The sequence below is a fragment of the Rhodocyclus tenuis genome (assembly GCF_014197755.1).
Taxonomy (GTDB): domain Bacteria; phylum Pseudomonadota; class Gammaproteobacteria; order Burkholderiales; family Rhodocyclaceae; genus Rhodocyclus; species Rhodocyclus tenuis.
In genome coordinates, this window is record NZ_JACIGE010000011.1 from 114535 (window position 1) to 170399 (window position 55865).

Here is a 55865-nt window from a genome sequence, read left to right on the forward strand (position 1 = left end):
CTGCCAGGCAGCCGTCAGTCCTGGCTGGCCGTTCGCTGCGCATCCTGCTCGCCGAGGACAATCCGGTGAACCAGCGTGTTGCCACGCTCATGCTCGAAAAGCGCGGCCATCGCGTCAGCGTCGTCGGCGACGGCGAGGCGGCGCTGGCGCGGCTTGCCGCCGAGCCCTTCGATCTGGTGCTGATGGACATCCACATGCCGCTTCTCGACGGCATCGCTGCCAGCGAGCGCCTGCGCGCCGAGGAAGCCGGCGGCGAGCGGCCGCGCCTGCCGGTGCTGGCGCTGACCGCCAGCGTCAGTATCGAGGAACGCGCGCTGTGCCGCGCCGCCGGCATGGATGCTGTGGTTGCCAAGCCGGTGCGCGCCGAAACGCTTTTTGCGGCGATTGCGCAGGTGATCGCCGCAACGCGGCGCGCCAACGCGATCGCGCAGTTGGGTGGCGACGCCGAGCTGTTCGCGCAGGTGGTCGCCGCCTTCGCAGCCGGCCTGCCGGCGACGCTGGCCGCCTTGCGTGCTGCGCTGCTGAGCGGCGATCGGCAGCTTTTGCGGCGCGAGGCGCATTCGGCGAAGAGCGTTCTCGCCACCTTTGCCGACAGTGAGGGCGCACAGCTGGCGCAGGAACTGGAAACCTGGGCTGCCGGCAGCAGCGGCGCCGACGATCAGGATGAGGCTGTCACCAGAACCGAAGCGCTGCAGGCGGCGCTGACGCGTCTGGCCGACGAGTTGGCAGACGAGTTGGCAGACGAGTCGGGCAACGCCGGCGAGCTTCGCGAGTAGCCGCAGAACCGCCAACGGTCAGCCAGGGCGCAGGCGGCGCGGCTGCCGCCTCCGGTTCCTGGTGGTCGCAGCCTCAGAGTGGCAGCGTCAGCGCGGCGGCGGCTGCCTGCGGCGTCACTCCGTGCTCGACGATGCCGAGCAGTGGCGTCGGCAGCAGACGGGCGATCGTCTGCAGATTCTCGGTAAAGCGCGGCATCTCCGCGTCGATGCGGTTGGCGACCCAGCCGCTGATGCGCAGTCCGCGCGCGCTGAGCACCTCGTGCGTCAGTAGCGCGTGGTTGATGCAGCCCAGACGCATGCCGACGACGAGGATGACGCGCAGGTCGAGCGCGACCGCGAGATTGGCGCCGTCGATCTCGTCGCCGAGCGGCACGAGAAAGCCGCCGACGCCCTCGACCAGCGTTGCATCGGCCAGCGTGCGCAGCTCGTTGAACGCGGCGACGATGCGCTCCAGCTCGATGTCCACACCGGCCTCGGCGGCAGCGATGTGCGGCGCGATTGCTGGCGCGAAGCAGTAGGGGTTGCGCAGTGCGCGCGGTGCCTCGACCGACGAGGCGGCGGCGAGCGCATCGACGTCCTCGTTGTTGCCGGCGTCGTCGGTGCCGCTGGCCACCGGCTTCATGCCGATCGCCGACAGTCCGCGCTGGCGCAGTGCGTGCAGCAGCGCGCAGCTGACGAAGGTCTTGCCAACGCCGGTATCGGTACCGACGATGAACCAGGCGGGGCGGCGGGCGGGGTCGATGGTGGCGTTCATGGGCTCGGGGCGGTGCGGATCGGGTGTTCGCTGGTTCGGGAGGCGTTGGCTCGGGGCGCTGCTCAGGCGGCGCTTGCCGCCGGCTTGCTGGCGTAGGCGAGGATGACATCGTAGCTCGCCGGCAGTCCTTGTGGCTGCCGCTGCTCTTCGTAAGCGGCGGTAAACGCCTGCCAGACGCTGCGGCTCATCAGTCCGCGCCGGGCGCCGGCGCCGACGCCATTGGCGCCGATTTCGCGCACCGCGGCGAGCAGCTCGCGCAACTCGCGGTAATGCAGGGTCAGGGTCTGTCGTTCGATGCGGATGTCGGTGAAGCCGGCGGCGCGCAGGTGCCCGGCGAGCGCTTGCGGCGGCGCGAAAGCCAGCGTGTGCCGGTAGCGGTCGACGCCGGCAAAGGCGGCACGCAGTTCGGCGAAGGTGTCGGGTCCGAGCGTCGCCAGCGCCAGCCGGCCGCCGGCGCGCAGCGTGCGCGCCGCTTCGCGCGCGACGCGCGCGCTGTCGCACCACTGGATGGCCAGGCTCGACCAGTAGAGGTCGAAGCTCGCGTCGGCGCAGGGCAGCGCTTCGATGTCGGCGGCGAGGCGCAGCGCGCCGCCCGTGGCGTGCGTCGGATGCGCCAGCATCGCCGGCGCGAAGTCGGCGGCGACCAGTTCGAGAGCGGGCCAGCGTGCGCGCAGGAGCGCGCCGCCGTAGCCGGTGCCGCAGCCAGCGTCGATGGCGCGCAGTGCGCCGCTGGCGGTGGTGCTGGCCGTGGTCGGGCGGTGCTGCGTGGCGGATTGCGCCTCGGCTTGCGCGGCAGATTGTTCCTCGGCCCGGCCGGTGCCCGCCGGGGGCAGGCCAGCGCCGAGCAGGTCGGCGACCTGACGCTGGACGACTGCCGCGGCGTCGTAGCTGGTCGCCGCGCGCTCGAAAGCGGCGCGCACGCGTTGCTTCGGCGGCAGGGCTGCGGCGTCGTTTGCCAGCGGGTTGGCGCTGGTCGCTTCCGCGGCTTCATTGCAGCTACGCTCACCGTCACGCGCCTTGGCGCGGCGCGACGCCGGCAGCGCGGCGACAAAGCCGGCGATGCGCGCGGCAAAGCGCTGCGGGTCGGCGAGGAAAGGGGCGTGCGCCGCGTCGCTGAAGCTCTCGAACTCCGCATCGGGTAGCGTCGCGGCGAGGAAACGGCCGGCCGCGGGCGGCGTCAGCGCGTCGCGTTCGCCGTGGATGAGCAGCGTCGGCACGTTGATGTGCGGCACGCGTTCGCGCAGGTCGACATCGCGCAGCCAGTCGAGGCCGCGTGCCAGCGCTGCCGGCGCGGGTTCGGCGCTGTCGCCTTGCGCTGCGGCCAGTGCCCGCGTCAGCGTGCGCGCCTGGGTGTCGCCCTGGTTGAGCAACGCGATGAAGCGTTTGCGCGTCGCTGCCGCGTCGCTGGCGAGCGCGGCGTGGAAAGCGGCGAGCACCGCCGGCGCTTGCGCCGCCGGCCAATCGGTACGCTGCGTGAAGCACGGCGTACTGCCGACGAGGATCAGCCCGCCGACGCGCTGCGGCGCTGTCGCCGCCGCCTGCAAGGCGAGCAGGCCGCCGAGCGACCAGCCGCAGAGAACGACGCCCTCGGGCAAACTTGCCAGCAGTGCGTCGGCCGCTGCGGCGAAGCTCGCGTCCGCGCCGGTGCTGCCGTCCGCGTTATCGTTCGCAGTGTTGGCGGCATTGCCGTCTGCAGTGCTGTCCGCAGTGCTCCCGTATCCGGGCAGGCTGACAAGCCGCACGTTCCAGTCGGTGCCGAGCGCGCTGTGCAGGGCGTCGGCGGCAGCGCCCCAGCAGGCGCTGCCGATTCCCCAGCCGTGGATCAGTGCCAGTTCGCCGCCGCGGCGGTTTCCGTCTTTCATGTCCGGTTTTTCTGCCTTGCTGCTGCGGCGGTGTTCGCCGCGCATGCCTGCTTTCGCATGCCAGCGTTCATTTCGCGGCGTGCTCCAGCTCGCGCAAGGCGGCAAGGAGTTGGGCAACGTGTTCGCTGGTGTGCGTCGCGCTCAAGGAAACGCGCAGGCGCGCGCTGCCGGCGGGAACTGTCGGCGGACGGATTGGCGGCACCCACAGGCCGCGTTCGGCGAGGCCGGCGGCGACGCGCAGCACCTCGTGGTTGTCGCCGACCAGTACCGGCTGGATCGCCGTCGGCGACGGCAGCAGGCGCCAGCGCGTGTCGGTGAGCCCCACGCGCAACTGCGTGGCGAGCGCGGCGAGTTGCGCGCGACGCGCTTCGCCGGCGGCGATCAGCTCGAGCGACTTGAGCAGCGCGACGGCGAGCAGCGGCGGCGCGGCGGTGGTGAAGATGTGGCTGCGCGCGCGTTGCAGCAGCCAGTCGATCACGCTGGCGTCGCCGGCGACGAAGGCGCCGCCGACACCGGCGGCCTTGCCGAGCGTTCCCATGTGCACGATGCGCGGCGATGGCGGCAGGCCAAAATGCGCGAGGCTGCCGCGCCCCTGCGGGCCGAGCACGCCGAAGCCGTGCGCGTCGTCGACCACCAGCCAGGCGTCGTAACGCTCGGCGAGCGAGAACAGCTCGGGCAGCGGCGCGAGATCGCCGTCCATGCTGAACACGGCGTCGGTGAGGATCAGCTTGCGCCGGGCGCTGCTGCGTTCGAGCAGTCTTTCCAGCATGCCGATGTCGTTGTGCCCGTAGCGGTGGCTGTCGGCGCGCGACAGCTGCACCGCGTCGATCAGCGAGGCGTGGTTGAGCCGGTCGGAGAACACCGCGTCGCCGCGGCCGACCAGCGTCGGCACGATGCCGAGGTTGGCGAGGTAGCCGGTACCGAAGAGCAGCGCCCGCTCGCGGCCGACGAAGGCAGCCAGCCGCCGCTCCAGTTCGGCGTGCGGTGCGAAGTGGCCGCTGACCAGCGCCGAGGCGCCGGCGCCGACGCCCCATTCCTGCGCGCCGGCGATGGCGGCTTCAATCAGTGCTGCGTCGCTGGCGAGGCCGAGGTAGTCGTTGCTGGCAAAGCTGACCAGTTCGCGGCCGTCGACGACGGCGCGCGGGCCGCAGGGCGAGGCCAGCGTGCGCACCGAGCGCGTCAGCCCGTCGCGTTCGAGAGTGGCAAGCTGGCTGGCGAGTTCGTCGGCGATCATCGGGCGATTATCGTGGGGTCAGGCGGCCGCACCGCGCAGGGTTTCTGCCAGCGCGTCGGCGATGCCGGCGCCGAGCAGCGCGCATTCGTCGGCGCCGATGACGTAGGGCGGCATCACATAGACGGTGTTGCCGATCGGCCGCAGCAGCAGACCGCGCTTGAGCGCTGCGGCGTGGAAGGCGCGCGAGAAGCCGGCCGGCGGCTGGCCGGCAGTATCGACGACGTCGAAGGCAGCGATCATGCCGCGCTGGCGCAGGTGGCGCACCTGCGCGTGGTCGGCGAGCGGCGCCAGCGCCGCGCCGATTTGTGCAGCGAGCGTACGGTTGCGCGCGAGCGTCTCCTCACTGGCAAACAGGTCGAGCGTCGCCAGCGCGGCGCGGCAGGCGAGCGGGTTGCCGGTGTAGGAGTGCGAATGCAGGAAACCGCGCGCCGTCGCGTCGTCCCAGAAAGCTCCGTAGACCCGGTCGGTGGTCAGTACCACCGACAGCGGCAGATAGCCGCCGGAGATGCCCTTCGACAGGCAGAGGAAATCGGGGCGGATGCCGGCCTGCTCATGCGCGAAGAAGGTGCCGCTGCGGCCACAGCCGACGGCGATCTCGTCGCAGATCAGATGCACCTCGTAGCGGTCGCACAGCGCGCGAACGAGGCGCAGGTATTCCGGGTCGTGCATCGCCATGCCGGCGGCGCACTGCACCAGCGGCTCGACGATCAGCGCGGCGATCTGCGCGTGTTTCTCGGCGAGCAGCGCTTCCAGTCCGGCGGCGGCGCGGCGGGCGACGTCGATGGCGCTTTCACCGTCCTGCGCCAGCCGGGCGTCGGGACTCGGCACGACGTGCGCGGCGCGGATCAGCGGCGCGTAGGCGTCGCGGAAGATTGCGACGTCGGTGACGCCGAGCGCGCCGACCGTCTCGCCGTGATAGCCGCCAGCGACGCAGACGAACTCGCGCTTTTCAGTGCGGCCGCGATTCTGCCAGGAATGGAAGGACATCTTCAGCGCGATCTCGGTGGCCGAGGCGCCGTCGGAGGCGAAGAAGCAGTGGCCTAGCGCGCCGCCGGTCAGCGCCGACAGACGCTCCGCCAGTTCGACTGCCGGCGCGTGCGTGAAGCCGGCGAGCAGAACATGCTCCAGCGTTTCCAGCTGCTCACGCAGCGCGGCGTTGATCGCCGGGTGGCAGTGGCCGAAGAGGTTGACCCACCACGAGCTGATCGCGTCGAGATAGCGGCGGCCGTCGCAGTCGATCAGCCACGGGCCTTCGCCGCGCGCGATCGGCGTCAGCGGCAGCGCGCCGTCGCCGGCATGCTGTTTCATCTGCGTGCACGGGTGCCAGACGGCAGCGAGGCTGCGGCGCAGGAGATCGTTGTTATTCATTGGCGCTGATCAAGTCGCTGCGGCCGCACGCGGCGGCCGGCAGCGGCAATTGTTTGACGGAATGATGGGCGACCAGCTTTCAGTGCAGCGTCTGCGAGGTGGCGTTGGTCTGCTCCGGCATCTCGGCGTGCACCGTCTCGCCCTCGATGTTCGGATAGAGCGGCGCGCCGCAATCGTCGCAGAATTCGAACGGAAACTGCTGGTCGAGGCTGACGATTTCCTTGACGCCCGATTCGCGCAGCACGGCTTCGATCTCGCTGACGATGTCGGTGCTTTCGTCCTCGGCGCCAAGCAGCGGCCAGACGACGCCGTGGTAGAGCGTGTCCGAATCGCGCGGGCCGAAGCCGATGCGGTATTCCTCAAGCTGACGGTCGTAGAAGGCGCCGATCACCGCGCGGAAGGACTCGGTCGGCTTGCCCAGCGTGGTCTGCAGGAACGCGGCCGAAGCGCGCACCGAGTACGGGCGCGAGGCGCTGTCGGCGTTGCGGCAGGCGGCGTGGTAGGCGTCGGCGAGCAGCGGCTGGAAGGCGCAGCCGGTGAGCAGCGGTTCCAGGCAGGGGCCGCCCTGACGAACCCACTCCTTCAGCGCGACTTCGCGGCTGCCGTCGGCTTCGTTCCAGCGGAAAACCGGCGCGCCGCGCGGCACGACGACGGCGCCGACGACGTAACGCGTGTCCGAGAGGAAGCGCGAGGTTTCCGCCATGCTGGTGGCGTCGAGCGGCAGGTCGCGGCGTTCGAGCGCGGCGGCGCCAAGCTCGCGCAGGAGGCGCGCGGTGTCGACGAAACTGCGCGGCAGCTGGTCGGGACTGAACAGGAAGTCAGCCAGCGCGATCTGCGCGCCGGCGGCGAAGACATGTGCGCCGAGCTGCACCTTGAGCATGCCCAGCGTCGGCGCCGGGATGCGCTCGGCCGGGATCGAGAAGCGCGACCAGGCGAGCAGCGGCGCGTTGAACAGCAGCACGTCGTAGTCCTGACCCTGGTACGAGAGCACGCAGGATTCGGCGCCCGATTCGACCAGATCGGCGAGTTCGTCGTGCGCCTGCGCATTGGTGTCGTAGAGCCGGTCGAGCGCGGCGTTGATGTCGTCCTCGGCACCGTCGGCAAGCAGGCGTTCGATCAGCGCGGCGAGTTGCGCTTCCCAGAAGCGGTCTTCCAGCCGGCCACCGGATTCGGCGAGTCCGGCGGCAAGACGGCCGAGTTCGCCTGCGTCGGGCGAAATTCGCTTGCGCGAGGAAAAGCGGGTGCGTTTCATGGGGTGCCTTGCGTGGAAATCAGCTTGCCATTGTACCAAGGCGGCGCCGGTGGCGTCGGACGCGCTCGCCGCAGCGCGTTCCCGGTGGGCAAAAGCCTCAGCTCATCCGGGTGCGCCGCGTCACCGCCCAGCGCCGATCGGCGTCGGGGCGCTGGCTCGTGCGGCGCGGCGTCCGGGTACGCAGCTGCAGCTTGCGGTCACGACGCGTGCGCAGGGTGGCGGCGAGGTGCAGGACGCCGAGCACGAACAGCAGCGCAAGGAGAATCCAGATGTCTTCGTAGAGGAGCTGAAGCATCGGCGTGGCATCCGGGCATCACCGGCAGACGTTCGCTCAGTGACCTGCCGGCGAACCGGTGGGCGCGAGCAGTTCGGCAATTTGCGCTTGCGCGGCCAGCCAGTCGGCGAGGGCTTCATTGCCGCTGAAGCCACGTTTTTCGGCGATGTAGTAGGCGGCGACGGCCACCCATTCCTGGCTGGAATCGGCGTCCTGCGTTGGCTTGCTCGCCATCCGTTCTTCTTCAGCCGCGATCCAGCCTTCGTGGGCGCCGTCGCTACCCAGAGCGACTTTCCCGGCGTGGTAGCGCTGGTCGTCGGCCTGTATCTGCTGCTGGATGGCGGAATTGTCTGCGGTGCTCGCAGCGGTTTGCGATCCCGTGTCTCTGGTGATTCGCTGCTTGTGTGAAAACGAACCCGACTTTTCCATGGCGAACTCCTGTCGATCGAGGGGCAAGGTCTAAGCATCGAATGGGCTTTGAAGCTTATGGGCGCGGTAAGTTGCGTTCTGTGCGTTTGCGAACGTAAATCGCATGAGGCGAACGTTTGCGTGTCTGCTGTCCTCGGTTTTTCGCTTGCCAACGCTTCAAGCCGATCCTGCGTTTGCTGATCAAAACCAGCGGTTTCGATCTGTAAAATATGATCACTCGCAGCGCCTCGTCTACGCTTCAGCGTCTGGTCAAAGGCTCCTCCGTCGCTGCTCTCATGGCTGCAAGGCATGCTCGATGAGCGCGGGAGGATGGGAGATTGCATTCTGACCGGGTCGGCGCAGTTTGACCTGATTTCCGGAATGACGCAGTCGCTGGCCGGCCGTGTCGGGCGTGTTGAACTGCTGCCCTTGTCAGCGACGGAACTTGCCAGGGCCGGGCAGCTATCCAATCAACTCGACGAGGTATTGTTTCGCGGCGCCTATCCCGCCTTGTTTGATCGCCAACTGGCGCCTACCGACTGGTTCCCCAACTACGTCGCCACCTATCTTGAGCGCGATGTCCGGCAAATGATCGCGGTTCGCGATCTCAGCCAGTTCCAGCGCTTTGTGCGCATGTGCGCCGCGCGCTCGGGGCAGTTGCTGAATCTGGCAGCGCTCGGCAACGACTGCGGGGTCTCGGCGGTGACGGCGCGCGAGTGGCTTTCGGTGCTGGAGGCGAGCTATCTGGTTATGCGTCTGGCGCCGTATCACCGCAATTTTGGCAAGCGTCTGGTCAAGACGCCCAAGCTTTACTTTCTGGATGTCGGACTTCTGGCCTGGCTACTGGGTATTCGCGACGCGCAGACGATTGAAACGCACGCTTCGCGCGGCGCTTTGTTTGAAACCTGGGTGGTGAGCGATTTCATCAAACAGCGTTTCAACGAGGGGCAGCCCGCCGATCTGTATTTCTGGCGGGACAATGTCGGGCACGAGGTGATTTGCTCTATGAGACGCCCCGGGGCTTGCAAGCCATTGAAATTAAATCAGGAACTACATTTTCCGATGACTGGGTGGTGGCCTGCCGCCAGTGGAGCAAATTTGCAGCGGGTGAAGCACTGCAGCCCATCGTCGTCCATGGGGAAGCCAGAGCTACGAACGTGAAGCGTGTCAGGTTGTCGGCTGGCGGGATATTGGCGCGCTGACGTCGTCGACGATCCGGTAGATAAATTTGCGAGATTTTTCGCCTTAGCCGTAACGCCGATACGCATTCGCTTCCATCGTGTAAAGCCCCGTGACCTTCGACGTGCTGCCACGCAACGCTACGATTTTTCTTGCGGCGTGTCCTCTGCGTGGGCGAAGGCTCGGAAATGGTGGTCTGTCCCTTGTTTCTGTTCTTAGCTCCCCCGAGGGAAGCGGAGACCGGAATGCCGGATGTGCAGCTGTTCGCAGGTACGCGGCGAGTTCCTGCACGTGGATGGGGTGGTACATATCAGGCAAAATGCCATCAGTATTGGTAATTCGAAGGTGGTGAAGTGGCGAAGCTGAGCAAAGACCAATTGCGCATGATGCACGGCATTACCGAGCCAACCGGGCCGAGTGATCCGACGGTTCTTTCTCGGCGAAGGCTGCATGAGGCAGGCGCGAGGTGGCTCGCCCGGTGGTCTTACCCGTTGCAGGGTATTTTCGCCTCGATCGGTCTCGTAATTGTGCTGCTCCCGACGATGTCGAAATCCTGGCGCTCTGTAGTTGAGGTGATGCCCATTGCTGGGCGGATTTTTCAGGATTTTTCATCCCTCAGCGGAGGCGCAGTGCTTTTGTTTTATTTTTTGTCGGGCCTATTCTTGATTCAGACTAGAGTCCAGAGCAAGAATCCGGCAGGGCAAGCCAGTTTCTTGACATATAGGGACGTTGTCGAAATGGAACTGTACCCCAAGAATAAGGGAGAGGAACTCGCTTACTGGGTTGACTTTTGTCTTGCTTTCGCTGGAACGACTCTGTGGCTTTATCTCCCTTTTGGAATTCTGGCGTTTGCTATAAGAATGGGAGGCTGAGATGAGCGTGGTTAATTTGGAAAGGTGATCGGGGGCTGGCCACGATCTTGTAATGGCAAAGTGATCACCGCATGCGAAGCGGCGGAGATTCACGAGATGATCGCAAAACTGAATCAACGCTATCAGACCGAAATCGGCGAGCCCGGCGCCGTGCTGTCAGGCGGGCGGCGATAGCGCATCGCGATTGCTCGCGCCCTGCTCAAACGCCCCAAGGTGCTTATCTTCGACGAGGCGATTTCCAATCTGGATTAGCAGACTGCCGAGCATTTTGCGCAGACGATCAATCGACTCAATGGCAAGATGACGATGATATTTATTTCGCACCAGGTGCAAAAAGGCTCCCAAGTAGATGCTGTAGCGAATATTGGGCAGCATGCGATGCGCATGAGTTTGGTGAAGGAGGATGTTTGATGGAATGGCGAGGAACTTCGGAAGGGAAGTCAATTTTCGCCGGCAAAGAAAAACGCCTGGGAAGGCCTCTCACCGCGCTAGAAAAGGCCCTGCCAATCTCAAAATACACAGCGATCATCGCATTTATTTCGTTGATCCCATTTCTTTCTGCGGACTTATGGGAGGCTTCTCATTTGCATATAACTCCGCTAGAGAAAAGCTATGCAAGTGTGAGTCTCCGACTTGGGGGCGGAGGAAAGTCACCGCCCGTCATCGTTCTTACTGAAGGTGGCAAAGACTTGTTTGTGTCTTCGTGCGACGGATTGAAAGAACTCCTCTGTCGAGAGGAGTATTCTGAGAATCCCGCTGTTGTCGATATGGCTGTTGTGATAGAGGTGTCGCCAGGGAAAGGAGTAATCAAGCGCATAAACATGTCCGACAAGCTTGGAAAAGAAGTCGTCGTGACAAATCCTTATGCCAATACCTGGGCAAAAAGCTACCAAAGTAATCCGTACCAGAAAAACTGGTTTCTCCTGGTGATTTTCGTTGGTGCTGTTCTGGTTTTTCTCGTTCTGAGCATCTCATCCACCATTATCAATTCGAGGAGTCGTAGGAAATGAGTAGTCCATCGACAGTTACCCTGGTTGCCCGAAGCCTTGGCGAGCAGGTTGGGGCTGTCGACGGAACGATCAACGCCTACATCGGCGCGCGCGATGGAAATATAGGCACATGGTTATCGGGCACCATTAAGGTGTCGAAGGGTTTTCATGTGGATGAGGTGCTTAATATGGAGAACAATGCCATGAACATGAGTTTGGTGAAGGGGCGATGTGATGGTATGGATTTTTAATAAGAAAATACCTGGGCTGATTTTGTTATTTTTGCCAGAGTTTATTTTATTGGCAATTTGGGTTTTATTTAAGAGCTCAATCTTAGATATTCGCGCAGCGATGTTCTCTCAAACCATTGAAATGAGCTCTGTTAGATTGATTGCAGTTAGTGGGGCTTTATTGGTGATTGCCCAAGCGTTTCGTATTTTTGCTTTTCAAACTGGTGAAGAAGTTTTTTGGGAGGTTAAAAAAGTAAGCATCGGGGGATTGGTTGTAATCTTTTTTATCATTCTTGGGGTCGCCTCAGAGTTGCCGAGAGTTGAAAATGTCATGAATGAATCATATGCATCAATGGTCATATTTTTCATAACGATGACTGGTGCGATTTATTTGTTCGTTGAAATTTTTGTTTCCTTAATCTCGCTGGCGATGTCCTTCATGAAAAGGGGGTAGCATGTTTGGGAAATTGTCGGGTGCATGCCGGTGGATGGGTGCAGCACACGGCCTCAGAAACAATATGGGGTAGCATGCAATGCACATGAGCTTGGTGAAGGAGGTGGGCCGATGAAGGTGGTGCCTTTTAAATATTTGCGAGGTAATTATTTTCGCAAACTGATGTCTGTGTTCGGCTTTTTCCTTCTAGGAATAATTCTTTCATTCTCGTCCACGAGGGCATATTCAGGTGGGAAGAAATATTCTAAGCAGGGCGCAAATTTTGCTGATGCTATGCAGAGTGTCTTGGAGTCAAGGGGGCTCTGTGGTTTGCCAAAAGATTGCTACAGTATCCTTCCAAGAACGATAGAAACGGACAGCTCGGTTTATATACAGTTCTATGAGGTTGGCGAAAAAAACCGAGCTGCGTTTTTAGCTGTTGTTGACCTTTCATTGTCTGAAGGTGTTCAGATCACAGGCGGAGTGCCTATAATCATTGAGGCTTTTCGTGAGACACAAGAAGAGTATCGTACTTCTGGTTTGATTGTTAAATAAGTAAAAGCATTCGCTACCATCGAGGTGAACAAATGAGTGCGCAATAAGCGTTCAGATGAGGTTGGATTTAGGTCTTCTGTCCGGCAAGATAAATCCGCATTCGTTCGTGTCATCAACTAATCTTGGTGGAAAGAAAATTGAATTCGGTTTTAGTCCTGTGCTCTGGTGATTCATCTGATCCATGGGAGATTAAAGGAGGTGATCGTCGGTGTGGTTTGGGGGCGCAATTTCGTAACTGCCATAAAGCAACCTCCGCAAGTTTGGTTTGCCTCGTGGTCGATGATTTGGTGCATGTCGCTTGGTGGGCAAAGAACTCTGCCGGAGAAATATTCGGTTTTTGATGCTGTCGTTTCACATGCGCCAACGCGGTTTCGTCCATGCTCGGACAGCGAGACACACTCCCAGTGATTCGCACGTCATTGTTGCTTGCCGCTCGTTCTTGAGCGCTTTATTTCCAAGCGTTGGACATCGCGCCGCAGCCGGGCAAGCACGAGCGCGTCAGCTCGGGTACGATCTCTCGCCAGAAGAACTGCTCCTTCGCCAACTTTTGCTGTAGAGACCGCCATGCTCAAACGAGACGCAAGCCTGACCACCGATCAGAAAGCCTTGACCTTCAACCTTGACAAGTTCAAGTACGGCTCGATCGTCGAGATCGGCGCCGGGCAGGAAGTCGCGCGCCGCTTCTTCCAGGTCGGCGCCGCTGCCGGCACCGTCGCTAAGACCATGTCGGCCTACGACATGGCGGTCAGCGACGACATCTACGGCCATGTCGACCGCTACGTCAGCCGTGCGCGTCTGCTGCAGATGCTAGAGAAGGAGTTCAACCAGGTGGTGGCGCGGCTGGCGCATGTGCGCGCGAAGAACACCACCTTCTTCGCCTACGCCGCCACCGTTACCGCGCGCAGCTTCCGGCAGAAGAACGAATGCCACGGTTGGGTCGGCATCCGCCTGCAGCTGCATCCGGGCGCGGCGCCGTCCGACGTGATCCTGCACGTGCGCATGCTCGACAACGACAACGCGCTGCAATCGGAAGCGCTCGGCATCCTCGGCGTCAACCTGATCCACGGTGCGTTCTTCAACTACGCGCAGCCGGAATGGGTGGTCGAGGGGCTGTCCGACGGCCTCGGCTCCGACCGCATCGAGGTGGACCTGATCCACTTCTCCGGGCCGTACTTCGAAGAAGTCGAAAACCGCCTGATGAACCTGCACCTGATCCGCAGCTGGCTGACGCGCGCGGTGATCTTCAATCCGCAGGGCGAGGTGGTCGTTCCCGGCGAGCTGTTCCACCGCAAGCCGGTGGTCGTCATGCGCGGACATTACAAGCCGATCAACTGCGTCAATGTGGACATGATGAGCGCCGGCCTGCGCCAGTTCTGCCACATGGCCGCGGTCGATGAGCCGGAGGTGGTGTCGCTGGCCGAGCTGACCATGAATTCGCTGGTCAGCGGCGACCGCCTCGACGGTGCCGACTTCCTCGCGCGCATCGACCTGCTCGCCGCGCAGGGCTACACGGTGATGATTTCCGACTACGTGCGCTTCTTCCGCTTGCGCGCCTACCTGCGTCGCTACACGCAGAAGCCGATCGGCATCGTCCTTTCGGTGCGCGACTTCGCGGCGCTGTTCGACGAGAAGTACTACGAGGGGCTCGAAGGCGGCATTCTCGAGGCCTTCGGCAAGCTGTTCCCGGACAACACCCACGTCTATGTCTATCCGGCGCGCCCCAAGGGACGTCGCGACGCGCCGCTCACCACGCTCGACAATGTCGAGGTGCCGGCCAAGTTCCGCCATCTGCTCGCGCATCTGGTCGAAAGCCGCAAGCTGATTGCCATCGATCCGCTCGACGACAGCCGCCTGCACATCGATTCGGGCGAAATCGCCGCCGGCCTGCGCCGCGGTCGTGGCGACTGGGAGAACGACGTTCCCGAGGCGGTCGCCAGCCGCGTCATCGAAGGCCGCCTGTTCGGCTTCGACAGCGAGTAGCGGTCCCAGCGCCCGGCGTCCGGCGCCGCCTGACGGGCGCCGGGTGATTGCGCGGCTTCAGGCAGCTTCGGGTGCGCTGGCCTTCGGCGGCAGGAAGAAATCGCGCGGCCGGCGGAAGAGGTGGCGCAGCAGTGAGCCGGCGAGGTGCCGCCACTGCGCGTCGGATACCTTGCGCGCGCGCAGCGCCACATTGAGCGCCAGCGCAAAGCTCACCAGCAGGTTGGTTGCGCCGATGGCAGCGACGCCGAGCACCGCCCAGAGCACCGCCCACACGTCGGGAATCAGCGTCGCCGCCAGTTCGGTCGGGCTGGCGAAGGCGCCGCCGACCGTCGAGATGCCGATGAAGGCCGACGAGAAGGCCACGTGGCGGATGTCGAGCGGCAGGCCGAAGAGCACGCCGATCACCGTGGTGCCGCCGAGCAGGAAGCCGAACAGCAGGTTCCCGGCGAGCGCGCCGAGGTTGTCGCCGATGTAGGCGGCAACGCGCTGCATGCGCGCTTCGCCGAACAGCCGGCGCGGCCAGTTCAGTTGCAGCAGGCGCTGCGGAATGCGGTTGTAGGCGGCATAGTTGTCGAAATAGCCCGAGATCAGTCCGGCGAGGAACAGGCAGACGCCGGCGATCGCCGCGTAGAAGACGGCGCCGCTCTCGTAAAGATGCTGCTCGGCGAGCAGATGCGCCGACTTGTCGGCATCGGCCAGCGGCGTGCCGGTGGCCGAGAGCCAGGCAAAGGCGAGGATCGCGGAGAGCGGAATGGCGATACCGATATTGCCAAGGATGGCGACGATCTGGCTGCGCACGGTACTGGCGATCAGGCCGGTGAGCGCTTCGAGGTCGCGCACCTTGCCGCCGGCCTGACTGATGCGCGCGGCGATGGCGTTGGCGGTCATCGCCGGCTGCTTGGTCGCCACCGATCCGTGCAGCACATGGATCAGGCAGAAACCGAGCCCGTAATTGAGGCAGTAGGCGAGCGCCGCCGTTGCCGGCGGCAGACCGAGCTTGCCGAGCAGGATCTTGAAGCAGGCCATGAAGGCGATGATGAAGCCGCCGATCATCGCCGAGCGCGCCATCGCGAAATACTCGGCGCGCGTGTCGGTGATGTAGTGCTCGCCGTGGCTGCCGGCGTTTTCGGTGACGCGCAGCGAGAGCAGTTCGACGTTCTGCCGCCAGTGTGGTCGCAACTCGTTGCGCTGGCATTCGTCGGCGACCAGCTGCATGAACAGGCGCAGCAGCGCCGCCTGCACGGCGCGGCCGCCGGGATCGGCGTGCCAGACGGCAACGATGCCGAGCAGTTGCTCGCAGCGATTGATCAATTGCTCGAGGCGCTGCAGGTGATAGGTGAGACGGATACTGGCACCGTCGCGCGCGGCACGGCGATGGATGCGCGCAATGACGTCGTGACACTGGCCGAGCAGCACGCGCAGCTGGCGGTCGTCGCTGTCGGCGGCGATCGGCGCATCGATGCCGGCAGCGCGGCCATTGCTGCTCAGGCGCTCGAGATAGGCGAGCAGTTCGGCGTTCTGCGCAATGAATGGCGACTGGTGCGATTGCTCGCTCGCCGGGTCGGCCAGCGACGGCACCAGACGCAGCAGCTCGGGTTCGCAGCCGAGCGCGGCGATCCACGTCGACACGACGCGCAGCGAGTGCAGCATTTCGCTGTAGGCGCGCGGCGGTGTGGCGGCGACGGCGCGTGCCGCCGTTGCACTGACAGTCTCTCCAGTAGTGGCCGGGCCGCGCGCCCCTACGCCGGGCAGGGCGCTGCTCGCGTCCTCGCCGAAGCGCAGCGCGTCGATCAGTTGCAGCCAGCACTCCTCGCCGACGCCGAGCACCCAGCGACGGTCGCTGGGGCGGTGAAAAACGCGGCGCAGCACGCTGCGCAAGAGGCCCGGATCGAGTACGTCGGGCAGCAGCTTGTGGCCGATGCGGCGGAACGCCTCGGAAAAGAAGCCGGTGTTGGGCAGGATTCCCGACGCCGCGTACAGCTCGGAATGGCGGTGCGTCTGGCCGAGCAGGCGGATCGCCGCGCAGACGCCGGCACGCAGCGCCGGGCGTTCGCCGAGCAGGAAGCACAACGCCTGCACGTTGCGCCGCGCCGCCTCGATGTCGCCGGCGCGGCGCGGCCGCAAGTGGTCAACCAGGGCAACGAACAGCTCGCTGGCCGCCGCGCTGCGCATGCTGCTCGCTGCCGTGCCATCGTTGTCGCCAGCGGCCTGACCAAAGGCGGCAAAGCCTTGCAGTGTCTGTTCCATGGGGGCTCGCGCGCCGCTCGCAGGCGGCGTCAATGAACGGGTCGGGCTACAATCCTAGCACGCGTGATTTTTGCTCCGCCCTTGCGCCGCACTCGTTCAGCCTTCGGGATGCCCTCATGATCATCGTTCTCTCACCCGCCAAAACGCTCGATTTTTCGCCACCGCCGCTGGCCATCGAGCATTCGCAAGCGGCTTTCCTCGACGACTCGCAGCAGCTGATCGAGCGCCTCCGGCAGCTGTCGCCGGCGCAAATCGCTTCGCTGATGGGGCTCAGCGACAAGCTCGCCGTGCTCAACGCGACGCGCTTTGCCGATTGGGCGCCGCCGTTTACGCCGCACAACGCGCTGCAGGCGGTGTTCGCTTTCAACGGCGACGTCTATGAAGGGCTCGACGCGCGCCATCTTTCGGCCGACGATCTGCGTTTCGCGCAGCGGCACCTGCGCATCCTGTCCGGCCTCTACGGCATCCTGCGCCCGCTCGACCTGATGCAGGCTTACCGGCTGGAAATGGGAACGCGCATCGACAATCCGCGCGGCAAGGATCTCTACGCGTTCTGGGGTGAGCGGCTGGCACAGGCGATCGCTGCCGATCTGGCGGGAGGCGAGTCTGGCAAGGACTCTGGCTGCGACGTCGCCGGCGCTGCCGACGCGGCAAGGCCGGGGTCGGCGCGAACGCTGGTGAACCTTGCCTCGGAAGAGTATTTCAAGGCGCTCGGCGGCAAACGCCCCGGCCTGCCGGTGGTGCAGCCGGTGTTCGAGGACTGGAGCAGCGGTCGTTACAAGGTGGTGAGCTTCTTCGCCAAACGCGCGCGCGGGCTGATGGCGCGCTACGCGATCGTCAATCGCCTGGAAGATGCCGCGGCGCTCAGGGACTTCGCTGTCGAGGGCTATGCCTTCGCCGCCGACGCGTCCGACGCGCAGCGCTGGGTGTTCCGCCGCCGCGCGGAGTAGATAGCGGTACTTGGCGTTACAGCATTCGGGCCGCGCCCGGCCGCCGCTAGGCTTGCGTGGCCTGATCGACGGCGCCGACCAGTTCTTGCGTTGCGCTTGTCGCCAGCCAGTCGCGTGCCGCGGCTGCGGTCTTGATTGCACAGGGTGGCGCCCGGCGGCCCGGCAGCGCCAGTCGCAGCAGTTCGCGGTCGCGCGTGATCAGCAGGTCGGCCTCAGCGAAGGCGGCGAGAACGAGAAACTTCTGGTCGTCGCGGTCGCGACAGCGCGGAATCGCGTCGATCACGCCGGCGTCGAGGGCGCTGTCGTCGACCAGCGTGACCAGTTCAAGATAGCGGGCAAGGATGCGCTCGACCGCCGCCGCGTCGAGACGGAACTGCGGCCGTGGCAGCACGCTGGCCAGTTCGTCGATGCATTCCTGCGTGGCAAAGCAGCGCACGCTTCCATCGGCAATCGGTTCGTTCAGCCAGACCGTTGCCGGATCGGCGAAATGCAGCAGATCGATGACGATGTTGGTGTCGAGAACGAGTCGACGCGGCGTGCCTCCCGCTGCCGTCGCGGCGGCGTGGCAATCACCTGAGCGGCTGGTGTTGGCGCTGGATTGCGGTTCCGGCATGCGTTCTCCCGAGTGTCGATGTCGCCGGCCGCGGCTGCGATGGCCTCGCCCTGTCGGCTGGCCTGATGCGGCTTCTTGCCTTGCGCCAGTCAGTGGCTGGCGATCAGGCGCAGGATTCTACCCCGCGTTACCCCGTACCGCGCCGCACGATCTCGCTCCGCCTGCCGCTGTAGCCTGCCGGCGCGCAGTAGCACCGACGCCGGCCTTTGCCGGCCGGCCGCCGCAGGCGCTCGGGTAGAATTCGCCTTTTGCGCGGGAGTGCGGACAGTGGAGCCTCAGGCAGGGCTGGCAAAGGCAGAGGCGAACGCAGAATTGCACGCAAAGGCGACCGCAGCGGCGACCGCAAAAACTGGCGGGCGCGTGCTGCTGGCGCCGATGGACGGAGTCGCCGACTTTGTCCTGCGCGCGGTGCTGACGCGCATCGGCGGCTTCGATCTGGCGGTGACCGAGTTCGTGCGCGTGACCACCTCAGTGCTGCCGGCGAGAACTTTCCTGCACACCTGTCCGGAGCTGGCCAACGGCAGCCGCACCGCCGCCGGAACGCCGGTCCGCGTGCAACTGCTCGGCGGCGACGCGGCCTGCCTTGCCGACAACGCGGCACGGCAGGCCGAACTGGCGCCAGCCGGCCTCGACCTCAACTTCGGTTGCCCGGCGCCGACCGTCAATCGCCACGACGGCGGCGCTGTCCTGCTCGAAGACCCTGACCGCCTGCACCGCATCGCCAGTGCGGTGCGCGCTGCACTGCCGGCCACCGTGCCGCTCTCGGCCAAGATGCGCCTCGGCGTGCATGATCCGGCGCGCGCGCTCGATTGCGCGCAGGCGCTGGCCGCCGGCGGTATCGACATGCTGGTGGTGCATGCGCGCACGCGCGACGAAGGCTACCGGCCGCCGGCGCACTGGGCGTTGCTGGCGCCGATCGGCGAGGCGCTGCAGATTCCGGTGGTCGCCAACGGCGAGGTGTGGACGCTCAACGACTACCACCGTTGCCGCGCCGAAAGCGGTTTGGCGGACGTGATGCTCGGCCGCGGCGCCGTCGCCGATCCTTTCCTCGCCCGGCGCATCGCCGCCTGGCGCAGTGGCGGCGACTGCAGCGAGCATTGGCAGGCCGAATGGCGCGAACTGCTGCCGTCGATCGCCGACTACTGGCACGGCGTGCAAGCGCGAGTGCAGCCGAAAGCGGCTCCCGGACGGATCAAGCAATGGCTCAATTCGCTGACGCGCAGCTACGGCGAGGCCGGCGTGCTGCACGGCGCCTTGCGCCGCGTGACCTCGGTTGCCGAGGCGTCGGCCGTGCTGCGCGCGCATGGCGTGCCGGCGCGCGACGTGCTCGCCGAGACGGCCGCGTCACTGCACTGAAAGCACGGTATGTACGCCAATTCTCGCGTTCCGAGCAGCGCCCAGAACGACATTCACACGCAGCTGGCGGCCTTGCTCGATCGTCGCGCCGGCCAGCCTTTCCGCCAGCCGATCGCCGATTACAACCGGCGCGCTTTCGCCGAGTTCGTCGCCGCCCGCGAGCGCTTCGGCGCCAGGGGCGCGCTGATCGTCGATTCCTGCTGCGGCACCGGCGAGAGCAGCTTTGCGCTGGCGCGCGAGTTTTCCGATCACTTCGTCGTTGGTGTCGACCAGTCGGCCTTGCGCCTGACGCGCGGCCAGCGGCTGGCCGCGCCCGACAACGTGTTGCTGCTGCGTGCCGATCTGGTCGATTTCTGGCGCCTGCTTGCCGACGCCGGCATCCGCGTGCAGCGGCATGCGCTGTTCTATCCCAACCCATGGCCGAAGATCGGCCAGCTGGCGCGGCGCTGGCATGCGCACGCGGTCTTTCCGACCGTGCTGGCGCTCGGCGGCGTTCTCGAATGCCGCAGCAACTGGCGCATTTACACCGAGGAATTCGCCTTCGCCGTCGAGCGGCTCAGCGGCCTACCGGCGCGCAGCGAGCCCTGGCTGCCCGAACGGGCGACGACGGCTTTCGAGCGCAAGTATCTGGAGTCGGGGCACGCGCTGTATCGCGTCGTCGTCGATCTGGAGGCCGCGCGTCTGGCGCCGGCTGTGCCAAACGCGCAGGATGTGCCGGATGTGCCTGTTCCGGGAGACGGCGCTTGAGCGCGCCCGGCTGCCTCGGTTGCGGCGCCTGCTGCGCGGCGTATCGCGTCGATTTTCATCGCGCCGAGCTTGATTCAGCCCCCGACGGCTTCGTGCCGGCAGTACTGACGCTGCCCTTGACCCGATCGCTGGTACGCATGCGCGGCACCGACGAAGCGCCGCCGCGCTGTGTCGCCCTGCAGGGCGAAATCGGCGTCGATGCGCGCTGCGGAATCTATGCGCAACGGCCGGGTCCATGCCGTGAATTCGGCGAGCTGGCGCCACTCGGTATCGCCGATGATGCCTGCGACCGCGCCCGGCGCCGGCACGGGCTGGAAACCCTTCACAGCAAGGCTTATAACTTATAAGATATATAAGACTTGAGGGCGGTTTTCCGGAGCGGGAAATTGTCCCCTGAATCGTCTTCTTTATCCGCCGGCCGCGTCTGAGTCTCCCGGCGACTGCTGATGAACCTTTGTGAGAGAGGAACTGCCGTGCTTGAAGCCTATCGCCAGCATGTTGCCGAGCGCGCCGCGCTGGGTATCCCGCCCCTGCCGCTGACCGCGGCGCAAACGCGCGACCTCGTCGCGCTGCTGAAAAATCCGCCGGCCGGCGAGGAATCGACGCTGGTCGATCTGATCACGCATCGTGTTCCCGCCGGCGTCGACGACGCGGCGCGCGTCAAGGCCGACTTCCTCGCCAAGCTTGCCGCGGGCGACGAGAAGTGTTCGCTGCTCACGCCGGTGGCGGCGACCGAACTGCTCGGCACCATGCTTGGCGGCTTCAACGTCAAGCCGCTGATCGATCTGCTGGCCAGCGATGAATGTGGCGCCGCGGCCGCCGCAGCGCTGAAGAAGACGCTGCTCGTTTTCGATTTCTTCCACGACGTGCAGGCACTGGCCGAAAAGGGCCAGGGTGCCGCCGCTACCAACGCGCGCGCCGTCCTGCAGAGCTGGGCCGACGCCGAGTGGTTTACCGCGCGCCCGGCCGTGCCGGAAAAGCTCGTCGTCACCATCTTCAAGGTGAGCGGCGAAACCAATACCGACGACCTGTCGCCGGCGCCCGACGCGTGGTCGCGCCCGGACATCCCGCTACACGCGCTGGCGATGCTGAAGAACGCGCGCGCCGGCATCGAACCCGACGAAGCCGGCAAGCTTGGCCCGATCCGCCTGCTTGAAGCGCTGAAGGCGCGCGGCAACGCCGTCGCCTACGTCGGCGACGTCGTCGGCACCGGTTCCTCGCGCAAGTCGGCAACCAACTCGGTGCTGTGGTGGACCGGTGAGGACATTCCCTTCGTGCCGAACAAGCGTTTCGGCGGCGTCTGTCTCGGCAGCAAGATCGCGCCGATCTTCTACAACACCATGGAAGATGCGGGTGCGCTGCCGATCGAGCTCGACGTCTCGCAGATGGACATGGGCGACGTCGTCGAACTGCAGCCCTACGCCGGCAAGGCTTTCAAGAACGGCCAGCTGATCGCCGAATTCACCGTCAAGTCGCCGGTGATCTTCGACGAAGTGCGCGCCGGCGGCCGCATCCCGCTGATCATCGGCCGTGGCCTGACGGCACGCGCGCGCGAAGCGCTCGGCCTGCCGGTGTCGACGCTGTTCCGCCTGCCGCAGGTGCCGGTCGATTCGGGCAAGGGCTTCTCGCTGGCGCAGAAGATGGTCGGCCGCGCCTGCGGCCTGCCGGAAGTCAATGGACAACAGCAAGGCATCCGTCCGGGCACCTACTGCGAGCCGAAGATGACCACCGTCGGCAGCCAGGACACCACCGGCCCGATGACGCGCGACGAGCTGAAGGACCTCGCCTGCCTCGGCTTCTCGGCCGATCTGGTGATGCAGTCGTTCTGCCACACCGCCGCCTACCCGAAGCTGGTCGATGTGCGCATGCACCGCGAGCTGCCGTCGTTCATCAGCACGCGCGGCGGCGTCTCGCTGCGCCCGGGCGACGGCGTCATTCACTCGTGGCTGAACCGCCTGCTGCTGCCCGACACCGTCGGCACCGGCGGCGACAGCCACACGCGCTTCCCGATCGGCATTTCGTTCCCGGCCGGCTCCGGTCTGGTGGCGTTTGCCGCGGCCACCGGCGTCATGCCGCTCGACATGCCCGAATCGGTGCTGGTGCGCTTCAAGGGCCAGCTGCAGCCCGGCATCACGCTGCGCGATCTGGTCAACGCGATTCCCTACTACGCGATCAAGCAGGGACTGCTGACGGTCGAGAAGAAGGGCAAGAAGAACGTCTTCTCCGGTCGCATCCTCGAAATCGAGGGCCTGCCGGACCTGAAGATCGAACAGGCTTTCGAGTTGTCGGATGCTGCCGCCGAGCGTTCGGCAGCGGCGTGTTCGGTGCACCTCGACAAGGCGCCGATGGTCGAGTACATGCGCTCGAACATCACGCTGATGAAGTGGATGATCGCCAACGGCTACGAGGATGCGCGCACGCTGCGCCGGCGCATCAAGGCGATGGAAGCGTGGATCGCCGATGGTGTGCTGCTCGCTCCCGACGCTGACGCCGAGTACGCCGCGGTGATCGAGATCGATCTGGCCGAAGTCACCGAGCCGATCCTCGCCTGCCCGAACGACCCCGACGACGTGAAGCTGCTGTCGGAAGTCGCCGGCGAGAAGATCGACGAGGTGTTCATCGGCTCGTGCATGACCAACATCGGCCACTTCCGTGCCGCTGCCAAGGTGCTCGAAGGCCAGGCCGACATCCCGACGCGGCTGTGGATCGCGCCGCCGACCAAGATGGACGCGATGATCTTGAACGAGGAAGGCTATTACGCGATCCTCGGCAAGTCGGGCGCGCGCATGGAAATGCCGGGTTGCTCGCTGTGCATGGGCAACCAGGCGCAGATCCGCAAGGGTTCGACGGCGATCTCGACCTCGACGCGCAACTTCCCCAACCGTCTCGGTCTGGATACGCGCGTCTATCTGAGTTCGGCCGAACTCGCCGCGATGTGCGCGCTGGCGGGGCGCATCGTCACCGTCGACGAGTACATGGAGCAGATCAAGCGGGTCAATGCCAAGGCCGCCGACGTCTATCGTTACATGTGCTTCGATACCATCCCCGAGTTCGTTGATGTTGCGGCACAAGTTACCGTCTAGCGTCTAAAAAAATTCGCTTGGTAGCTGCCCGGAAACCCGCACCGTTACTGGTGCGGGTTTTTGTTTTTAGACACTGCCGGAGGGCGCCGCGGGCGTTTCCTCTGCAGGATCGGGGCTGCAATTGGACGCTTCCGGCGGGCAGTGCCTATAATCAGGCTAACCAGATCAGCCAAGGGCGCCGCCATGGACACTATTGCCATCTTCGAAGCCAAATCCAGACTGTCGGAAATCCTCGCGGCCGTCGAGCACGGCAAGGAATTCACCGTCACCAGGCACGGCGAGCCGATCGCCAGAATCGTGCCCTTCCATCAGGCGCCGAGCGCCGAGGCCGTCGCCAAAAGCCGCGCCATGATTGCCCGTCTGCGCGCCGCGCGCGATGCAGCGCCGGTCGATGACTTCGATCTGCGCGAGGCCATCGACGAAGGGCGCGACTGATGCCCTTCGTCGTGGATAACTCCGTCGTCGTCGGCTGGCACATCACCAGTCAGGCGACGCCCTACACCGAAGCCATGCTAGACGCCCTCGCCACCGATACGGCGCACGTGCCGGCGCTCTGGGCGCTGGAGTTCTCGAACGTCCTGCGCAAGGCCGTCGTCGGCGGGAAAATCAGCGAAGCGCGGGCGCGCGACATCATGAAGTTTCAGGCGGGGTTGCCGGTCGTCGTGCATGGCGACGTAGCCGATCCGGCCGAGAATTTGGCGCTGGCGCTGCGCTACGGACTGAGCAGTTATGATGCCGCTTACCTTGAGCTGGCGATGCGCCTGCAGCTGCCGATTGCCGCGAAGGATGGGGCGCTGTGCGATGCTGCGCGTGCGGCCGGCGTCGCTCTCGCTAAGCCAGCTGAGAGAGCGTGACGGACGTCAGAGAACGCCTGCTGCAACCGGCTGGAAGCCAGACAACCACAGGGAAACCAGCCGGTTAAACCGACGAGATTGAATGAACATGACGGAAGAAAAAATGGCAGATGGCGCAGCCTTTGTACTTGCCAACGCCATGCCCGAAGACGGCCTTGGAGAGCGAGTTAAAGCCGTTCGTGAAGGGCTGGGGTTGAACCATGACGGTTTGAGCAACCTCACCAAACTCGCCGACGTGGAGGGCAGGGGCATTTCCAGAACGTCAATTCGGGGCTACGAGCTGGGCACATATAAGCCAGGTGCCCGTGAGCTGAGAATTTTGAGTTTGGCTTTGAAGCGTTCGCCTTCATGGCTAGTGTTCGGCAAAGAAGATGCTCTCGCTTCTGATGGCGGGGCGGGCGATCTGAATGATCGGAAACCAGCACCTGCGGCTAGATGGTTCGACTTGGCTTTCCCGCTGCTCGCCTTCTCACAGCTGGCTCAAGACGAGAAGAGGCAACTTGTTGGCTTGGTAGAAACACTTCTAAGGCTAAAAATCGGGGAGGTTCGCTTCCGTTCTATGAGGGCGTTCCTTGAAGATTTTCTTGATGCGCTTCAAGACGCGGCACGAGATCGCGCACAGCATCATGATCTGAAGCCGGAGTCGATGAAGCAGGTGCTTCTCTCGACGGCAGAGGACATGAAAAAGAAACATGGAGAGGAAGAGGCAAACCTGCTCCTGGCAACTCTGATGCCATTTATCGAGTTTTGGGGGGCAAGCAACAAGTAGCAGTAGAGCCGGCTGTTCGAGTTCGAACTTTTGTTGTTCGATAGTTGACAGCCGGTTTTCTTCGCCCTAGAGTGTTCGAAACTGAACGCGACAATTCCTGTTGCGAACACTCTAGGAGCGAAAATGAAAATTCCCGCAAAACTACCCATCACCGCCGAGCAGTCCCGCGCCTCCCGCTTTCAGCTGGGACTTACTCAGGCCCAGGTCATTGATGACAGCCAGCTGCCCGGCTACAAGCTGAAGCAGTTCGAAACCGGCCGATTCGTCCCGGACATGCCTTTTCTCGAAAGCCTGCGCGGCTTCTACGAGACGCGAGGCATCACCTTTGACCAGCCGGAAAAGCAACAGCCGGCAAAGTCCCCGGTGCAATCGGACGAACCCGCGTCGAAGCCCGGCGCATCGATCTGGCGACCGGTGCCGCGCATGGCGCTGTACGTGCGGGACGATCTTCCCGAAGCCGAACTGATGAAGGTTTTCGAGCGCATGGATGCCAACGATGCGCGCATCGAAACCATCATGCTGGAAAGCCTCAAATCCGGGTTTGTCTCGGAGTTCTCGGAAGAGACCGAGGCAAAGAGCCGCGAACTCTTCGGCGCGATGGCTGAAAACTACCTGCTTTTCCGCCATCTGCAGGGCCGCAGCATCATTTCGGCGGCGCCGGCTTCGCCGCCTGCCACCCATGGTGATCTGATCGCCAGCCTGTTTGCCCAATCGCCTCTTGCGATCGGTAGCGGAAACACCGTCACCCGTCAGAAAGAAGACGCAGAGGCGCCAGGACAAGGGCGCACCACGGCCGATGAATCCGAGCTGGAGGAACTGTAATGAACCCGATGGCTCCGGTTTCGATGCTCTCCGGTATGGGCAGCGGCAAGGCGGTCTTGGTGGTGGCCGCTCTCGTCGCCTTGGTGATCTTCGCCAAGTCCAGCCAAGGCGCGACGCTCACGCAAACGACCACGCCCCGCAGTAACTGAGCGCACGCCATGTGCTCGACGTACTACCGCCTGCGGGGCAAGGCCTCGGGCGACTTCATCTGCATGGATGCGGTGGGCCGGCTGTCCCGTACAGCCGACCCGGCCGGCGCCCATTCCTTCTGCGAGCACGTCGCAAAGGACGTCGCCCGCCGCGCTGAACGCCTCATGCGTGAAGCCATTGAGCGCATTCCGAGCGCCCCGCAAAAGATCATGACTCGCACGTACTGAGGCCGCGCCATGGAAGATTCAGGTCCATCGAGCTACAAAATTTCCCCCGGAAAAGGAAACGTTCTCTCTGGAGAGGCGCACTCCGGCCAAGCGATTTCTCGGATGTCTGGCGTATTCACAAACGCCGGCTGGAATGTGACATCACGAGGCAGCAGCACCAGCAGCACCGCGGCGGTTCGCAGCGCTACGCAATATCTGCCGTGGGTAGCGCTCATCATCGGCGCGGCAATGGTGGCGAAATGGCTGCGGAAGTAAAGACCGAGCCGGGCGCTTGGGCGCCGGACGTGGCGAAGCTCTCGCCCGATCCGATGGACGCGCCCTACCTCGGGCGCATCTTCGCAAGGTTGCCCGCGCGCTTCCGGCCGTCGGTCGCCAAGAGCTACCGCCAGCGCTACGACATCAGCGGGCAGCGGGCGGCGAATACGTGGTTACGCGAAGAAATCGACGACAGCCTGACGGCCGGCAATCTTTCCCTCGCTGCCTCTGATACTGACATTTGCCACGAAGCCGACCGGCGCGCCCGGCATGTTCGCGAACTGCTCGCCGACACCACTGCAACGACCGCCGAAGCGATCCGCATGCGCCTCGAATCCTACGCCAGCGACCACGGCGCAAACCTGCCAGCCGTCGTTTCACTGTCTGGCCTGATTGCCCGCCTGACCGATGGCAAATGGTGGCGGAGGAACATTCGCCGGCACATCGGCCGCGAGATCGAAAAGCACGCGATCGCCTTCGGCATGGTGCATCGCCGGGCTGGGCTATATGCCTCAGACGAGGCATGTGCTCGCCATGCCGAGCAGCAGCGCCGAAACAGGCTGATGCTTGAGGGCAGCACCATCGAGAACGAGGACGGCGAGCAATTCGACCTCGACGACATCGCCGACAAGAGCATGGCGAACCCGGCACTGCGCAAGGGCGAGTTGATGACGCGGGCGCGCGGCTGCGAGGAATACGCCGCCGCATTCGGGCACGTCGCCGCGTTCTACACCATCACCGCGCCGAGCCGCATGCACGCCCGCAAGGCCGTTTCAGAAACGTTCGTGGTCGAGAACCCGAAATACGACGGCACAAGCCCACGAGAGGCGCAGGCCTACATCAGCCAGCAGTGGGGCAAGGCGCGGGCGAAACTGGCGCGCATGGGCTTGGTGCCCTACGGCGTGCGCGTCGCCGAGCCGCACCACGACGGCACGCCACATTGGCACGTCTTGCTGTTCATGCCGGCTGCGGCAATGCCGACCGTTACCGAAGTGCTGCGGCACTACGCCAGCGAGATCGACGCCGAGGAACTCGGCAGCGACAGCGCCAGAAAGGCGCGCTTTCACGCCGAACGAATCGACCCGGAAAAGGGCAGCGCGGCCGGCTACCTGATGAAGTACATCGGCAAGAACATCGACGGTATCAACGCGACCGGCGAGAGCATCGGCGACGACTTTGAGGCTGTCGGCGTCAGTGCTGCCGATGGTGCCCAGCGCGTCAGGGCATGGGCTTCAACGTGGAGCATTCGCCAGTTTCAGACCATCGGCCAGCCGTCCGTGACGATCTGGCGCGAACTGCGGCGCCTGCGCGAAATGGGGCAGGGCGAGCTGTTTCCCTTCTGGACAGCGGCCGACTCTGGCCAGTGGAAAGACTTCATGGCGCAGATGGGCGGCATCGGCATTCCGCGCAAGGATCGGCCGCTACAGCTTGAGAAGGTTGCAGCACCTGGCATGCGCAACGCCTATGGCGAGGACGCCGGGCCACAGATCGTCGGCGTTTCACTGCGCGGCGTGATCTTCGAAACCAGAAAACACGAATGGACCGTCAGGCGGAAGCCGCAGGCTTCGGCCCCTTGGACTCGTGTCAATAACTGTACGCCTAAGCAGTCGCAAGGCCTGCAGCGAGAGTGGTCGCTAACATCTGGCGGTCGGTCGGCCAAGAATCCGCACTGGTGGAATGAAGCGCGTGAGAGCTACGCGACCGCCGCCGATGCGGACGGTTTTCCGCTGGGATTTTTCCGAAATGGGCTACCGGTGAGCAGCGAAAGCCGGGGTGTCGAGAGAGAAAACGGCGGGGTAGTCAGCGCGCCACGCGCTACCCCGCCTCACCAAAACCGAATTGGAGGCATTCGGCATGGCTACGACCAAACATAGCAGGCCCGCACAGAAGCGCAAGCCCGGCCGGGCGCCTGTCTCGATCAGCAGAAAAACCGAGTGGGCGAGCTGGATGCAGGGCGCGCACCCCGAATGGTTCTGGAGCGATGAGGCCAAGCGCTACGCACGCGCTTTCAACGGCGTACTGCCCATGTGGCTGGTTCATGCCGAACCGTGGCGCGAAGTCACCGCCGAGCGCTTCAAGGCTATGCGCTCCGAGCTGCTGCAGCTGTCGGTGGCGCAGTGCGCCGCTTACCTGTGCGTCTCTCAGGCGGCCGTCAAGCGCTGGGAGAGCGGGGAAGAAGGCGTTCCCGTCGCCGCATTCGAAGCGCTGCGCCAGCAGTCAGAAAGCGTCTTTTGCCGGATGTCTCACCAGCAGTGGGACGGCTGGTTCATCGAACGCCAGACCGGCGAGCTGGTTTCGCCCGATGTCGGGAAGCTCGCGCTCAAGCCGGCCGAACTCAACGCGCTGCCGATGCTTTATGGCGAGCTTTCAATGCTGCGGAATGACAACGCACAGAAGGCCGCGCGTATCGATGAACTGGAGGCCGAGAACGCGGCGCTGCGCGCCGGCCTCGCCGTCAAGGCGGTAGCCGCCGAGCTTTCGGACATGCAGGAACGCATCGGCGAAATGCTGCGCAGCCTGCACACCGCGGACATCGTTCCCTTCCCCGTAGCAAGCGATCAACCCCTCCTGAGAAAGGCTGCATCATGAAACCGCGCGAATTCAAGCTGACCCTCCCCGCTTCAGCGCCCAATGTCGTCTCGCTGGAGCTTGCCAGACTGCGCCGCTACATGCGCGACCTGTCGCCGACCTACGACCCGGCCCGCGATCTGCGCACACGCCGCTTCAAGGCGGAAGCCATCCGCCGCAAGACGGGCGGCTTTCCGGGGCGCTGAAGGCGTCGACATTCCTGCTTTCGGGAGAAGCGCAAATGATCCTCGCGCATGATGCGCTGATCCAACTGACGGGCCTGCGTCGCCCCTCGGCGGTCCGCCGTTGGTTGGAGCGCGAGCGCATTCCCTACGTTGTCGGCGCGGACGGCTGGCCGCGAGTCCTGCAAGCCCTCATCATCGAAAGGCTGGGCGGCCATGCCGCGCCGCCAGTCGCCGAACCCAGGTTGAGGCTACGGAATGGCTAGATCGTTGCCACGCTGGATGCACTTGAAGCACGGCCGGTATTACTTGGTCCGTGAGAACAAGTGGCATCCGCTCGCGCGGAACCTGCACGATGCGCTGGTGGAGTACGCCAGGCTGACTGCAGGCCCGGAAAGCGGGGCGCTGGGCGAGCTGGTCAGCCGCACGCTGACCGACATGAAAAAGACGGTGGCGGACAGCACCTACAAGAACTACACGAGCTGCTCGCGCCGGGTGCTTGAAGCCTTCGCCGAATTCACGCCGCAGCAGATCAAGCCGCAGCATGTCGCCAGCTTTCTCGATGACAACAAGGCAACGCCAAGCATGGCAAACCTGCTGCGCTCTTTCCTCAAGGGCATGTTCGCGCGGGCGGTGCGCTGGGGCGTTGTCGAAACAAACCCGGTGCGAGACATCGGGCAGTTCAAGACCAAGAAGCGCGATCGATACATCACCGCCGCCGAGTATGCGGCCATCCGCGAAAAAGCGACACCGACGCTGCAATGCCTGATGGACCTCGCCTACATCACCGGTCAGCGCATGGGGGACGTGCTCAAGGTCAAGTATTCGGACATCAGCGAGGCCGGCGTATTCGTCAAGCAGCAGAAGACCGGGCAGCGGGTGCTTATCGCGATGACGCCCGATCTTGATGCCGCCATCAAGCAGGCGAGGGCGATTCACCAGTCGGTCAAGGGGCTCACGCTGCTGCACAAGCGAGACGGAGCGCCGCTGGCTTACGGCACGATTCACCACCAATGGAAGAAGGCCTGTAGCGATGCGAAGGTCGAGGATGCGCACTTTCACGACATCCGTGCGGCTGCTGCCACCGATGCCAAGGCGCAAGGGCTGGACAGCAAAACACTGCTGGGCCACACCACCGACTCAAGCCATAACCGATACCTGCGCAGCAAGGAAACGCCGGTCGCAAAACCGAACCGCGCGAGAAAATCTTAGACGGACTTAGACAAATTGCCCCTCAAACCCTTGCCGCTGCGTAGCAAAAATTCACGTTACATGAACTTCGACCAGATCGCCGAGTTCAGCGAGGTGGCCGATACGGTCACCGTCTGACGCGCTTCATCAGCGGAAAGCAAACGCTCGGCCGGGAAACTTGCCGGGCGTTTTTTTCTTCCTGCCGGCAAATGTCGAAGTTACAGTTGCGTTTGTGACAACTCCCGAATCTTCCACCGCTACCGCCGAAGCGCTGTTCTTCGCGGCCAATGCCCATTGGGTGGCACGCGAACTGGCGCAGGCGGAAGCGTCTTTCCGCGAGGCGATCGGCCTCGTTCCCGCTTTCGCCGAGGCGCACGCCAATCTTGCGCTGCTGCTCGATCAGTCCGGCAACAAGGTCGAGGCTGAAGAACACTATCGCCTTGCGCTCGACTGCAACCCCGAGTGCGTGCAAACGCAGCTCAACTTCGGCGCCATGCTGGCGCAGCAAAAGCGCTTTGCCGAGGCGGAACATGCGTATCGCCGGGCGCTGGCGCTGCGCCCCGATTCTGCAGTCGCCTGGTCGAATCTGGGTGTCCTGCAGGCGTGCTGCAAGGACGAAGCTGCCGCAGAGACCAGCTACCGGCGGGCGATCGCGCTCGACGCCGATTACGCGCTGGCGCGCTTCAATTTCAGCTATCTGCTGCTGCGTCAGGGGCGCTTCGACGAGGGCTGGGCTTGCCTTGAAGCGCGCGACTGGTATGCGCCGCTCGAACGTCATCTCACCTGTCCGCGCTGGCGCGGCGAGGATCTGGACGGCAAATCGATCCTGATCGGCTTCGAGGCGGGTCACGGCGACATGATCCAGTTTTGCCGCTACGCCGCGCTACTCAAGGAGCGCGGTGCCGCGCGCGTCGATCTGCTCTGCCATCCCGGCCTGAAAACCCTGTTCGCGACGCTGGCTGCTGTCGATCAGCTCATCGGCCTCGATGACGAGCTGCCGGCCACCGACTGGGACTACTGGACGCCGCCGATGAGCATTCCCTTCCACTGTCGCACCCGGCTGGAGACGATCCCGGTAAGCTTGCCCTATCTGCATGCCGATCCCGAAAAGGCGGCGCGCTGGGCGGCGCTGCTGCAGCTGGCTGACGTCGATGGTGCCGCCTCCGGCCGGCGCGAACTGCGCGTCGGTCTGGTCTGGAAGGGCAATCCGCATTTCGAAAACGACGTCGAGCGTTCGCTTCCCGGATTGCCGCTACTGGCTGCACTGGGGAGCCTTGCCGGCGTGCGCTTCGTCAGTCTGCAAAGAGGCGCCGGCGAGGACGAGGCAGCCGATCCGCCAGCCGGGCTGCATCTGATGAACCTCGGACCGCAGCTGGCTGATTTTTCCGCTACGGCCGCCGTCATCGCCAACCTCGACCTCGTCATCAGTGTCGATACCGCCGTCGCTCATCTCGCTGGCGCCATGGGCAAACCCTGCTGGTTGCTGCTTCCCGACTACAAGACCGACTGGCGCTGGCTCACGGGGCGCAGCGATTCACCCTGGTATCCCGGCGTGATGCGCCTCTTTCGCCAGCCTGCGGGCGGCGGCTGGGGGCCAGTGATCGATGAAGTCCGCCATGCGCTGGCGGCGCTTGTTGCCCCGCGCTGATCTCGCGGATTACGTGCAAACCGCTGGCGCCGAATTCCGACGCAGCTTCCACGCTGCCTTTGCCGCATAATCCGTCCCTACGCCGGCCGTCCGCGTCTGACGGCAGGCATTCGCTCAGCGCCCTGGATGGCGCTGTTCCAGCCCGGAGAGCTTCCAGATGAGCGTCCGCAAAATCCTGCGCATGGGCGATCCGCGCCTGTTGCAGAAAGCACGCCCGGTCATCGATTTCAATACGCCGGCGCTCGCTGCCATCATCGACGACATGTTCGATACGATGGCCGCTGCCGGTGGTGTCGGACTGGCGGCGCCGCAGGTCGGCATCGGCCTGCAGATCGTCATCTTCGGCTTCGCGCAGAGCGTGCGCTATCCTGATGCCGACGCTGTCCCCGAAACGGTGCTGATCAATCCGCTGATCACGCCGCTTGCCGACGACGAAGAGGCTGGCTGGGAAGGCTGCCTGTCGGTTCCCGGCCTGCGCGGTGAGGTGCCGCGCCTCACGCGCATCCGCTATCAGGGTTTCGATGGCGAAGGCACGCCGATCGACCGCACTGTCGAGGGCTTCCACGCGCGCGTCGTGCAGCACGAATGCGACCACCTGCTCGGTATCCTCTATCCGATGCGCATTCGCGATTTCACGCGCTTCGGCTTTACCGACGTGCTCTTTCCTGCGCACGAGGAAGCCAGCGTTTCCGTCGACTGATCTGCCGGGGGTATTGCCCCGTCGAGACGCTCGAATTTGCATCTGCGCAGGGGGATTGCCCGTGCTCGTCAGTCCCTGGCCTGAGTTTCGTCAATAAGACAAGGGTCGCCCACGCCGCTTGCGGCGGCATGTCCAGCGGGCCGCCCGGTTTCGCCGTGGGAAAGCCGATCAATGCGCTGGTCGACTGCTTCGAGCCCGGATTCTCACGGGCAGGGCAACCTGCGCCGGCTGGATTTTCAGTTCTGCGGACACTTCTCTTATCGCCGCCATCGCGGCAATGCGAGGCTGCTGAAAATTTCCCGTTGGCATGGCAATATCTCTCTGCTAGATTTTTCTGTCTATGCTTTCTGCTTGAATTTTTCACTTTATTTCAGTTGTATAGATTGCAGCGCAGATTTTGATGTTGAACTCGTCATTGTTTGCGTTGACCAAGTGAAACGGGCGAAGACGACTGCTTTTCTCCCTCCTCAAACGCTTTCCGGCTGATTCGTAATCGGCACGCGCCGTTTGCCGAGCACCAAGAAATTGATCACACAGATCCGCTGGCGGGGCGTGTTTTCTCCTGCCGGCAAAACGCTTCGTGACAAGTGGAGGAGATGAGCATATGCGCGTGAATTTGCCGATCACCAGTGTTGAACGCAAGCTTGTTCCTGGCAGACCGATCGTTACCAAGACAGATCTTCACGGGACCATCACCTACTGCAATCAGTCGTTCATTGAAGTTACCGGGTTCTCGCGCGAGGAGTTGATCGGCAATTCGCAGAATATTGTCCGTCACCCCGAAGTGCCGTCAGAGGTTTTTGCTGAACTCTGGCGCACGATCAAGGCCGGACATCCATGGCGCGGCGTCGTGAAAAATCGCGCGAAAAATGGTGATTTTTATTGGGTCGAGGCCTACGTCACGCCGATCACGGACAGGGGGCGCTGTGTCGGCTACATGTCGGTTCGCACCACGGCCAAACAGGCGGATATCGACGCGGCCGACGCATTGTTCAAGGCGATTGCTGCAAAGCAGGCAGTGTTCAAGCCAGCGCCCTTGCCCTCGGCCGGGCGGCTGCTATGGCCAGTGACGCTCGCGACCTGCGCGGCAATCGGAGTACTCGCCATTGGCGGCAGCTTGCTCGGGGGCGCGTCAGGTTTGCTCTGTGGCGCTGCGGCAGCCCTGCTGGCGCTGGCAGGCGCGGTGATCGTGCAGCAGCGCTTGCTGAAGCCTCTGCGCCAGCTGACACAGGTGATCGAACGCATCGACGAGGGCGCCCTTGATCAGCAGGTCACCTTGCCGGGAGGTGTTCTCAACGAAGCCTTCTCGCGCCTGGAAGGCCTGCGTATCCACCTGCGCGCGATGTTTGCCGACGTGCTGGTGTCGGCGGCTGAGGTTGCAGAGCGCAGTGCCAGGCTTGAGGAATCGATGCACAGCATCGGCGCCGCTGCCGAGTTGCAGAACGAGAACGTCATGCAGGTTTCGGCATCCATGGAAGAAATGAGCGTCTCCATCAGCGAGATTTCACGCAACACCGAAATTGCGCTTGCTGCGGTCCGGCGTACCGAAGACGTGGCCCAGGTCGGCATGACGACGATGGCTGCAAGCATTGACAGCAACCGGCGAGCGGTTGAGGTGGTCTCCAACTCTTCGCAGCGTATCAGCGAGGTCAATGCCTCGATTTCGCGCGTCGCCAGCATCTCGCAGATCATTCGCGAGATCGCCGAGCAGACCAATCTGCTGGCGCTCAACGCCGCCATCGAGGCGGCGCGTGCCGGCGAGTATGGCCGGGGCTTTGCTGTCGTTGCCGATGAGGTGAGCAAACTGGCAGACCGCACGGCGCGTAGTACCGTCGAGATATCTTCGGCGGTCGAGGCCATCGTCGAGCAGTCGCGGACAGCTGTCGAAACCATGGAGAGCGCGCGTCAGGAAGTGGCGCAGGGCACGGCCCGTGTCGAGGAAAGCAGCGGCGGTCTCAAGCTGATCTGTGAGGCCAGCCAGGAGGCGGCATCGGTGAGCGGTGACATCACCGAAATGTTGCGCCAGCAAAGCACGACATCGCATGAGGTCGCCAACAGCATGGAGCGCGTCTCCGTTGCCGCCGACATGGCGCGGGCAGCCGTCGCTGAAGTCGGTGTGGCAACGAGCGGCCTGCATCAGACAGCAGACGAGTTGCGCCTGTTGCTGCGACACATGGAGAGCGCCGTCAGTGCTTGAAGTTGCGGCGTAAAGGCGCTGATTCGGGTAAGCTGTATGGATGAACAGTGGTCGTCGCATCGCCCATCTCGACATGGATGCCTTCTTCGCGTCCGTCGAGTTGCTGCATTACCCGGAGTTGCGCGGACAGGCGGTGGTGGTCGGCGGACGGCGGGTCGATGCGCCGCTGGAACGGGCTGACGGCAGCAAGCGTTTCGCGCGTTTGCGTGACTATGTCGGCCGCGGCGTGGTCACCACTTCGACCTACGAAGCGCGCGCTCTCGGCGTATTTTCCGGCATGGGGCTGATGAAGTCCGCCGCGCTGGCGCCCGACGCCATCCTGCTGCCGGCCAACTTCGACGCCTATCGCCATTACTCACGCCTGTTCAAGGCCGCCGTCGCGAGCCTTGCGCCGCAGATCGAGGATCGCGGCATCGACGAGATCTACATCGACCTCAGCGCCATCGACGCCGACACGCTGCCGCTGGCGCAAGCCATCAAGGATGTCGTCTTCGCTGCGACCGGCCTGCGCTGCTCGATCGGCATTTCGCCGAACAAGCTGCTCGCCAAGATCGCCTCCGACCTCGACAAACCGGACGGACTGACCGTTCTCGGCATCGAGGACGTGCCGCAGCGGCTGTGGCCGCTGCCGCCGCGCAAGATCAACGGCATCGGTCCGAAAGCGGCGGCAACGCTCAGCCGACTCGGGATCAACTGCATCGGCGAACTGGCTGCCGCGCCAGCAGAATTGCTGGCGCGCCGTTTCGGCAGCAGCACGGCGGCCTGGTTGCACCGCGTCGCCAATGGTCGGGACGACAGGCCGATTATCACCGCCTGCGAACCGAAATCGATCAGTCGCGAAACAACCTTCGAGCGCGATCTGCACGCCAGGAGCGACCGCGCGCAGCTCTCCGGAATCTTTACCGGACTGTGCGTGCGCGTCGCCGATGACCTGCAGCGCAAGGGTTACGCCAGTAAAACCATCGGCATCAAGCTCAGGTACGCCGATTTCAGCAGCGTCACCCGCGACCTGACGCTGCCGCTGGCGACCGCGGATGCCGGCGTAATCCGCAAGGCCGCCGGCGAATGCCTGAAACGCGTTCCGCTGACGCAGAAAATCAGGCTGCTTGGCGTCAGGGCAGGCGGGCTGCTTCCGCTGGCGCAGTGCGCAGCGGAAACGCCCGCAGTGCAAAGCCGCTTGCCTTTCTGAGTGCTGCGTTCCGGTGCCAGTGTTGACGCTGCTTGCAGCCGTGTTGAAGATGGTAGCCAACGCGCCTGTGGCAAGAGCCGCAAGGCTTGCGTACCGATCCGCCACCGACAGGACTCACTCATGGAACGCTTCACCATCTCCCTCGATAGCGAACTGGCCGCGCAGTTCGATGCGCTGATCGCCGACCGCGCCTACGACAATCGTTCCGAGGCGGTACGCGACATCATCCGTGCCCAGCTCGAGGCGTGGCGCCTGGAACGCGATGAGGCGCCGTACTGCGTCGCCAGTCTCTCCTACGTCTATAACCATCACGAGCGCGATCTGGCCGAGCGTCTGGCGAGCCTGCAACATGATCACCACGACCTGACGGTGTCGACGATGCACGCGCATCTCGACCACGAAAACTGCCTCGAAGCCGCTTTCCTGCGCGGTCCGACGGCGGCGGTAAAGCAGTTCGCCGCGACGCTGACGGCCGAGCGTGGCGTGCGCCACGGCAAGCTCAACCTGATCGCCGTCGAGCTTGCCGACGACCACGTGCATGCGCATGCCGCTGCCGCGTCCGTCGAAATGCATCACCATCATCTCAAGCCGGCCCGCTGAGCGTCTGCATCTTCGTGTGTTTTCGTGACCAGTCGCAGCGGGAGCCGGCTACTTTCCGCAGCTGACTGGCGGATTTTTCCGCTGCTGCCGTTGCGGGAAACGCAGCGCGCGATCGCTTCTCCCCGGCCTGGCCGAGCGTTTTCCCGCTGCTTGCAACGGGCATATTTCCGCCTGTCGCCACGAGATTTCCGAGGGAATCCGGCGTATGTCGTCGCGCAAAAAGCAGCCGTGTGTTTTTTGACTTGACGGGCAAATATTTTCGTTGCTACCGTCTGCCCATAGAACAAGTCGCGACAAGCCGGACGTCGAGTCCGCTACGCGGCAACAGAATGGAGACAGGCCCGCACCAGGATTTGCTTGCGGGCAGCAGATCACTCTCCGGCATGAGGGCGCGCCGCTGCTTCAACCGCGCCGTTGCCTGGGAAGAAGTGTTCCGGCGAACGCGCGCAGTGCGCGCGCCGAAGCTGCAAGGCCCCGCGTTGCGGGGGGCCGCGTCAAGGGAGGGACGCTCTATCCTCAGAGTTCGCGCTGCTTGTCGGCGGCTTGCCTGTGCCAGACGAGTCAAGGCTTGCCGTGTCTGGACGATGGCGCAGTGCCCGGCTGCTGTCTTGCGTCAGGGTCGAGGGAGCGATTTACAGGGCAGGTGAACAGCGGTTTACCGCGACGGGCGCGCGTTCCGGTCGGGCCTTGTCGGGTGTCATCCACATCGGCGGAGACAGATGATGATCGATACGTTCTACGAGATCATGAGGCGGCAAGGAGTATCGCGTCGCAGTTTCATGAAGTTCTGCAGTCTGACCGCTTCATCTCTTGGCCTTGCGCCGGCTTTCGTGCCGCGAATCGCGCACGCCATGGAGACCAAGCCGCGCACGCCGATCGTCTGGCTCGAAGGACTTGAGTGCACCTGCTGCTCGGAGTCGTTCATCCGCTCGGCGCACCCGCTGGCCAAGGACGTCGTGCTCTCGATGCTGTCGCTCGACTACCATCACACGCTGATGGCGGCAGCCGGCCATCAGGCCGAGGCGGCGCTCGACGACGTGCTGAAGAAGTACAAGGGCAACTACATCCTCGCCGTCGAGGGCAATCCGCCGCTGAACAACGACGGCATGTTCTGTATCAGTGCCGGCAAGCCTTTCGTCGACACGTTGCAGCGCGTCGCCGCCGACGCCAAGGCGGTGATCGCCTGGGGGTCTTGTGCATCGTGGGGCTGCGTGCAGGCGGCGCGGCCGAATCCGACACGCGCGACGCCGATCGACAAGGTCATCCACGGCAAGCCGATCATCAAGGTGCCAGGTTGTCCGCCGATTCCCGAAGTGATGACCGCCGTCGTCACCTACATGCTCACCTTCGACCGCATTCCCGATCTCGACCGGCAGGGCCGGCCGAAGATGTTCTACGGCCAGCGCATCCACGACAAGTGCTACCGGCGGCCGCACTTCGACGCCGGCCAGTTCGCCGAAGCCTGGGACGACGACGCTTCGCGCCGCGGCTACTGCCTGTACAAGATGGGCTGCAAGGGGCCGACCACCTACAACGCCTGCTCGACGGTGCGCTGGAACGAGGGCGTTTCCTTCCCGATCCAGTCGGGCCACGGCTGCATCGGCTGCTCCGAGGAAGGCTTCTGGGACAAGGGTTCGTTCTACGACCGCGTCACCGATCTCAAGCAGTTCGGCATCGAAGCCAACGCCGATCAGGTCGGCATTGCCGCGACGACGGTGGTCGGCGGCGCTGTCGCCGCGCATGCGGCACTGACGGCGATCAAGCGCGCCCGGGCAGAAGCGCGCAACAGCGAAATTGCGGAAGCGCGCAACAACGAAAGCGGAGGCTAGGCGATGGGTGTCTACGAAACACAGGGCTTCAAGCTCGACAACAGCGGCAAGCGTGTCGTCGTCGATCCGGTAACGCGCATCGAGGGGCATCTGCGCGTCGAGGTCAACCTCGACAGCAAGAACGTCATCCGTAATGCGGTTTCCACCGGCACCATGTGGCGCGGGCTGGAAGTCATCCTCAAGGGGCGCGACCCGCGCGACGCCTGGGCCTTCACCGAACGTATCTGCGGCGTGTGTACCGGAACGCACGCACTCACTTCGGTGCGCGCAGTCGAGGACGCGCTGGCCATCCAGATCCCCGAGAACGCCAACACCATCCGCAACATCATGCAGCTGACGCTGCAGGTGCACGACCATCTGGTGCACTTCTACCACCTGCACGCACTCGACTGGGTCGATGTGGTGTCGGCGCTGTCGGCCAGCCCGAAGAAGACGTCCGAACTGGCGCAGAGCATCTCGTCGTGGCCGCTGTCGTCGCCCGGCTATTTCCGCGACCTGCAGGCGCGCCTGAAAAAGTTTGTCGAATCGGGTCAGCTTGGCCCCTTCGCCAACGGCTACTGGGGCAACCCGGCGTACAAGCTGCCGCCGGAAGCCAACCTGATGGCGGTGGCGCATTACCTCGAAGCGCTCGATTTCCAGAAGGACATCGTCAAGATCCACACCATCTACGGCGGCAAGAACCCGCACCCGAACTGGCTGGTTGGCGGCGTTCCCTGCGCGATCAACGTCAGCGACGTCGGTGCCGTCGGCGCGGTCAATATGGAGCGCCTCAATCTGGTGTCGTCGATCATCGACCGCACCATCGACTTTGTCGATCAGGTCTACCTGCCCGACCTGCAGGCGATCGCCTCGTTCTACAAGGACTGGACCTACGGCGGTGGTTTGTCGTCGAAGAGCGTGCTTTCCTACGGCGACATTCCCGAGCGTGCCAACGACTATTCGGCAAGTAACCTGCTCCTGCCGCGCGGTGCCATCATCAACGGCGATCTGTCGAAGATACATGAGGTCGACCTGAAGGATCCCGAACAGGTGCAGGAGTTCGTCACGCATTCCTGGTACAGGTACGACGACGAAAGCAAGGGACTGCATCCTTTCGACGGCGTCACCGAGCCCAACTTCGTTCTCGGCCCCAACGCCAAGGGCAGCAGGACCGACATCCAGGAGCTCGACGAATCCGGCAAGTACTCGTGGATCAAGTCGCCGCGCTGGCGCGGCCACGCCATGGAAGTCGGGCCACTGGCGCGCTACCTGATCGGCTACGTGCAGAAGAATCCTGAGTTCAAGGAGCCTGTCGACAAACTGCTCAAGGACCTCGGCCTGCCGCTCAACGCGCTGTTTTCGACGCTCGGCCGTACCGCCGCACGCGGTCTCGAAGCCTCCTGGGCGGTGCACAAGCTGCGCTACTTCCAGGACAAGTTGATCACCAGCATCAAGAACGGCGACCTGAATACGGCCAATACCGAGAAATGGGCACCAGCAACCTGGCCGAAGGAAGCGAAGGGTGTGGGCTTTACCGAAGCACCACGCGGTGCGCTCGGCCACTGGATCAAGATCAAGGACGGCAAAATCGACAATTATCAGGCCGTCGTGCCGACGACCTGGAACGGCAGCCCGCGCGATCCCAAGGGACAGATCGGCGCTTTCGAGGCCTCGCTGATGGATACGCCGCTGGCTGTCGCCGACCAGCCGCTGGAGATCATCCGTACGCTGCACAGTTTCGATCCCTGCCTCGCCTGCTCGACGCACGTGATTTCGCCCGACGGACAGGAAATGGCGAAGGTAACCGTAAAGTAGGCTGGATCAGCAGAGGAGTCGGTCATGACCATGTACGTGGAACGCGAGTTCAAGGGTCCGAAGATCGCCGATGGCAAGACGGTAATCTCGTACTACATCTACGAGGCGCCGTTGCGCCTGTGGCACTGGCTCAATGCGCTGTTCATCGTCGTTCTCGGCGTCACCGGTTATCTGATCGCCAACCCGATGCCCTCGGTGCCCGGCGAGGCCAGCGACAGCTTCTGGATGGGCTACATCCGCTTCGCCCATTTCGCCGCCGCCTACTGTTTCGCCATCGCGCTGCTCGGGCGTGTCTACTGGGCCTTCGTCGGCAACCAGTACTCGAAGCAGCTGTTCCTGTTCCCCTTCTGGGACCTGCAGTGGTGGAAAGAGGTGATGTTCGAACTGCGCTGGTATCTGTTCCTCGAGCCCGATCCCAAGAAATACCTCGGCCATAACCCGATGGCGCAGTTCTCGATGTTCTTCGCCTTCACGCTCGGCGCACCGTACATGATCATCACCGGCTTCGCGCTCTATTCCGAGGGGGCGGGCGTCGGCAGCTGGCAGGACAAGCTGTTCGGCTGGGTCATCCCGCTGCTCGGCGGCAGCCAGAACCTGCACACCTGGCATCACATCGGCCTGTGGGCCTTCGTCATCTTCGTAATCCTGCACATCTACGCAGCCGTGCGCGAAGACATCATGTCGCGGCAGACGCTGATCAGTACGATCATCAGCGGCTACCGGATGTTCAAGGACTGAGCGGTGTCCGGACCAACAGACAGGCGCCGCGTCCTGAACGAGGAGCTCAGCACCGAGTCGGACATCCTCGTTCTCGGCATCGGCAACATCCTCTGGGCGGACGAGGGTTTCGGTGTGCGCGCGCTGGAAGCGCTCGACGCCGCCTACACCTTCCCGGACGAGGTCCGTCTCATGGATGGCGGCACGCAGGGGCTTTACCTGCTGCCCTACGTGCAGGGTGCGCGGCGCGTGATCGTTTTCGACGCGGTCGACTACGGCCTGCCGCCGGGGACCTTCAAGCTGGTGCGTAACGCCGACATTCCGGCTTATCTCGGCATCCGCAAGATGAGCCTGCATCAATCGAGCTTTCAGGAAGTGCTCTCGCTGGCGATGTTTTCCGGGCAGTTTCCCGAGGACATGCTGCTCATCGGTGTTCAGCCCGAGGATGTCTCCGATTACGGCGGCAGCCTGCGTGACTCTGTGCGTGCCTGCCTGCCGCAGGCCCTCGCCGTCGCGCTGGAAACCCTCGCTGGCTGGGGCTCTCCCGGTATTCCACGGCCGGCTGCACAAACCATGACCGAAGCCGATCCGGCGGATGCGAGCAGCGACTGCCTGTCGATGGACGCCTACGAAGCCGGGCGACCGTCGGAGGATCAGGCCTGGCGCATGGGCGACGCGCGTGTTGCCAACCAACTCTTTTCCGACGGGGGCACCTGAGATGTGCATTGGCATTCCCATGCGCGTCGTTGCTGAAAGCGGCCAGTGGGCGTGGTGCGAAGGCCGCGGCGAACGGCAGCGGCTGGACATGCGCCTGATCGGCATGCAGCCGCCGGGCACCTGGGTACTTGCTTTTCTCGGCACGGCGCGCGAAGTGCTCGATGCAACGCAGGCCATGCACATCGGTGCCGCCCTCGATGCGCTTGATGCCAGCCTGCGCGGTGAAGTCCCCGATATCGATCTGCTTTTCGCCGATCTGGTCGGGCGCGAGCCGCAGTTGCCGGCGCATCTGCGTCCCGCCAGCCGCAGCGAGTAAGCTGCCCGCGACGAGAGACTGCCGAGCCCGAACGAATCACGAAAAATTCACGAAAAATTCAGCGACGACCGACGAATGAGCTCCCTCCTGCACTCGCCCGCGCGGCGTCCCGAAGAGCATCCCCTATTGCAGGCACTGCTCGTTCGCCACGGCTATCCGTCGCTGACGCCGGAAAGCCTGCCTGATTTCCTCGCGCTGCCCGGCGAGTCGGCTCTTTTCTTCGTCGAAGATCCGCAACGCTTTGGTGAAACCCTCGATCTGGCGGTGATCCTGCCCGAACTCGTCGCGGCCAGTCCGCGCCCCTTGCGCGCCGGCGTGCTCATGCCGGCAGCGGCGCGGGCGCTGGCGCCGCGCTATGGCATCCAGCGCTGGCCGGCACTGGTATTCGTGCGCGGCAACGACTATCTCGGCGCGCTCGAAGGGACCCACGACTGGTCCGAGTACCTGCGGCTCATGCCGCAACTGCTCGCCGCTGCCGGCACGCCAGCACCCGTCGTCGGTGTGCCGCTGACACGGCTGACGTCCGCCGCCGGAGCGGCATCGTGAGCGCATTTCCAGGTAAGCCCCAGCCCATGAAACCCTTTGCCATTCCTGTTGTTGCCGCGCCGGATTTTCCCGCTGCCGATACCGATCTGCAGTACGCGCCGCTGCCGCCGCTCGAAACCTTCGCCATGCCGATTCCGCAGCCGACCAGTGCCGAGGCAGGGGCGGCGGCGGCCGATCTGGTTGGCCAGTTGCTCGAACCGATGCGCCGCCACGCCGCTGCCGACGACAGCTGGCGCCTCGATCTGTCGGGCGTCGATGCGGAAGTGCTTACCCTCGTCAATCAGGCGCTCGGTGAGGGCGACGTCAGCATCCTGGTCGCCGCCAGCGGCGGCGAGCCGGGCCTGCGCATCCAGGAGACGGCTTTTACCGGCCTGTGGCGGGTTCGCAGCTTCTCTGCCGACGAGGCGCTGGTACATGACGAGCTCGAGATTGCCGGCATTCCGGCCGCCGTGCGCGCGCGTGCTGCGCGCGATAGCACTGATGATTTCGCCATCGGCGAGCTGCCGCCGGGACTGATGAACGCGCCGGCGCTGCTCTTCGAGCTGGCCAGCCAGCTTGCGCAGCGCAGCGACGACGCGCCGCCGCACATCATCAACCTGACGCTTTTGCCGATGCAGCCCGCGGACCTGCAAGTGATCGATGCCTGGCTCGGCGAGGGGCCGGTGCGCATGCTTTCGCGCGGTTTCGGCAATTGCCGCATCACCGCTTCCCGCCTGCGCAATCTGTGGCGCGTGCAGTACTTCAATTCGATGGAGACGCGCATCCTCGACACCATCGAGGTGACCGACATGCCGTCGGTGGCGCTGGCGACGCCCGAAGACATCGCCGACAGCGCCGAACGCCTCGTCGAACTGATCGACTGGCTGCACGATGAGTGATCCCGGCAAGAAAACCCTCGGTGCCGCGGGCAGCGAAACCCGCAGCGAGGGCGGCGGAATCGGCAGCGGCACCGATCATGGCATTCTTGGCGGCGCCGGCCCGAAAATGGAATGCGGCGTCTGCTGGCAGGTGTACGACCCGGAGCTGGGCGACGAGGTCTGGCAGATTCCGCCGGGAACGCCGTTTGCGGCGCTGCCGCCGCACTGGAGTTGTCCGCACTGCAGCGCGCAGCAGGAGCGCTTTCTGGTGCTGACGGAGTAAGGCGCGTGCCGGCCATCGGGAACTCGCCATCCGCATCACCGGCAATTGCGCCCGCTGCGCCGGCGGTGTCCGGCGCACTGCACCTTCATCGCGACAATCCTTCCACATTGCTCGAAGCCGTCTTTGGCGATGTCGGACGGCAGCGCATGGCCGGTCTGCCCTTCCTCAATCCGCGCCTGCGCGTCGAGGCCGTCGATTTTGCCGACTGGCAGGGCCACTGGCTGGGCGTACTGATCACGCCCTGGGCGATGAATCTGCTGCTGTTGCCGGCCAGCGAGCAGGGCTGGCCGCGGCTGACACAGGGCGCCATCCGCCGCGTCGCTTTTGCCGCCGGCAACTATGATTTCGTCGCCAGCGTCGATGCGCGCCTCGGCGAACTGCACACCTGCTCGCTGTTCTCGCCGGTGCTCGAGTTCGCCGATCAGGATAGCGCGCGGCAGACGGCACGTGCGGCGCGCATCGCGCTGACCACGCTCGACGATCTGGCGGCCGTCGACACCCACGCTGCCGGCGAGATTTCCGCACCACTTTCCCGGCGCGACTTCCTGCGCCGTGCCTGGCGCTGACGGCCATGAGTGTCGCCGGCAGCATCGAGCTGACGCTGCAATGGGACGGCCATGCCGTGCGCCGTGCCGGTGTTGCGTCGAGCCGTCCCTTGCCGTCACGCTTGCTGCCTGGTCGCTCGCCATCCGAGGCCGAGGCGATGATCGCCTTGCTCTTCGGCGTCTGTGGTCGCGCGCAGACGGTTGCGGCGGCACAGGCGATCGAGGCAGCACGCGGGGTCGAGGTGCCTCGCGAAATACAGTTGCAGCGCGAGGCGGCGCTGCTTGCCGAAGCGCTCTACGAACTGTCCTGGCGCATTCTGCTTGATCTGCCGGCATTGGCCGGCGAGGCACCGCAGCCGGAACGGCTAGCGGCCCTGCGTGCGGAGTTGCAGCACCTGCCGGGGCAGGGCAGGCAGGCACCGGGCTGGTGGCATGTAGCCGCCGACGAGTCCGCCCGTCGTGCCTGGGGCGAAGCCGCCGGGCGCATCGAGCGCCTGCTGGCGCGCCACATCTTCGCCGCGGCACCGTCGGACTGGCTGGAAATGGCGTCGATGGCGTCGGTGGCGGCGTGGGTCGGCATCGCGCCGACGCCGGCGGCGCGCCATTTCGGCAAAGTCTGGGGCGACCCGCTCGGCCGCTGTTCGACGCCATTGCTGCCGCGCCTGAGCGCGGCGCAGGCCGCCGCGGCGCTGCCCGCCGGTACACTGCTTGAGGAGCACTTCGCCAGCGCGCCGACCTGGCAGGGCGCGCCGGCAGAAACCGGGGCACTTGCGCGCACCGCCACGCATCCGCTCATCGCCGAGGCGCTGGCCGGGCAGGGCAACACCGTTGCCACGCGCCTGCTGGCGCGCTTTGTGGAACTCGCGCTGCTCCCCGCGCGGCTGGCGCGGCTGGCTGCCGGGCAGATCGGCACGCCCTGGGCCGCCAGGTATTCGCCGGCGCCGGCGAGCGGCATCAGCAGTACCGAAACGGCGCGCGGCGTGCTGCTGCATCAGGTGGAACTCGACGGCGAGCGCGTCGGCCGTTACGGCATCGTCGCGCCGACCGAGTGGAATTTCCATCCCGACGGTGCTTTCGCGCAGGGGCTGGCCGGGCTGACGGCGGCGAGCAGCGGCGCGGCGGCGCGCGCTGCCGAGTGGCTGGCGCATTCGCTCGACCCTTGCGTGGCCTGTCGCATCGAGGTGATCCATGCATGAAATGTCGCTGGCCGAAGGCGTGTTGCAGATCGTCGAGGAGCACGCCGTCGCCCAGGGAATCGGTCGCGTTGGCAGCGTCGTTCTCGAGATCGGCGAACTGGCTGGCGTTGAAGTCGAGGCGCTGCGCTTCTGTTTCGACGCGGTGACGCGCGCCACGCGGCTCGAAGGCGCGGCGCTGCGCATCGACGCACTGCCCGGCCGCGGCTGGTGCATGGCCTGCGCCGAGTCGGTGGCGATCGCGCAACTATACGATGCTTGCCCGCGCTGCGGCTCGCATCAGGTGCAGGCGACCGGCGGTACCGAAATGCGGGTGAAGGAATTCTTTGGCGTGTAGGCTGTGCCGCTGATGACTGCAGTGGCTGGCGCGGATGATCGGGAGAGAGAAGATGTGTACGGTTTGCGGTTGTGCGGCGGGTGAAACGAAGATCGAAGGGGCTGTTGCAGGGAGTACGGCGGCCCATGAGCACGCGCATCGACATGCCGACGGCAGCTGGCATACCCACGCCCATACGCACACAGATGCGCACACAGATGCGCACACAGATGCGCACACAGATGCGCATACGCACGCCGACGGCGATGAGGCTGCGGGCCATGAACACGCGCATGCGCACGATGACGAAGCCGCGCATGCGGCGGCGCACGCTGCCGGGATTGCCCACCCGCACGAACATTCTCACGGCGCTCGGGACGAGAATGCGCACGACCACGCACACGAGCATGGTCACGAAAGCCACTCCTCACTCGATTTCGGCAGCGGTCCGGCCGGCGCGCACGCACCGGGTCTGACGCAGGCGAAGATGGTGCAGGTCGAGCAGGACATCCTCGCCAAGAACAACGCCTTTGCCGATACCAACCGGCGTCGTTTCGCCGCGCAAGGCGTCTTTGCCATCAACCTCGTTTCCAGCCCCGGCTCGGGCAAGACGACGCTGCTGGTGCGCACCATCGAAACGCTGAAGACGCGTCTGGCGCTGGCCGTCGTCGAAGGCGACCAGCAGACCAGCCTCGACGCGCAGCGCATCCGCGCCACCGGCGTTGCCGCCATCCAGATCAACACCGGCAAGGGCTGTCACCTCGACGCGCAGATGGTCGGCCGCGCCTGCGACCGCCTGCCGCTCGCCGACGACAGCCTGCTGCTGATCGAAAACGTCGGCAATCTCGTCTGCCCGGCCGATTTCGATCTCGGCGAGGCGCACAAGGTGGTCGTCCTCTCGGTCACCGAGGGCGAGGACAAACCGCTCAAATACCCGGCGATGTTCCGCGCCGCGCGCTTGATGCTGGTGAACAAGATCGATCTGTTGCCGTATCTGAACTTCGACTTCGAGGCCTGTCTCGCCAACGCCCGCCGCGTCAATCCGCATATCGAGGTACTGCCCGTTTCGGCGGTCTCGGGTGAAGGCCTCGAGGCCTGGTTCAGCTGGCTCGAGCGTGGCGTCGGCGCCGCGCAGGCGGCGCGCGGCGGCCTCGTGCAACGGCTGCAGCAGCGCATCGCCGAGCTTGAGGCGCAGTTGGCTGCCCGATAAGCCGCGTACCAAGCGCATGTCGAAAAGTCATCGGCGACCGGGCGAGTGCCGTCGCGCTCAAGCTTCCTGCCGTGTCTGAGCGGGCTGTCGGCAAGGCCAGTGCGCTCCGGCTGCGTGTGCGCGGTCAGGTGCAGGGCGTCGGTTTCCGTCCCTACGTTTTCCGGCTGGCCGGCGAACTCGGTCTGGCCGGCTGGGTGCGCAACGACGGCGAAGGCGTCGACATCGCGATCGACGGCGCCGGCCCGGCGATCGCCCGCTTCATCGAGCGTCTGCCGGCGGAAGCGCCGCCGCTGGCGCGTATCGCCGCCGTCGAGGTGCTGGCGCAGGCGGATGAGGGCGGCTACCGCGATTTCCGCATCGTCGCCAGCGGCGGTGGCGCCCTGCGCACCGAAGTGGCGCCCGACGCCGGCATCTGCGCCGACTGTCTGGAAGAACTCTTCGCGTCCGGCAACCGTCGCTACCGCTACGCTTTCATCAACTGCACGCAGTGCGGCCCGCGCTACAGCATCCTCAGGGGCCTGCCCTACGACCGGCCGCAGACGAGCATGGCGGCTTTTGCGCAATGCCCGGAATGCCTCGGCGAATACACGGCGCCGGCGAACCGACGCTTCCACGCCGAGCCGAATGCCTGCGCGCACTGTGGTCCGCAGCTGGCCCTGCATGACAGTGACGGTCGCCTGCTGGCGGGTGTCGACGTCGTCGCCGACGCTCTGGCGCGTTTGCTGCGCGGCGAGATTGTCGCCATCAAGGGTGCCGGCGGCTTCCATCTGGCTTGCGACGCGCGCAACGCCGCCGCCGTGGCGCGCCTGCGCCTGCGCAAGCAGCGCGAGGAAAAACCGTTCGCGGTGATGTTTGCCGGCACGGCCTCGCTTGCCGGATTCGCTGCCGCCGACGCGGCGGCACATCGCCTGCTCGAATCACCCGAGCGCCCGGTGGTCCTGCTGCGCAAGAGCGCCGACTGCGATGCCGCGCTGCCCGGCGTGGCGCCCGGACTCGCCTGGCTCGGCGCCATGCTGCCGTCGACGCCGTTGCACTACCTGCTCTTTCACGAGGCTGCCGGGCGACCTGCCGGCAGCGATTGGCTGGCGACCGCGCAGCCGCTGGTGCTGCTGATGACCAGCGCCAACCCCGGCGGCGAGCCGCTGGTGACCGGCAACGACGAGGCGCTGACGCGCCTGCGCGGCATCGCCGACGTCTTCGTACTGCACGACCGCGACATCGTCGCGCGCTGCGATGATTCGGTGTTGCGCCTGATCGCGGAATCGCCATCGCCCGTGCCGTCTGCCATTCCGCTGCCTGCTCCTGTGCCAACTCCGGTGCCCGCTGAGATGTCCGTTCTGGCGTCTGCTCAGGTGCCTTCCCCGGCGCCCGGCGCAGCACCGTCCTCAGCGACTGCCGGCGACCCGCCGTTCCAGTTCATCCGCCGCGCACGCGGCTACACGCCGCAGGCTATCGCGCTCGCCGGCGGCGGCACGGCGGTGCTCGCCTGCGGCGCCTATCTGAAGAACAGCCTGTGTCTGCTGCGCGGCGAACAGGCCTTCATGTCGCCGCACATCGGCGACCTCGACAACGCTGCCAGCTGCGTCGCGCTCGACGCTGCCGCGATGCATCTGCTCGACCTGCTGCGCATCGAGCCAGCCGTCGTCGCGCACGACCTGCACCCGGACTTTTACAGCTCGCGCTTCGCCGCCGGCTTTGCTGCGCAGCGCGGTCTGCCTTGCTGCGCCGTGCAGCACCATCACGCGCACATCGCCGCGGTGATGGCGGAACACCGGCTGTCAGGCGAAGTGCTGGGGCTGGCGCTCGACGGCGTCGGCCTGGGCAGCGAGGGGGACGAAGCGGGCGGCCAGTGGGGCGGCGAACTGCTGCGCGTTTCGGCGCGCAATTTTGCGCGTCTCGGCCATTTGCGCCCCTTGCCCTTGCCCGGCGGCGACCGCGCGGCGCGCGAACCTTGGCGCATGGCGGCTGCGGCGCTGCACGCGCTCGGCCGCGGCGACGAGATCGCCGGCCGCTTCGACCGGCCGGCCGCAGCCTTGCTCGGCCAGTTGCTTGACGATGGCCGGCACGCGCCGCTGAGCAGCAGTTGCGGCCGCCTCTTCGACGCCGCCGCCGGTCTCGCTGGCGTCAGCAGCGTCGCCTCGTTCGAGGGACAGGCGGCGATGCTCTACGAAGGACTCGCCGAGGCGCACGGTGCGGTGCCGGTGTTGGCCGACGGCTACCGCATCGGCAGCGACGGCGTGCTCGACCTGCTGCCGCTGCTGGCGCAGCTGGCGGACGAGCCGCGCCCCGGCTTTGCCGCGGCGCTCTTTCATGTCACGCTGGCGGCTGCGCTGGCCGACTGGATCGAGTTCGCTGCTGCGCAGAGCGGCCTGCGCCGCGTCGCGCTCGGCGGCGGCTGCTGCCTCAACCGTTTTCTGTTGTCGCGCCTGCGCGCGCAGCTTGAACAGCGCGGCTTTGCCGTCTTCGAGGCGCAACAGGTGCCGCCGAACGACGGTGGCCTCAGCCTCGGTCAGGCGTGGGTCGCGCGCCATCGTTTGCTTGCCGGAGAAATCTGATCATGTGTCTGGCCATTCCCGTGCGCATCGTCGAGCTGCTCGGCGACGATCTCGCGCTGTTCGACGTCGGCGGCATCCGCAAGGAGATTTCGCTGGCGCTGGTCGACGACGTCAAGGTCGGCGATTACGTCGTCGCGCACACCGGCTACGCGATCGGCAAGCTCGACCGCGACGAGGCGGAAAAGACGCTGCAGCTGCTCGCCAGCATGGCCGCCGGCGAGCCGGCAGCGCTTGCCGGCTGATGCGTGGCCGTTCCAATACCCGGCAGCCATGAAATACATCGATGAGTTTCGCGACGGCCCGACCGCGCGCGCGCTCGGCGCGGCGATCGCACGTGCCGCGCAGTCCGAACGCAGCTACCGCATCATGGAGTTCTGCGGCGGCCATACGCACGCCATCTCGCGCTACGGCATCGCCGACCTGTTACCGGCGAATCTGCGCCTGATCCATGGCCCCGGCTGTCCAGTCTGCGTGCTGCCGATCGGCCGCGTCGACAGCGCCATCGAACTGGCCTTGCAGCATGGGGTGATCCTGTGCGCCTACGGCGACTGCCTGCGCGTGCCGGCGTCGGCGCAGATGTCGCTGCAGAAGGCGAAGGCGCGCGGCGCCGACGTGCGCATGGTGCATTCGGCCGCCGACGCGCTGAAGACCGCGCTGGATAACCCGCAGCGGCAGGTGGTGTTCTTTGCCATCGGCTTCGAGACGACGACGCCGCCGACGGCGGTGGTCATCGAGCAGGCGAGCCGGCTGGCGCTGCAAAACTTCACGGTCTTCTGCAACCACGTGCTGACGCCGCCGGCGATTGCCCATCTGCTCGCCGCCAGCGCGCCCGGCGCGGCCTTGCCCGCAGTCGAACTCGATGCCTTCATCGGCCCGGCGCACGTCAGCACGGTGATCGGCAGCCAGGCTTACGAGCCGTTCGTCGCGCGCTACCGCAAGCCGGTGGTGATTGCCGGCTTCGAACCGCTCGACGTGATGCAAGCGATCCTGATGCTGGTGCAGCAGCTCAACGCGGGCCGCGCCGAGGTCGAGAACCAGTACACGCGCGCCGTCACGCGCAGCGGCAACCTCAAGGCGCAGCGCATCGTCGCCGAAGTGTTCGAGTTGCGTTCGCGCTTCGAATGGCGCGGTCTTGGCGAACTGCCCGCTTCGGCGCTGCGCATCCGCGAGCGCTACGCCGCCTTCGACGCCGAGCAGCGCTTTGGTCTGCTCTATCGCCCGGTCGCCGATAACCGCGCCTGCGAATGCGGGGCGATCCTGCGCGGCCTGAAGCAACCGCGCGACTGCAAGGTCTTCGGCACCGCCTGCACGCCGGAGAATCCGCTCGGCTCGTGCATGGTCTCGTCGGAAGGCGCCTGCGCCGCGCACTACAGCTATGGCCGTTACCGCGATTTCGCTGCGCAGGAGAGCGCATGAGCACAGTCAGGAAAGCCTACGTCAGGCCGCTCGACCTGAAGAACGGCCGCGTCGACATGACGCACGGCAGCGGCGGCCGCGCCATGGCGCAGCTGATCGACGAACTGTTCGCCACCAGCTTCGACAACGAATGGCTGCGCCAGGGCAACGACGGCGCCTTGCTGCCGACGGCGCCCGGTCGGCTGGTGATGGCGACCGACGCGCACGTTGTCTCGCCGCTTTTTTTCCCCGGCGGCGACATCGGTTGCCTGGCGGTGCATGGCACGATCAACGACGTCGCCATGCTCGGCGCGACGCCGCTCTACCTCGCGGCGAGCTTCATTCTCGAAGAGGGCTTTCCGCTCGCCGATCTGGCGCGCATCGTCGCCTCGATGGCGAGCGCCGCGCGCGACGCCGGCGTGCCGGTGGTCACCGGCGACACCAAGGTGGTCGAGCGCGGCCACGGTGACGGTGTCTTCATCACCACCACCGGCGTCGGTAGCGTCGCCGACGGCGTGCGCGTTTCCGGCGACCGCGCCCGGCCCGGCGACGCCATCCTCGTCAGCGGCACGCTCGGCGACCATGGCGTGGCGATCATGTCGCTGCGCGAGAACCTCGGTTTCGCCACCGTCGTCGAGTCTGACACCGCCGCGCTGCACGGGCTGGTCGCCGCGCTGCTCGCCGTCGAACCTGATCTACACGTGCTGCGCGATCCGACGCGCGGCGGACTGGCGACGACACTGAACGAAATCGCGCGCCAGTCGGGCGTGGGCATGCTGATCGAGGAAGCACGCCTGCCGCTGCGCGAAGCGGTCAGCGCTGCCTGCGAACTGCTCGGCCTCGATCCGCTCTACGTCGCCAACGAAGGCAAGCTGATCTGTATCTGCGCCGCCGCGTCGGCCGACGCCGTGCTGGCGGCGATGCGCGCGCATCCGCTCGGCCGCGACGCGGCGCGCATCGGCACGGTGATCGACGATGCGCAGCACTTCGTGCAGATGGAAACCGCCTTCGGCGGCCGGCGTATCGTCGACTGGCTGAACGGCGAACAGCTGCCGCGCATCTGCTGAGCCAGCACACCGGCGCGGACGGACGCCACAAAGAAAAAGCCCCGCCGGTTTCCCGGGCGGGGCTTTTTTCAGACCTAGGCGATGTGCCGCGTCAGATCTTCATTCGCGGCATGGCCGAGCCGGCATCCGGCAGTTGCTCGGTACCGCCGCCGCAGGCCATGACGGCGGCCGGAACGGCGTTTTCTTCCATCTGCTGATCGCCGCCACCGCAGGCCTTGAAGCCGGCCATCGGCGTTGCTGCTGCCGTTTCGGCGGCCTTGATCGCATCGGCAGTGGCTGCCGAACGCTTGCGCGGGGGCGCCGTCTTCCACTGGATCACCTGCGCTTCGATCTGCGGCTCGTTCTTGACCAGCTTGCGCGATTCGTCGAAGCCGAAGTTGACGGTCTTCTTCGACTGCGGACCCCAGTAGCCAGCCTTGCCGAGGCTGTAGAACTTGCGTTCGAAGGCGCTCTTCAGGAAGGCCTTGAGGCAGCCCATCAGGTACTTGCGACGGATCGGGTCGCGCACCCACGGGTAGCCGAGGAAGGACTTCTTCATGTAGAAGCGGCGGTAGTTGTTCATCACCGCGTCGAGTAGCTCGCCGCGCTCCATCTCGTTCGGCTTCATGATCGGCGTCACGAAGTTGTACTTCGAGAAGTCGAAGATTTCGACCTTGTCGCCGAGCTGGTAGAAGAGATCGGAGAACGGCCACGGCGTGAACATCGACCAGTTGGCCATGTCCGGATTCCAGTCCATGCACATCCGGTAGGTTTCTTCGATCGTTTCCTTGGTCTCGTTCTCGAGGCCGACGATGAACTGGGCTTCGGTGACGATGCCGTTGGCGCGCAGCAGGTCGATCGCCTTCTTGTTCTGCGCGACCGTCGTTTCCTTGTTGAACAGGTCGAGCTTGAGCTGCGCCGCGGCTTCGGTACCGAGCGAGATGTGGATCAGGCCGGCCTTGCGGTAGAAGGGCAGCAGTTCCTCGTCGCGCAGCACGTCGGTGACACGGGTGTTGATACCCCAGTAGACCGGCAGATTGCGCTGGATCAGTTCTTCGCAGAATTCGACGAACTTCTTGCGGTTGATCGTCGGTTCCTCGTCGGCGAGGATGAAGAAGCCGACGCCGTGCTCGCGCACGAGAACTTCGATTTCATCGACAACCTTCTTCGGATCGCGGACGCGGTAATCGCGCCAGAACTTCCACTGCGAGCAGAACGAGCAGGTGAAGGGGCAGCCGCGCGCCAGATTCGGCGTCGCGACGGGAACACCCATCGGGATGTACATGTACTTCTTCCAGTCGAGCACGCCCCAGTCGGCGACGATCGAGTCGACGTCGCGGATGGTCGGTTCGGCCGGCGTGGCGACGATCTGCTCGCCTTCCATGTAGGCGATGCCCTTGATCTCGGCGCGTTCGGCCGGCCAGCGGCCCTGGTCGATGGCACGGACGAGGTTGAGCGTCACCGCTTCGCCTTCACCGCGGACGATGGCGTCGATCCACGGCGCTTCGGCGAGGATCTGCTGGAACATGAAGGTCGCGTGGATGCCGCCGAGCAGGGTGACTGCGTTCGGACACTCTTCCTTGGCGATCTTGAGCAGACGTTCGGCGGTGTAGATCGCCGGCGTGTTGGCCGTGGTGGCGATCACATCGGGCTGCTCGCGCTTGAAAATCTGGCGCAGTTCGTCATCCGAGATGTCGTCGGTCATGGCGTCGACGAAACTGTAGTCGGTGTAGCCGCCGGCCTTGAGATAACCGGCCAGGTAAGCCACCCAGGCGGGCGACCATTTGCCGGCGATTTCGGCGCCACCGCAAATGTAATTGGGATGGACGAAAAGAATGCGCATTGAATGCTCCAGAGCTAAGATTTCCCGGCGCAATAATGGCAGGGAAAACGAGCGCGGATTTTGCGCGGCGCGGCGCCTGCCGTCAACCCTGAAGAGCCAGGGGTTTTTGCCGGAAATCGGCATGCTGCCGGCCTTTGCGGGGTGCCGGCAGGGGCGGCGTGGCGATTGTCCCGGTGTTGTATTCATGCCTCATGGCGGTGGCCCTGCTGTGATGCCATGCTGCGTTGACCGGCTCAGCCGCAGTCGGGATACTTGCGCCGCTTCCCGCCCTCGCAGCGGCCTCGTGAAAGAATCGCATCCAGTGACTGCATCGCTTCCTGCCCCTGAACCCGCTCCGCTTGCTCCCGCGACGCCAGCCACGCCGTGTCCGCCGCTGCCGCAGATCGAGGTGCCGCTGCTTGATGCGGCAGTGCCGAAGCGTGCGCGCTGCCTGATGATCCAGGGAACGAGTTCGGACGTGGGCAAAAGCCTGCTCGTCGCCGGCCTGTGCCGCGCCTACACGCGCCGCGGCATCGCCGTGCGTCCGTTCAAGGCGCAGAACATGAGCAACAACGCCGCGGTGAGCGTCGATTCCGACCTGCCACCGGGCCCCGACGGCGAAATCCGCCGCGGCGAGATCGGCCGCGCACAGGCTCTGCAGGCGCGCGCCTGCAAGCTGCCGCCGTCGATCCACATGAATCCGGTGCTGTTGAAACCGCAGGCCTACGTCGGCTCGCAGGTGGTGCTGCGCGGACGCGCGCTCGGCAACTGGCCGGCGCGGCATTACCACGAACTGAAGCCGACACTGCTGCCGGCGGTGCTCGACAGCCTGCGCCGCACCGCCGCCGAGGCCGATCTGGTGATCGTCGAAGGCGCCGGCAGCGGCACCGAGGTCTATCTGCGCCACTGCGACATCACCAATATGAAGCTCGCCGAGCTCGCCGACCTGCCGGTGGTGGTACTCACCGACAACGACCGTGGCGGCGCCATCGCGGCGGTGGTCGGCACGCACGTGCTGCATACTGAAGAAGAGCGCGCGCGCATCGTCGGCTACATCGTGAACAAGTTCCGTGGTGACTTCTCGCTCTACGAACCCGGCTGCCGTGTGATCAGCGAGCAGACCGGCTGGCCGCTGCTCGGCGTCGTGCGCTGGTTCGACGCCGCCGGCCGCCTGCCGGCCGAGGATGCGTTGGCGCTGGAAAAGCCGGCCGTTGGCGAAGGGCGCGGGCTCACCGTCGTCGTTCCGCAGCTGTCGCGCGTCGCCAATTTCGACGACCTCGACCCATTGGCCGCCGAGCCCGGTGTGGCGGTGCGCTGGGTCCGCTCGGGCCAGCCGATTCCGGCCGACGCCGACGTCGTGCTGCTGCCCGGGTCGAAGACGACGCGCGCCGACCTTGCGCTCTTGCGCCGCGAGGGCTGGGATATCGACATCCGCGCGCATGTGCGCCGCGGCGGCCGCGTCGTCGGCCTGTGCGCCGGCTTCCAGATGCTCGGCCGTGTCGTGCGCGATCCGCTCGGCATCGAGGGCGATCCCGGTGAAACGGCGGGGCTCGGCCTGCTCGACATCGAGACGACGATCGGCGACGACAAGCGCCTGATCGACATCGACCGCATCGACCGCGTCAGCGGCGAGCGCGTCACCGGCTACGAGATGCACATGGGGCGCACGCAGGGGCCGGGGCTCGAACGGCCGTGGTTGCGCCTCGTGGACGGCGAAGGTCGCGAGACGCCCGAAGGCGCCGTCTCGGCCGACGGGCGGGTGATGGGTGCTTACGTGCATGGCCTGTTCGCCGCCGACGGTTTCCGTCGTCACTGGTTGGCGCAACTCGGCGCGCAGATTTCCGCGCTCGATTTCGAGGCGCAGGTCGAAGCAACGCTGGAAGCGCTTGCCGACCACGTCGAGGCCAATCTCGACCTCGACGCGCTGCTGGCGCTGGCGCGTTAGGCGCATGCACGACGTCGTTCCGTTCACGCCGGCGCCCGCCGCGCCACGGCGCGCGCGCCGGCTGATGATCCAGGGCACCTCGTCCGACGTCGGCAAGAGCCTGCTCGTCGCCGGCCTGTGCCGCGCTTTCGCCAATCGCGGCCTGATCGTGCGTCCGTTCAAGGCGCAGAACATGAGCAACAACGCGGCGGTGACGGTCGATGCCGATGTGCCCGAGGCGGGTTCGACTCCCGCTCCGGGCATCAGAGCCGAGCCCGTGCGCGGC

Annotated in this window: 59 protein-coding genes (2 of these 59 only partly in view); 48 read left to right on the forward strand and 11 right to left on the reverse strand. The window is 65.0% G+C overall.

Annotated elements, in window-relative coordinates; all coding sequences use genetic code 11:
- On the forward strand, nt 1-776 hold the 3' end of the coding sequence (locus GGD90_RS14275; protein WP_184415209.1) for a PAS domain-containing hybrid sensor histidine kinase/response regulator. It extends 1720 nt beyond the left edge of the window; 776 of the gene's 2496 nt are visible here — the last part of the coding sequence; the start codon falls outside the window, past its left edge; its stop codon occupies nt 774-776.
- A gap of 73 nt (nt 777-849) precedes the next feature.
- On the opposite strand, the gene bioD is transcribed toward GGD90_RS14275, so the two are convergent.
- From bioD to GGD90_RS14310, 7 genes are all read right to left on the reverse strand, one after another.
- Nucleotides 850-1530, reverse strand: a complete 681-nt coding sequence (gene bioD, locus GGD90_RS14280) for a dethiobiotin synthase (RefSeq protein WP_153116364.1) — start codon at nt 1528-1530, stop codon at nt 850-852.
- A gap of 62 nt (nt 1531-1592) precedes the next feature.
- Complete coding sequence (locus tag GGD90_RS14285) at nt 1593-3392, reverse strand: alpha/beta fold hydrolase (protein ID WP_184415211.1); 1800 nt, start codon at nt 3390-3392, stop codon at nt 1593-1595.
- A gap of 67 nt (nt 3393-3459) precedes the next feature.
- A complete protein-coding gene (bioF, locus tag GGD90_RS14290) occupies nt 3460-4626 on the reverse strand; it encodes an 8-amino-7-oxononanoate synthase (protein WP_153116362.1) in 1167 nt (388 codons plus the stop codon).
- A gap of 18 nt (nt 4627-4644) precedes the next feature.
- Entirely contained in the window at nt 4645-5994 is a 1350-nt protein-coding gene (gene bioA, locus GGD90_RS14295) for an adenosylmethionine--8-amino-7-oxononanoate transaminase (RefSeq protein WP_153116361.1), read from the reverse strand.
- Nucleotides 5995-6073: 79 nt separating this feature from the next.
- Nucleotides 6074-7246, reverse strand: coding sequence for a DUF2863 family protein (locus GGD90_RS14300; protein ID WP_153116360.1), 1173 nt, complete (start codon nt 7244-7246; stop codon nt 6074-6076).
- Nucleotides 7247-7343: 97 nt separating this feature from the next.
- Nucleotides 7344-7541, reverse strand: a complete 198-nt coding sequence (locus GGD90_RS14305; protein ID WP_153116359.1) for a hypothetical protein — start codon at nt 7539-7541, stop codon at nt 7344-7346.
- A gap of 36 nt (nt 7542-7577) precedes the next feature.
- Nucleotides 7578-7949, reverse strand: coding sequence for a DUF2934 domain-containing protein (locus GGD90_RS14310; RefSeq protein ID WP_153116358.1), 372 nt, complete (start codon nt 7947-7949; stop codon nt 7578-7580).
- A gap of 267 nt (nt 7950-8216) precedes the next feature.
- On the opposite strand from GGD90_RS14310, the gene GGD90_RS14315 reads away from it, so the two are divergent.
- Both GGD90_RS14315 and GGD90_RS14320 read left to right on the forward strand, forming a co-directional pair.
- Complete coding sequence (locus GGD90_RS14315) at nt 8217-9089, forward strand: ATP-binding protein (RefSeq protein WP_228273703.1); 873 nt, start codon at nt 8217-8219, stop codon at nt 9087-9089.
- A 371-nt stretch (nt 9090-9460) separates the two neighbouring features.
- A complete protein-coding gene (locus GGD90_RS14320) occupies nt 9461-9979 on the forward strand; it encodes a hypothetical protein (RefSeq protein ID WP_153116357.1) in 519 nt (172 codons plus the stop codon).
- Nucleotides 9980-10135: 156 nt separating this feature from the next.
- Here the strand turns inward: GGD90_RS14320 and GGD90_RS14325 are convergent, their stop codons facing one another.
- On the reverse strand, nt 10136-10354 hold the full coding sequence (locus GGD90_RS14325; protein ID WP_153116356.1) for a hypothetical protein: 219 nt from the start codon (nt 10352-10354) through the stop codon (nt 10136-10138).
- A 35-nt stretch (nt 10355-10389) separates the two neighbouring features.
- Between GGD90_RS14325 and GGD90_RS14330 the strand changes: the two genes are divergently transcribed.
- From GGD90_RS14330 to GGD90_RS14350, 5 genes are all read left to right on the forward strand, one after another.
- Nucleotides 10390-10989, forward strand: coding sequence for a hypothetical protein (locus GGD90_RS14330; RefSeq protein WP_153116355.1), 600 nt, complete (start codon nt 10390-10392; stop codon nt 10987-10989).
- Nucleotides 10986-11219 (forward strand): hypothetical protein, encoded by a 234-nt coding sequence (locus GGD90_RS14335; RefSeq protein ID WP_153116354.1) that lies wholly within the window; start codon nt 10986-10988, stop codon nt 11217-11219. Before GGD90_RS14330 ends, GGD90_RS14335 begins: the two co-directional genes overlap by 4 nt.
- Complete coding sequence (locus GGD90_RS14340; RefSeq protein ID WP_153116353.1) at nt 11203-11652, forward strand: hypothetical protein; 450 nt, start codon at nt 11203-11205, stop codon at nt 11650-11652. Before GGD90_RS14335 ends, GGD90_RS14340 begins: the two co-directional genes overlap by 17 nt.
- 111 nt (nt 11653-11763) lie before the next feature.
- Nucleotides 11764-12186, forward strand: a complete 423-nt coding sequence (locus tag GGD90_RS14345; protein WP_153116352.1) for a hypothetical protein — start codon at nt 11764-11766, stop codon at nt 12184-12186.
- A gap of 564 nt (nt 12187-12750) precedes the next feature.
- The gene (locus tag GGD90_RS14350; RefSeq protein ID WP_153116351.1) at nt 12751-14166 is read left to right on the forward strand and encodes a TonB-dependent receptor; all 1416 of its coding nucleotides are present in this window, start codon (nt 12751-12753) and stop codon (nt 14164-14166) included.
- A 57-nt stretch (nt 14167-14223) separates the two neighbouring features.
- Here the strand turns inward: GGD90_RS14350 and GGD90_RS14355 are convergent, their stop codons facing one another.
- Nucleotides 14224-16413: a site-specific recombinase gene (locus tag GGD90_RS14355; protein WP_153116350.1), complete on the reverse strand. Its 2190-nt coding sequence runs from the start codon at nt 16411-16413 to the stop codon at nt 14224-14226.
- A 116-nt stretch (nt 16414-16529) separates the two neighbouring features.
- On the opposite strand from GGD90_RS14355, the gene yaaA reads away from it, so the two are divergent.
- Nucleotides 16530-17363, forward strand: a complete 834-nt coding sequence (gene yaaA, locus GGD90_RS14360; protein ID WP_153116349.1) for a peroxide stress protein YaaA — start codon at nt 16530-16532, stop codon at nt 17361-17363.
- 46 nt (nt 17364-17409) lie between these two features.
- Here yaaA and GGD90_RS14365 read toward each other — a convergent pair whose 3' ends face one another.
- Nucleotides 17410-17976 carry a putative toxin-antitoxin system toxin component, PIN family gene (locus GGD90_RS14365; protein ID WP_153116348.1) on the reverse strand — a complete coding sequence of 189 codons (567 nt, stop codon included), beginning with the start codon at nt 17974-17976 and terminating at the stop codon, nt 17410-17412.
- Nucleotides 17977-18288: 312 nt separating this feature from the next.
- Here GGD90_RS14365 and GGD90_RS14370 point away from each other — a divergent pair, with 312 nt between their 5' ends.
- The 37 genes from GGD90_RS14370 (at nt 18289) to hypE (ending at nt 51854) form a co-directional block, all read left to right on the forward strand.
- A complete protein-coding gene (locus GGD90_RS14370) occupies nt 18289-19332 on the forward strand; it encodes a tRNA dihydrouridine synthase (protein ID WP_228273697.1) in 1044 nt (347 codons plus the stop codon).
- Nucleotides 19333-19341: 9 nt separating this feature from the next.
- Nucleotides 19342-20079, forward strand: a complete 738-nt coding sequence (gene trmB / locus GGD90_RS14375; protein ID WP_153116347.1) for a tRNA (guanine(46)-N(7))-methyltransferase TrmB — start codon at nt 19342-19344, stop codon at nt 20077-20079.
- Nucleotides 20076-20426 carry a YkgJ family cysteine cluster protein gene (locus GGD90_RS14380; RefSeq protein ID WP_153116346.1) on the forward strand — a complete coding sequence of 117 codons (351 nt, stop codon included), beginning with the start codon at nt 20076-20078 and terminating at the stop codon, nt 20424-20426. The genes trmB and GGD90_RS14380 overlap by 4 nt, the downstream gene beginning before the upstream one ends.
- 126 nt (nt 20427-20552) lie before the next feature.
- On the forward strand, nt 20553-23162 hold the full coding sequence (gene acnB, locus GGD90_RS14385; protein ID WP_153116345.1) for a bifunctional aconitate hydratase 2/2-methylisocitrate dehydratase: 2610 nt from the start codon (nt 20553-20555) through the stop codon (nt 23160-23162).
- A 183-nt stretch (nt 23163-23345) separates the two neighbouring features.
- Complete coding sequence (locus GGD90_RS14390; protein ID WP_153116344.1) at nt 23346-23597, forward strand: type II toxin-antitoxin system Phd/YefM family antitoxin; 252 nt, start codon at nt 23346-23348, stop codon at nt 23595-23597.
- A complete protein-coding gene (locus GGD90_RS14395) occupies nt 23597-24016 on the forward strand; it encodes a type II toxin-antitoxin system VapC family toxin (RefSeq protein ID WP_153116343.1) in 420 nt (139 codons plus the stop codon). The genes GGD90_RS14390 and GGD90_RS14395 overlap by 1 nt, the downstream gene beginning before the upstream one ends.
- 82 nt (nt 24017-24098) lie before the next feature.
- Nucleotides 24099-24785 carry a helix-turn-helix domain-containing protein gene (locus tag GGD90_RS14400; RefSeq protein WP_153116342.1) on the forward strand — a complete coding sequence of 229 codons (687 nt, stop codon included), beginning with the start codon at nt 24099-24101 and terminating at the stop codon, nt 24783-24785.
- Nucleotides 24786-24908: 123 nt separating this feature from the next.
- Nucleotides 24909-25607, forward strand: coding sequence for a hypothetical protein (locus GGD90_RS14405; RefSeq protein ID WP_153116341.1), 699 nt, complete (start codon nt 24909-24911; stop codon nt 25605-25607).
- On the forward strand, nt 25607-25756 hold the full coding sequence (locus GGD90_RS14410; RefSeq protein ID WP_153116340.1) for a hypothetical protein: 150 nt from the start codon (nt 25607-25609) through the stop codon (nt 25754-25756). Before GGD90_RS14405 ends, GGD90_RS14410 begins: the two co-directional genes overlap by 1 nt.
- 9 nt (nt 25757-25765) lie before the next feature.
- Complete coding sequence (locus GGD90_RS14415) at nt 25766-25984, forward strand: hypothetical protein (RefSeq protein WP_153116339.1); 219 nt, start codon at nt 25766-25768, stop codon at nt 25982-25984.
- A gap of 578 nt (nt 25985-26562) precedes the next feature.
- The gene (locus tag GGD90_RS14420) at nt 26563-28113 is read left to right on the forward strand and encodes a replication endonuclease (RefSeq protein ID WP_184415213.1); all 1551 of its coding nucleotides are present in this window, start codon (nt 26563-26565) and stop codon (nt 28111-28113) included.
- Entirely contained in the window at nt 28079-28828 is a 750-nt protein-coding gene (locus tag GGD90_RS14425) for a hypothetical protein (protein ID WP_153116337.1), read from the forward strand. The genes GGD90_RS14420 and GGD90_RS14425 overlap by 35 nt, the downstream gene beginning before the upstream one ends.
- Nucleotides 28825-29013 (forward strand): hypothetical protein, encoded by a 189-nt coding sequence (locus tag GGD90_RS14430; protein WP_153116336.1) that lies wholly within the window; start codon nt 28825-28827, stop codon nt 29011-29013. Before GGD90_RS14425 ends, GGD90_RS14430 begins: the two co-directional genes overlap by 4 nt.
- A gap of 35 nt (nt 29014-29048) precedes the next feature.
- A complete protein-coding gene (locus GGD90_RS14435) occupies nt 29049-29255 on the forward strand; it encodes a DUF4224 domain-containing protein (protein WP_153116335.1) in 207 nt (68 codons plus the stop codon).
- A 22-nt stretch (nt 29256-29277) separates the two neighbouring features.
- Nucleotides 29278-30201, forward strand: coding sequence for a tyrosine-type recombinase/integrase (locus GGD90_RS14440; RefSeq protein WP_184415215.1), 924 nt, complete (start codon nt 29278-29280; stop codon nt 30199-30201).
- Nucleotides 30202-30412: 211 nt separating this feature from the next.
- Nucleotides 30413-31828 (forward strand): tetratricopeptide repeat protein, encoded by a 1416-nt coding sequence (locus tag GGD90_RS14445; protein ID WP_153116333.1) that lies wholly within the window; start codon nt 30413-30415, stop codon nt 31826-31828.
- A 157-nt stretch (nt 31829-31985) separates the two neighbouring features.
- Nucleotides 31986-32528, forward strand: a complete 543-nt coding sequence (gene def / locus GGD90_RS14450) for a peptide deformylase (RefSeq protein WP_153116332.1) — start codon at nt 31986-31988, stop codon at nt 32526-32528.
- Between the two features lie 171 nt (nt 32529-32699).
- Nucleotides 32700-33014 carry a hypothetical protein gene (locus GGD90_RS14455; protein ID WP_153116331.1) on the forward strand — a complete coding sequence of 105 codons (315 nt, stop codon included), beginning with the start codon at nt 32700-32702 and terminating at the stop codon, nt 33012-33014.
- 118 nt (nt 33015-33132) lie between these two features.
- Nucleotides 33133-34725, forward strand: a complete 1593-nt coding sequence (locus tag GGD90_RS14460) for a methyl-accepting chemotaxis protein (RefSeq protein ID WP_153116330.1) — start codon at nt 33133-33135, stop codon at nt 34723-34725.
- A 40-nt stretch (nt 34726-34765) separates the two neighbouring features.
- Nucleotides 34766-35914, forward strand: a complete 1149-nt coding sequence (locus GGD90_RS14465) for a DNA polymerase Y family protein (RefSeq protein ID WP_153116329.1) — start codon at nt 34766-34768, stop codon at nt 35912-35914.
- 120 nt (nt 35915-36034) lie between these two features.
- A complete protein-coding gene (gene nikR / locus GGD90_RS14470; RefSeq protein ID WP_153116328.1) occupies nt 36035-36514 on the forward strand; it encodes a nickel-responsive transcriptional regulator NikR in 480 nt (159 codons plus the stop codon).
- Between the two features lie 719 nt (nt 36515-37233).
- A complete protein-coding gene (locus GGD90_RS14475) occupies nt 37234-38343 on the forward strand; it encodes a hydrogenase small subunit (protein WP_322741713.1) in 1110 nt (369 codons plus the stop codon).
- Nucleotides 38344-38346: 3 nt separating this feature from the next.
- The gene (locus GGD90_RS14480; RefSeq protein WP_153116327.1) at nt 38347-40137 is read left to right on the forward strand and encodes a nickel-dependent hydrogenase large subunit; all 1791 of its coding nucleotides are present in this window, start codon (nt 38347-38349) and stop codon (nt 40135-40137) included.
- Nucleotides 40138-40161: 24 nt separating this feature from the next.
- The gene (gene cybH / locus GGD90_RS14485) at nt 40162-40875 is read left to right on the forward strand and encodes a Ni/Fe-hydrogenase, b-type cytochrome subunit (RefSeq protein ID WP_228273696.1); all 714 of its coding nucleotides are present in this window, start codon (nt 40162-40164) and stop codon (nt 40873-40875) included.
- 3 nt (nt 40876-40878) lie between these two features.
- Nucleotides 40879-41571: a HyaD/HybD family hydrogenase maturation endopeptidase gene (locus GGD90_RS14490; RefSeq protein WP_228273695.1), complete on the forward strand. Its 693-nt coding sequence runs from the start codon at nt 40879-40881 to the stop codon at nt 41569-41571.
- Nucleotide 41572: 1 nt separating this feature from the next.
- Nucleotides 41573-41887 (forward strand): HypC/HybG/HupF family hydrogenase formation chaperone, encoded by a 315-nt coding sequence (locus GGD90_RS14495; protein WP_153116326.1) that lies wholly within the window; start codon nt 41573-41575, stop codon nt 41885-41887.
- 75 nt (nt 41888-41962) lie between these two features.
- Nucleotides 41963-42433 carry a thioredoxin domain-containing protein gene (locus GGD90_RS14500; protein WP_153116325.1) on the forward strand — a complete coding sequence of 157 codons (471 nt, stop codon included), beginning with the start codon at nt 41963-41965 and terminating at the stop codon, nt 42431-42433.
- A 26-nt stretch (nt 42434-42459) separates the two neighbouring features.
- On the forward strand, nt 42460-43311 hold the full coding sequence (locus tag GGD90_RS14505; protein ID WP_153116324.1) for a hydrogenase expression/formation protein: 852 nt from the start codon (nt 42460-42462) through the stop codon (nt 43309-43311).
- Nucleotides 43304-43573: a rubredoxin gene (locus GGD90_RS17845; RefSeq protein ID WP_221227787.1), complete on the forward strand. Its 270-nt coding sequence runs from the start codon at nt 43304-43306 to the stop codon at nt 43571-43573. Before GGD90_RS14505 ends, GGD90_RS17845 begins: the two co-directional genes overlap by 8 nt.
- 5 nt (nt 43574-43578) lie before the next feature.
- Nucleotides 43579-44139, forward strand: a complete 561-nt coding sequence (hybE, locus tag GGD90_RS14515) for a [NiFe]-hydrogenase assembly chaperone HybE (protein WP_184415217.1) — start codon at nt 43579-43581, stop codon at nt 44137-44139.
- 5 nt (nt 44140-44144) lie between these two features.
- Nucleotides 44145-45314, forward strand: coding sequence for a nickel-dependent hydrogenase large subunit (locus GGD90_RS14520; protein WP_153116322.1), 1170 nt, complete (start codon nt 44145-44147; stop codon nt 45312-45314).
- Nucleotides 45307-45648 (forward strand): hydrogenase maturation nickel metallochaperone HypA, encoded by a 342-nt coding sequence (gene hypA / locus GGD90_RS14525; RefSeq protein ID WP_153116321.1) that lies wholly within the window; start codon nt 45307-45309, stop codon nt 45646-45648. Before GGD90_RS14520 ends, hypA begins: the two co-directional genes overlap by 8 nt.
- Nucleotides 45649-45700: 52 nt before the next feature.
- Nucleotides 45701-46837: a hydrogenase nickel incorporation protein HypB gene (gene hypB, locus GGD90_RS14530; protein WP_153116320.1), complete on the forward strand. Its 1137-nt coding sequence runs from the start codon at nt 45701-45703 to the stop codon at nt 46835-46837.
- Nucleotides 46838-46908: 71 nt separating this feature from the next.
- Nucleotides 46909-49392, forward strand: coding sequence for a carbamoyltransferase HypF (locus GGD90_RS18100; protein WP_153116319.1), 2484 nt, complete (start codon nt 46909-46911; stop codon nt 49390-49392).
- A 2-nt stretch (nt 49393-49394) separates the two neighbouring features.
- Nucleotides 49395-49634, forward strand: coding sequence for a HypC/HybG/HupF family hydrogenase formation chaperone (locus GGD90_RS14540; protein ID WP_153116318.1), 240 nt, complete (start codon nt 49395-49397; stop codon nt 49632-49634).
- A gap of 28 nt (nt 49635-49662) precedes the next feature.
- Complete coding sequence (gene hypD, locus GGD90_RS14545) at nt 49663-50808, forward strand: hydrogenase formation protein HypD (protein WP_153116317.1); 1146 nt, start codon at nt 49663-49665, stop codon at nt 50806-50808.
- On the forward strand, nt 50805-51854 hold the full coding sequence (gene hypE / locus GGD90_RS14550) for a hydrogenase expression/formation protein HypE (protein ID WP_153116316.1): 1050 nt from the start codon (nt 50805-50807) through the stop codon (nt 51852-51854). Before hypD ends, hypE begins: the two co-directional genes overlap by 4 nt.
- A 91-nt stretch (nt 51855-51945) precedes the next feature.
- On the opposite strand, the gene bchE is transcribed toward hypE, so the two are convergent.
- A complete protein-coding gene (gene bchE, locus GGD90_RS14555; RefSeq protein WP_153116315.1) occupies nt 51946-53676 on the reverse strand; it encodes a magnesium-protoporphyrin IX monomethyl ester anaerobic oxidative cyclase in 1731 nt (576 codons plus the stop codon).
- A 301-nt stretch (nt 53677-53977) separates the two neighbouring features.
- Here bchE and GGD90_RS14560 point away from each other — a divergent pair, with 301 nt between their 5' ends.
- The gene (locus GGD90_RS14560; protein WP_322741712.1) at nt 53978-55600 is read left to right on the forward strand and encodes a cobyric acid synthase; all 1623 of its coding nucleotides are present in this window, start codon (nt 53978-53980) and stop codon (nt 55598-55600) included.
- Nucleotides 55601-55604: 4 nt separating this feature from the next.
- Nucleotides 55605-55865: the 5' end (the start) of a cobyric acid synthase gene (locus GGD90_RS14565; RefSeq protein WP_153116314.1), read on the forward strand. 1425 nt of this gene lie beyond the right edge of the window; 261 of the gene's 1686 nt are visible here — the first part of the coding sequence; its start codon is at nt 55605-55607; the stop codon falls past the right edge of the window.

Bases quoted from the DNA above. Each gene is read 5' to 3' on its own strand.
- bioD (WP_153116364.1), bottom strand. From the start codon at position 1,530: ATGAACGCCACCATCGACCCCGCCCGCCGCCCCGCCTGGTTCATCGTC.
- GGD90_RS14285 (WP_184415211.1), bottom strand. From the start codon at position 3,392: ATGAAAGACGGAAACCGCCGCGGCGGCGAACTGGCACTGATCCACGGC.
- bioF (WP_153116362.1), bottom strand. From the start codon at position 4,626: ATGATCGCCGACGAACTCGCCAGCCAGCTTGCCACTCTCGAACGCGAC.
- bioA (WP_153116361.1), bottom strand. From the start codon at position 5,994: ATGAATAACAACGATCTCCTGCGCCGCAGCCTCGCTGCCGTCTGGCAC.
- GGD90_RS14300 (WP_153116360.1), bottom strand. From the start codon at position 7,246: ATGAAACGCACCCGCTTTTCCTCGCGCAAGCGAATTTCGCCCGACGCA.
- GGD90_RS14305 (WP_153116359.1), bottom strand. From the start codon at position 7,541: ATGCTTCAGCTCCTCTACGAAGACATCTGGATTCTCCTTGCGCTGCTG.
- GGD90_RS14310 (WP_153116358.1), bottom strand. From the start codon at position 7,949: ATGGAAAAGTCGGGTTCGTTTTCACACAAGCAGCGAATCACCAGAGAC.
- GGD90_RS14325 (WP_153116356.1), bottom strand. From the start codon at position 10,354: ATGCTGCCCAATATTCGCTACAGCATCTACTTGGGAGCCTTTTTGCAC.
- GGD90_RS14330 (WP_153116355.1), top strand. From the start codon at position 10,390: ATGGAATGGCGAGGAACTTCGGAAGGGAAGTCAATTTTCGCCGGCAAA.
- GGD90_RS14335 (WP_153116354.1), top strand. From the start codon at position 10,986: ATGAGTAGTCCATCGACAGTTACCCTGGTTGCCCGAAGCCTTGGCGAG.
- GGD90_RS14340 (WP_153116353.1), top strand. From the start codon at position 11,203: ATGGTATGGATTTTTAATAAGAAAATACCTGGGCTGATTTTGTTATTT.
- GGD90_RS14345 (WP_153116352.1), top strand. From the start codon at position 11,764: ATGAAGGTGGTGCCTTTTAAATATTTGCGAGGTAATTATTTTCGCAAA.
- GGD90_RS14350 (WP_153116351.1), top strand. From the start codon at position 12,751: ATGCTCAAACGAGACGCAAGCCTGACCACCGATCAGAAAGCCTTGACC.
- GGD90_RS14355 (WP_153116350.1), bottom strand. From the start codon at position 16,413: ATGGAACAGACACTGCAAGGCTTTGCCGCCTTTGGTCAGGCCGCTGGC.
- yaaA (WP_153116349.1), top strand. From the start codon at position 16,530: ATGATCATCGTTCTCTCACCCGCCAAAACGCTCGATTTTTCGCCACCG.
- GGD90_RS14365 (WP_153116348.1), bottom strand. From the start codon at position 17,976: ATGCCGGAACCGCAATCCAGCGCCAACACCAGCCGCTCAGGTGATTGC.
- trmB (WP_153116347.1), top strand. From the start codon at position 19,342: ATGTACGCCAATTCTCGCGTTCCGAGCAGCGCCCAGAACGACATTCAC.
- GGD90_RS14390 (WP_153116344.1), top strand. From the start codon at position 23,346: ATGGACACTATTGCCATCTTCGAAGCCAAATCCAGACTGTCGGAAATC.
- GGD90_RS14395 (WP_153116343.1), top strand. From the start codon at position 23,597: ATGCCCTTCGTCGTGGATAACTCCGTCGTCGTCGGCTGGCACATCACC.
- GGD90_RS14400 (WP_153116342.1), top strand. From the start codon at position 24,099: ATGAACATGACGGAAGAAAAAATGGCAGATGGCGCAGCCTTTGTACTT.
- GGD90_RS14405 (WP_153116341.1), top strand. From the start codon at position 24,909: ATGAAAATTCCCGCAAAACTACCCATCACCGCCGAGCAGTCCCGCGCC.
- GGD90_RS14410 (WP_153116340.1), top strand. From the start codon at position 25,607: ATGAACCCGATGGCTCCGGTTTCGATGCTCTCCGGTATGGGCAGCGGC.
- GGD90_RS14415 (WP_153116339.1), top strand. From the start codon at position 25,766: ATGTGCTCGACGTACTACCGCCTGCGGGGCAAGGCCTCGGGCGACTTC.
- GGD90_RS14420 (WP_184415213.1), top strand. From the start codon at position 26,563: ATGCGCCTCGAATCCTACGCCAGCGACCACGGCGCAAACCTGCCAGCC.
- GGD90_RS14430 (WP_153116336.1), top strand. From the start codon at position 28,825: ATGAAACCGCGCGAATTCAAGCTGACCCTCCCCGCTTCAGCGCCCAAT.
- GGD90_RS14435 (WP_153116335.1), top strand. From the start codon at position 29,049: ATGATCCTCGCGCATGATGCGCTGATCCAACTGACGGGCCTGCGTCGC.
- def (WP_153116332.1), top strand. From the start codon at position 31,986: ATGAGCGTCCGCAAAATCCTGCGCATGGGCGATCCGCGCCTGTTGCAG.
- GGD90_RS14455 (WP_153116331.1), top strand. From the start codon at position 32,700: ATGCGCTGGTCGACTGCTTCGAGCCCGGATTCTCACGGGCAGGGCAAC.
- GGD90_RS14460 (WP_153116330.1), top strand. From the start codon at position 33,133: ATGCGCGTGAATTTGCCGATCACCAGTGTTGAACGCAAGCTTGTTCCT.
- GGD90_RS14465 (WP_153116329.1), top strand. From the start codon at position 34,766: ATGAACAGTGGTCGTCGCATCGCCCATCTCGACATGGATGCCTTCTTC.
- nikR (WP_153116328.1), top strand. From the start codon at position 36,035: ATGGAACGCTTCACCATCTCCCTCGATAGCGAACTGGCCGCGCAGTTC.
- GGD90_RS14475 (WP_322741713.1), top strand. From the start codon at position 37,234: ATGATGATCGATACGTTCTACGAGATCATGAGGCGGCAAGGAGTATCG.
- GGD90_RS14480 (WP_153116327.1), top strand. From the start codon at position 38,347: ATGGGTGTCTACGAAACACAGGGCTTCAAGCTCGACAACAGCGGCAAG.
- cybH (WP_228273696.1), top strand. From the start codon at position 40,162: ATGACCATGTACGTGGAACGCGAGTTCAAGGGTCCGAAGATCGCCGAT.
- GGD90_RS14495 (WP_153116326.1), top strand. From the start codon at position 41,573: ATGTGCATTGGCATTCCCATGCGCGTCGTTGCTGAAAGCGGCCAGTGG.
- GGD90_RS14500 (WP_153116325.1), top strand. From the start codon at position 41,963: ATGAGCTCCCTCCTGCACTCGCCCGCGCGGCGTCCCGAAGAGCATCCC.
- GGD90_RS14505 (WP_153116324.1), top strand. From the start codon at position 42,460: ATGAAACCCTTTGCCATTCCTGTTGTTGCCGCGCCGGATTTTCCCGCT.
- GGD90_RS17845 (WP_221227787.1), top strand. From the start codon at position 43,304: ATGAGTGATCCCGGCAAGAAAACCCTCGGTGCCGCGGGCAGCGAAACC.
- GGD90_RS14520 (WP_153116322.1), top strand. From the start codon at position 44,145: ATGAGTGTCGCCGGCAGCATCGAGCTGACGCTGCAATGGGACGGCCAT.
- hypA (WP_153116321.1), top strand. From the start codon at position 45,307: ATGCATGAAATGTCGCTGGCCGAAGGCGTGTTGCAGATCGTCGAGGAG.
- hypB (WP_153116320.1), top strand. From the start codon at position 45,701: ATGTGTACGGTTTGCGGTTGTGCGGCGGGTGAAACGAAGATCGAAGGG.
- GGD90_RS14540 (WP_153116318.1), top strand. From the start codon at position 49,395: ATGTGTCTGGCCATTCCCGTGCGCATCGTCGAGCTGCTCGGCGACGAT.
- hypD (WP_153116317.1), top strand. From the start codon at position 49,663: ATGAAATACATCGATGAGTTTCGCGACGGCCCGACCGCGCGCGCGCTC.
- hypE (WP_153116316.1), top strand. From the start codon at position 50,805: ATGAGCACAGTCAGGAAAGCCTACGTCAGGCCGCTCGACCTGAAGAAC.
- bchE (WP_153116315.1), bottom strand. From the start codon at position 53,676: ATGCGCATTCTTTTCGTCCATCCCAATTACATTTGCGGTGGCGCCGAA.